Genomic DNA, 43,944 nt, shown 5'->3' with positions numbered 1-43,944 from the left:
CATTTCCATTACAGAACCTTCTCCACTACTATGGCTTCTGCTGACTTCTCACAGTTCGTTGTTACTAGGTTTTCCCTCTGTGAGACCTCACGGGATAAGTCGTCAGTCTTTCCTCGTCTACCTGCCTAATTTACTTACATAAGTTACGTTTGCCTTTTGGACTTCGTGACTTTGGGCCCACTCATCCTTTATGTAAGCCTTTATATTAGGTTTCTGTACGTCAGGCTACGATTTTGCTATTGCTTCTTCTCGCCATCACCTCACGGTGATAACCTTGCAAGTTGCTATGAGGTTCGTCGGCAACTACGCCCTACGTGGACTTTCACCACAGACTGACGGCATGCCCGTCATACCCATAAAAAACGGTCCCCGTAGAGGAGACCGTTTCCAATAATATTATATATATTATACTAAATTTATTTTGTAAAGTCTTTCTTATAAAGCCGCTATTGCTTCGTAAAGAGCCTTACCTAGTCTCTTACAGCCTTCAACTATTCTTTCATCAGGCATACAAGAATAGTTCATTCTAAAGTGGTTAGCATTTCCACCGTTTGGATAGAATGGTTCACCTGGTACATAAGCAACGTTGTTTGGAAGAACAACATCCCTCATTAACTTAGCTGCATCTATGCCTTCTGGAAGAGTTACCCAAGTAAACAGACCACCATCTGTTCTAGTGAAAGTAACTTCCTTAGGGAAATATTCATCCATAGCATCCATCATAACTGTTCTTCTGTGTCCGTATACTTCCTTGATCTTTTCAACGTGAGCATCAAGGTCATACATTTCTATAAACTTAGCTATTTCCATCTGAGATACTGTAGAAGCCTGAAGGTCAGCTGCCTGCTTAGATATATTGAATTTTTCAATAATTTCTGGTGCTGCTGCAACCCAACCAAGTCTGTATCCTGGACAAAGTATCTTAGAGAATGTACCGAAGAATAGTACTAGACCCTTTTCATCAAATGACTTAAGAGATGGGAATATTTCACCTTCGAATCTTAATTCACCGTATGGGTTATCTTCTGCAACAGGTATTTCATACTTGTTGATGATTTTCATGAATTCTTTTCTTCTTTCTACTGGCCAAGTTCTTCCTGATGGATTCTGGAAGTCTGGTATAACATAGATGAACTTAACATCTGGATTTTCTTCTAATGCCTTTTCTAGTTCAGACATTATCATACCGTCTCCGTCTGTTGGTATTTCTATAAACTGAGGACCATATGCCTTAAATGCATTAAGGGCTCCTAGATAAGATGGACTTTCTACTATTATCTTATCTCCTTCATCAAGGAATACTCTACCCATGAAATCTAGACACTGCTGAGAACCGTTAGTAACTAATATATCTTTAGCTTCAACATTAGTGTATAACTTTCTGTTCATTCTTTCAGCTATAGCTTCTCTTAGTGGTAGGTAACCATCTGTTGCAGAGTACTGCATTGCTGCCTGTCCCTGTTCTTCAAGAACTACTTCAGCAACCTTCTTCATTTCTTCAACTGGGAATAGTTCTGGAGCTGGTAATCCTCCTGCAAATGAGATAACCTCTGGATTAGAAGCTAACTTAAGGATTTCACGAATTGCTGAACCTTCCGCATTTTCAAGTCTTTTTGCAAATTTTACTGCCATTTTAAAAGCACCTCCATTAATTAAAAACAAAATAATATATCAATTTACTAGCCCTGCATAAGGCAGGGCCTTAAAATTAATTACAAAAACTTTTTAATTCTTTTTTCTGCAGTCTCCCTATCAAGCATGATAACTCTACCGCAATTGTTGCACTTAAATTTTACATCGGCGCCCGTCCTAGTAATAGTAAACTCCTTACTGCCACAAGGATGTTGCTTTTTTAATTCAACAAGAGATCCCACCTTTAAATCCAAGGCCATAAAATCCCTCCTTTAATCCTCTATCTTTATTGCCTCTCTACTCCCATCTTCATTTTTGACTATATGGAAGATACCTCTTCTTTCAAGAGAGTTGTCTGTCATAATGACATTGATTCTATCAAAGTCATCATAATCAAATTTAATAGATAGACCACAGCTAGCTGCAATCTCTCTAGGTGTTGGAAGAGTCATTATCTTAAGTCCCTCAGACTCAAGTAACTTCTCAGTCCTTATTGCATGATGTGTCGAGTTAAATGACACTACATAAAAATCGTTCATATATTCCCCTATCCTATTGTTACTACCTTTGATGCTGATTTCATATTCTCAACTATTGTGTACATATTAGTTATAGAACCAACCTTCAACTCATCCTTAAGACCATAGTAGTCAAGACAAGTACCACAAGAAAGTATCTCAACTCCCTTTGATTCAAGAGTTTTGATATGTTCAACTGTGGCTTCGTTGATAGTAGTAAGTTCTACACCACTATTTAAGAATAATATAGATTTTGGTAAAGGAGATGCTTCAGTCTGCGCAAATAAAAATCCCTTTATAAGAACAGCACCTAATTCATCATTTCCACTACCTATTTTATTGCTCATAATGGCTATAACTTCTCCTCTACCACTTGGTAGGTCACAAGTTATATCTTCATCATTGATGTCTATATTTACATTCTCACCCTTTTTAATCCTAATAACTGTAACTGGTCCATCCTCGCTTACTACTTCAGCTTCACAGTTCAAAGATTTAGCGAATTTGATAACATTTTCCCTAGGAGCTACATCATCTACTGTAACCTCAACTACTCCAGATTCTATTTCTTCTAGAGCCTTCTTTGTTTTTATAACTGGCATTGGGCAAGCTAGACCCTTTGCGTCTACTTTAATATCCATTAAAGCTCCTCCTCTCAAAAGTTTGATTGCACTTCTACATACATCATAACACAATATTCAGATTATTTACATATGATTAATAAAAATTTTTGTTTAAATAAGCATTTTTTTTTATAGATAGTTGAAAAAATATTACTATTAAATATATGGTTTTCTATACTATACATCCTAATATTGTCTCCAACAACTACAAAAAATATAGCAATTGTGGTATAGTTATCCTTAAGGTTGGTATATTATTATTAAGATAGTATACTTATTTATGTATTGTGTTTATTAGTTAAAAATACAAGGAGGTAATTGTGAAAATAAAAAATACGATTAAATATCTAGTACTGGTTGCTACACTTACAATAACTGCTGGTTTTGCAGTAGGATGTCAGTCACAAAAAGGTCAGGCGAGCTCCCAGAACAAGCAGGAACAAGACAAGGAAGGAAACAAGGATGTTCAAAAGGACAACATTGAAACTAGCGATAGAGAAACATCATCAACAAAGGATGAAGACGGGAAAAAATCAACTAAAAAGAAATCTGATAAGTCAAAAGGGGAAGATAAGGCTATAACAGCAGACCTAAAAGAAATAACTTATTACACTTATGATATCAATACAGAAAAACTTACACCACATACAAAGTTGGTAAACGAAATAAGCGTTGGAAATATAATGAAGGAACTATCAGCAAATGGTGTAATACCAAAAAATGCCCAGGTAAATACTGCCAAGGTAGTAACAGTTGATGGAATCAGGACCCTAAATGTTGACGTAAATGATGCATTTGTAAACTTCGACCAGGGATCAAGTGCTGAGAGCCTTTCACTACAGGCCTTCACAAACAGTATGGTAAAGACATTCAAGGTAAAGCAGGTCAAGCTAACAGTTGAAGGAAAGAATTATTCAGGCGGTCATATAGCCCTAAAAGACAATGAATATTTAAAGTTTAAATAGACTATAGTTTTCATTAAACTTACATACAATAAATTTAATAAGGGGGTAAATAAATGATTTATTTAGACAATGCTGCCACAACATACCCAAAGCCAGAAAAAGTCTACGAAACAATAGACGACTGCATGAGAAATTACTGTGCAAATCCTGGTAGGTCTGGTCATAAGATGGCCTATAAGTCAGCCATGGTAGTTGAGGAGACTAGGGACAAGCTAGCTAAACTATTCAATATCAAAAACCCAATGGACGTAGTATATACTTTCAATGCTACAGACTCATTAAACCTAGCAATTAAGGGTCTACTAAAAACTGGTGACCATGTAGTAACAACCACTATGGAGCATAACTCAGTCCTAAGACCTATTATGCAGCTGGAAAATATAGGTGTCAGTCATACATTTGTAAAGGCAGATTCTGAGGGTAGGGTAAATCCCGTAGATATAGAAGAAGCAATTAACGAAAATACAAAGCTTATAATCACTACCCATGCTTCAAATGTTGTAGGAACCCTTGTAGATATCAAGGCTATAGGCCAAATAGCTAAAAATCATGACATAGTATACTTGGTAGATGCTTCTCAATCTGCTGGTGTATATGATATAAATATAGGTGAAATGAATATAGATATGTTGGCAATGCCTGGACACAAGTGTCTACTTGGACCTCAGGGAACAGGAGTCTTATATGTCAACAACAAGATAAGACTAGAAAGCCAAAGGGAGGGTGGAACAGGTTCTCATTCAGAGGAGATAGTCCAGCCAAACCTATATCCTGACAAGTATGAGTCAGGTACCCACAATACACCTGGTATAGCAGGCCTTGGAGCTGGGGTAGACTTTATCCTAGAGACTGGCATAGACACTATACGTAGACATGAAGAAGAGCTTACACAGTACTTTATAGACAATATATCAAACATAGAAAATGTAATCTTATACGGTCCAAAATCCGCCAAAGAAAGGGCAGCAGTTGTTGCCATCAATATAGGGGATATGGACTCAGGAGAAGTCACATTTAGGCTAAATTCTGAGTTTGACATAGCTACAAGATCAGGAATCCACTGTGCTCCACTTGCCCATCAGACAATAGGGACAATAAGGCAGGGAGCTGTGAGATTTAGCTTTGGCTACTTTAATACTAAGTCTGATGTAGATAAGGCTATTGAGGCTTTAAAAATTATAGCTAAAGATTATAAATAATTATAGGGAATATTTTAAAGGAAGTATTACTTATGCTTGTTTGTAACCTGTCGATTAAATAAATTATTTAACGCCAATGGTTATTTCACAAGCACAGTTTATACTTCCTTTTTATAAACCTTTTTTAGTTTTTGAAATCTTTGCTATAAATATTTAAAGTCAATTACTAAGTGATATAAGAGATCACTAATCCGCTTATTATCTATTAAAGTGGATTTTTTGATGGTTTTCCAGCCTTACGTGGGTATTTTATCGGTGTATTTTTTTCTTTCTTAAATATCAAGACTGTATGTTTTAGTTCTTCATCTGGTAGGTCAACCTCTATAAGCTCTACTAGTTTGACTCCCAATATTTTGATGGCATTTTGTGCCTCTTCCAGTTCCTTGACTGCATTTGGTCCCTTTAGGCAGATAAAGAAGCCTCCTATTTTTACAAATGGTACGCATAGCTCAAGTAACACTGGCAGATTGGCTACAGCCCTTGCAGTCGCTATATCAAACTTTTGGCGGTAGTCCTTGTTCTGACCTATCTCCTCTGCCCTACCGTGGACATAGTCTATATCATCAAATCCAATTCCCCTTCCTACCTCTTTTAAAAAGTTTATCCTCTTGTTTAAGGAATCAAGTAGGGTAAGTTTAATATCTGGATTGGCGATCTTAAATGGTAGGCCTGGAAATCCAGCTCCTGTACCAACGTCTATTACCGACAAGTCTCCAGTCAGGTAGCCATGCTTAAATATGGCAACTGAATCTAGGAAGTGCTTGATATATACCTCTCTTTGGTCTGTGATACCGGTAAGATTCATATGCTGGTTAAAATCAACTAGGATCTCCCTGTAGGTTTCAAACCTATCAAGCATGATATCATCACAATCTATCTTGTAGTTTTTAAGTCCGTCTCTTAGCAGTTTAATATTCTCTTCTGACATTGATTCCTCCTATTTTATTACTTTTCAGACCTATTAGCCCTTCTCTTCTGTTCTAGGTATATCAGTAAGACTGATATGTCTGCTGGTGATACTCCTGATATTCTAGATGCCTGACCTATTGACGATGGCTTGATATCATTTAACTTCTGTCTTGCCTCAAGTCTTAATCCCTCAATCTCATCATAGTTCATGTCTTCTCTAAGTTTCTTGTTTTCAAGCTTTCTGAACTGGTCTATCTGCTTCATCTGCTTGTCTATATAGCCCTCATACTTGATGACTATAACAGCCTGGTCTTTGACTTCATCTGATAGATCAAGGTCACTTGCCTTTCCTAGGTCTTCTAGGACTGAATAGTCTATCTCTGGTCTTTTTAGGAATTCATAAAGTGATATACCATTGTTCAGTAGAGCATACCCTCTTTCTTCTAGGTAGGCATTGGCTTCATTTGGAGTGACTCTGTCCCTTCTAAGCCTGTCTATTTCAGCCTCTATCTTGGCCTTTTTAGCCTGGTACCTGTCATATCTTTCCTGAGTGACTAGTCCAATATCATAGCCCTTTTGAGTAAGTCTTGCATCTGCATTGTCCTGTCTTAGGTAGAGCCTATATTCTGCCCTTGAAGTCATCATCCTATAAGGTTCATTAGTACCCTTGGTTACAAGGTCATCTATAAGCACACCTATATAGGCTTCTGACCTATCCAATATAAATGGTTCTTCTCCTCTGATCTTAAGTACTGCATTGATACCCGCTATTATCCCCTGGGCTGCAGCCTCTTCGTAGCCTGACGTACCATTGAATTGGCCAGCTGAAAACAGGTTCTCTACTCCCTTTATTTCAAGGTTTTGCTTTAGCTTGGTAGGGTCTATACAGTCGTATTCTATGGCATAGGCAGGTCTCATAATCCTTGCATTCTCAAGGCCCTTGATAGTCCTATACATCTTGGTCTGTATCTCCATAGGGAATGATGTAGACACTCCCTGTATATACATCTCCTTGGTATCTAGACCCTCTGGCTCAATAAACAACTGGTGGGTCTGCTTGTCTGAGAACTTTACTATCTTATCCTCTATAGATGGGCAGTACCTAGGTCCTGTTCCCTCTATATTACCTGAATACATGGCTGACCTATGTATATTTTCCTGGATCAATTGCTTTGTCTCAGTAGTGGTCCTAGTAAGGTAGCAGGTAATCTGGTCTTTTTCTATATCTTCATTCATAAATGAGAAAGGAGTTACTTTTTCATCTCCAAGCTGTGGCTCCATAACAGAAAAATCTATAGAATCCCTATGTACCCTAGCTGGAGTACCGGTCTTAAACCTCCTCATATCAAGTCCTAGTTCCACTAGAGAATCTGTTAGCTTCTTGGCATAGTTAAGCCCATTTGGTCCCTCATCAAAAGTATCGTGGCCTACAAATATCTTAGACTTTAAGTATACTCCTGTGCACAGGATAGTCATCTTAGACCTGTATATATTTCCCAGTCTTGTAACAACACCTAGGACCTTCTTTTCCTCATGTAAAATTTCTTCTACCTCATCCATTACTAGGTCTAGGTTATCCTGATTTTCTATCGTTTCCTTCATAACCCTATGGTATAAGTTCTTGTCAGTCTGGGCCCTTAGTGAGTGGACTGCCGGTCCCTTGGCTGTATTTAACATCCTTGACTGGATATATGTTTCATCTATGTTTAGGCCCATCTGCCCACCTAGGGCATCTAATTCCTTTACAAGCTGTCCCTTACCTGTTCCACCGATTGATGGGTTGCATGGTAGGGCTGCTATTGAGTCTAGTGACATAGTAATCATCAGGGTCTTCATACCCATTCTTGCAGATGCAAGGGCTGCCTCACAACCAGCATGACCTGCACCGACTACAACTATGTCATAATTTCCTGATTCGTATCTTTCCTTCATATATTTTCCTCTCTATTACTTACCTATACAGAAGTTCTTGAATATAGTATCAAGTAGGTCTTCTGTAACTGTATCTCCATTTATAAATCCTAGGCTGTCCCAGGCATCCTTTAAATCTACCCCTATAAAGTCATATGACATATGGTCTTCTAGCCCCTTTATAGCGTCATTTATCGAATTCATGGCCTTGTAGATGGCATCCTTATGCCTTGTGTTGGTGATCATTACATCACCCTTATTTGAGACCCTACCCTCGTATACCATGGTTTCTATCTTGTCGTGGATACTTTCAAGTCCCTTGTTTTCCATAGCAGATATATGTATTATATTTTCCTCTGCTATATATTCTTTGACCTTATCCATATCAAGTCTAGACTCTAGGTCTATCTTGTTGATAAGAACTAGGGTCTTTTTAGGGTTGATGGCATCCAAAATCTCTAGGTCATCTTCTTCTAATTCTCTTGAAGAGTCAAGCACCACCAATACTAGGTCTGATGACTTCATATGGTCTCTGGACTTTTCTACACCTATTTTTTCAACTATATCGTCTGTCTCCCTGATACCTGCAGTATCGACTATTTTTAGGGGTATACCTTTGATATTTACAAATTCCTCTATTACGTCTCTTGTAGTACCAGCTATCTCCGTTACTATGGCCCTATTTTCTCCAAGTATCCAGTTCATTAGGGATGATTTTCCTACATTCGGCTTACCAAGGATGGCTGTCTTTAGGCCCTCTCTAAGGATTTTACCCGTATCAGAGGTCTCATACATCTTTACTACCTCTTTTTGTATCTGACTAGTCTTGTCTGTTAGTTCCTTGTAGGTAATAAACTCTATATCCTCTTCTGGATAGTCTATAGCAACCTCAACCTGGGCTAGGACCTCAGTTATCATATTTCTAAGGCTCCTTACCTTTTGGGACAAGGCCCCCTCTAGTTGGGTCTGGGCTATATCATGGGACTGGTCAGTCTTGGCGTTTATAATATCTATTACAGCCTCTGCCTGAGAAAGGTCTATCCTGCCATTCAAAAATGCCCTTTTGGTAAACTCACCTGGGTCAGCCAGTCTAGCCCCCTTTTTTAGCACTAGTTCCAATATCTTCTTTACAGATATGAAACCACCATGGCAGTTGATCTCGACTACATCCTCTGCAGTATATGAATTGGGTCCCTCCATGCGGGCTATCAATACTTCATCTATGACCCTATCAGAGTCGACTATATTACCGTAAACTAGACTCCTGTTTGGATAGTCTAGCAGATTTTCCTTGTAAAATGGCTTGAATATACTACTCGCTATAGCTATAGAATCAGCACCACTGATCCTTATAATACCTATACCACCCTCACCAGGGGCTGTTGCTATTGCGGCAATTGTATCGTCGATAAACATCTAATCCTCCTTATCTTTTCATAATTTATATATTATCTAAGTCCTGATATTCAAAATTACTTAACCTTTTGATTATACCATATATACCACAAAAATATCAGTATGATGCCATATAATTCAATACTTTAGGTCTAAAATAACAATTTTATAGCTACTTGATATGATTTGATTTAAATATTAGCTCAGACTTAAGATGTAAATATTAGATTAGACTTAAAAAGTATAAGGATAAAATATAGGGATAAGGACCAAGTAATTATTTATAAAATAAGCTATAGATATCTATATTATCATTGAAAACTATTTCTTGTTCCTATATAATAAAGTTGTACTAATATTCGTAAAAAATAGAATAAACCGGGGTTTTAATTTGTCTTTTATTTTTGTCCGGTTTTTCTATTTATTGGGAAGGGACGATAGCCATGGTAAACAATATAGTAACAAACCTAGAGGTTGTAGAATCAATGTTATACTACTGGTCTTCAGTAGCAGATAGGGAAAAAGTAAATGAAAGCTTTTTTGTAGATGTAGCCAATATGGAGGCCATGAAATTAATCCAAACTGAAGATTTCAATGGAGAATCTATCAGAAAAGTACTTAGCTCAATCCAGAATAGGGAGCTACTTTCAGCAGCCACTAAGCCTGAAAAAAGATTCTGGTCAAAAAATATGTGGATAGCAGAAGACGTATCTATAGCCACTAAAATGGCTCAACCTATAAAGGTCCTAAATGTGGATGACCTAGTTGAAAAATTAAACGAAAAATACCCTGATTTTAATCAGGAAAAAATCGTAGTACACTTTACTCCTCTTCACAGAGACCCTTATTATATCAAGGACGGCCAGATAATCATCAACTTCTTTATGATCTATTTTGATGAAAATGACCAGGCAGTTATTGACGGACAGAATATCAAGGACTATGTATTCGATAGACTTTGCGAGCTTGCAGAGGCTTAATTAAAGAATTTTTAGGGTGGGAGATTTATCTTCCACCTAAATTTTATGTATTTATAGGAGGCCCTTATGAAATTTTTTGTATTTGATATAGATGACACCCTGTACGACCTCAAAGACCCCTTTGTAATGGCCTTTGAAAAAATGTTTGGCTACCTGCCGCATGATATTGATGACCTCTTCTTGGACTTTAGAAAATACAACAACCAAATCTATGACAAGGCCCTAAATGGTCAAATTACAATGACTCAGATGTGTAACTACAGGGCTCAAAAATCCTTTTATGACTACGGTATTATACTTGATGAGTCTAGTGCCCAAAAATTTCAGAGGACCTATGAATCAGTCAAAAACAATATCACGGTAAACAAGCACATACTAGACCTTATGGATAGGTTAAAGTCAAATAATATACCCATGGGTATAATTACAAACGGACCAACTTACGACCAAAATATGAAAATAGACTATCTAGGCCTTAGGTCTTATTTTGATCCAGACCTGATACTAGTATCAGAAGAGGTAGGATTTCACAAGCCAGATAAGGCAATATTCGATGAAATGAAAAATAGGATATGTAATAAATACAATTGCCCAAGTCCTGAAATATACTATATGGGCGACTCCTACGATAATGACATTGTCGGTGCAAAAAAAGCCGCCTACAATACAATTTGGCTCAACCATAGGAGGGTGGCTCCCCTAGACTTAAGCGTAGTTGACTACCACCTGACAAGCTATTCAAGCATAAGTATCTTTATGGATATATTTTAAGCCCACCTATAAATAGGCTCAATCAAATAGACTGACGACATGGAGTCATATAAAAAAGGACCCTCCAAGAAATTATCTTGGCTGGTCCTTTATTTTTAGCGCTTATTCTTACACTCTATTACTACTCTCCTGTATGGGTCTGTTCCCTCACTATAAGTGATGACATACCTATCATTCTGAAGGGCTGAATGTATGATCCTTCTCTCATATGGATTCATATAATCTAGCTTCTTAGTCCTTCTCGTCTTGGCAACCTCTCTAGCTGCCTTGTAGCAATATCTCTTTAATGATTCTTCCCTCTTTTTTCTGTAGTTTTCAATATCTACAAAAACCCTAGTCTTAGAATCCTTGTTTACCCTGTTTAGGGCAAGTCCAGTAAGGAACTGGATAGCATCCAATGTATCTCCCCTTCTACCTATTAGGCAGCTTGCTTGATCACCAGATATCCTAACCTTCATAAGGTTGTCCTCTACCTTGATGTCAACATCGGCATCCACATCGGCATTTTTCAATAATGTCTCAACAAAATCTCTTGCTACCCTTACTTCATCTTCCTGAGTTATGTTTACTGTTTCTTTATCTTCTAATATTTCCTTGTTTTCTACTTCATTCTTAGCCTTGGCTTCCTCTTTTTGAGTAAGCTTTGGACTAATTTTTTCTTCTTTGACAATAACCTTGTCTTCAACTAATTTGTAAGTAAGTTCATAGATTCCGTCTTTCGAACCAAGTCCCAAAAATCCCTTACTTGGCTTTTGCTTTACCAAAACCTCAATACTTGATCTTTCAGCATTTGTAGATTCCAGTAATTTCTCAACAGCTTCATCTGAACTCTTTGCGTAAATTACCTTTGATTCCACTATAATTACCTCCTACAAGCTATTACTTACTGATCTTTCCATTTGCCTTAAGCTCTTTCTCCCTAATCAGCTTGTCCTTTAAAGGCTTTGTGATTATCTTATGCTGTAGGACAGAGAATAAGTTTGACACTGTCCAATAAAGAGTTAGGGCTGCTGGGAAAGAGAATCCCCAGAATAGTGATAAGGCTGGCATCATGTAGTTCATAACCTTCATTGATCCCTGCATCTGGTCCTTTGGTACTGTAACCATCTGCATAACATAGGCACTCACACCAGATAAAATAGCTAGTATGTAGTCTGGTTTTGTAAGAGATTTCACCCATACAAAGCCTACATTAGCTGCATCAAATGCTTGTTTTGTTTCGAATACTCCATACTTCATTGGGTCCCTAAACACCCAGAATAGAGCAAACAATATTGGTAACTGTACAAGCATTGGCAGACAACCTGAAAGTGGGTTGATATCTGACTCCTTGTATAGTTTAGATATTTCTTCGTTTTGCTTCTCAGGTTTGTTCTTGTACTTAGCCTGAATCTCCTTGATTTTTGGATTGATTTCAGACATGGCAAAAGTCGATTTTGTCTGCTTTACCATAAGCGGCATCAAGATAATCTTGACCAATATAGTAAAGAGGATAATCGCAAGACCGTAGCTACCTACAGCTGTGTGGATAGCCTTTAGTACTAAACCTAAAGCATTTGCTATATGTCCCATTAAAACCTCCTAATTTTTACCTCAACTTTTGAGATAGACCTTCTATTTCAAAGGGTCGTAACCACCAGGGTGAAAAGGGTGACACTTAGATACTCTTTTAATTGTCAACCACAGTCCCTTTAGAAAGCCATACTTTTTAAATGCTTGTATAGAATATGAGGAACAAGTAGGATAAAACCTACAAGTCGGCCCCTTTAGAGGAGATATATAGAGTTGGTAGAACCTCACTAGGCCTACTGCTCCCCTTACCAATAGGTTTGAACAAGCCCTTATAAATCGCCTTATCAAACTCATATCACTACCTCCAACTAGTCCTATACCATTTTGGCCTTTTTCGCTAGGTACTTGATAGATTTTTCTATATCGTGGTAGCTAGCATCTGAGCTATTTACCCTCGCTATAAATATGTAGTCGTATCCACCCTTGACATATGGGTCTATATTCAACCTATAAGCCTCCTTGATGTACCTCCTAAGTTTATTTCTAACGTGGGCCTTACCTACCTTCTTGGATATAGAAATACCAATCCTAGATTTTTCTTTTTTATTTTTCATCTTATAGACTACTAAATTTCTGTCGGCCATTGATTTACCACTTCGGTAAATCCTCCTGAATTCAGGATCCTTTTTGATTCCATCTGTGTTATTAAAATGCATAACAAGCTCCATCTTTTTTGCCCTGCTAAATATTACAAAAAAAACCACTTAACAAGTGGCTTTTTAATATCTGATACTTAGCAAAAGCTTAGCTAACTTCTTATTAGTGAGTTAGTCTATTTCTTCCCTTAGCTCTTCTTCTCTTTAAAACATTTCTTCCATTTGTTGTTTTCATTCTTTTTCTGAATCCATGTTCTCTTTTTCTCTGTCTTTTCTTTGGCTGATAAGTTCTCTTCATGACCAAACACACTCCTTTCTTTTAATCCTTAATTGTAAACATAACACTATAATTATAAGTATTTCAAGTCGAATTGTCAATTACATTTTAATATTTTTATAAGATTTTTACCTATATTTTAAGCTTGTCAAAAATATAGGTCTAGTTTTTCCACATCGGTAAATAAATTTTATGCGAAAAAATATTTTTTTATATTTTTTCCACAACGATATACTGAATTTGTTAATAGATTAATTCACATTATACACAACATATAGATTACAATCTTATCAACTTATACTTATCCACAAAAATGTGGACAACTTTGTGGACAACTCTATATTTATATTGTGTATAATAGATATTAACAATAAATCAAGCCATGTTATCTTATTGATAAGTATCCAGATATTATTCACATACACTGTTTATAATATCTCATTTTGGACTTATAAATTATATCATGAAAGTTATCAACAGAATTAATATACATTTATTGCACAGATTTATACCATTTTATATAAGGAGGTTGATTAATACAAGATGGATGCTAACAAATTATGGATCTCTACTAAACAAAAATTAAAGGGAGAATTTCCAAAGAACCACTTTGACCTATATTTTGAAGACAAGAATGTAGTTCCAGTTGACATTATAGACAATGTTTTCTATTTAATGGGAGAAAAAAGGGTTAAACACTTTTTCGAGGTTCAGCAAAAGGACAAGCTGCTGGAGACTTTTTCACTCTTGGCAGTAAACATAAACGACATAGTAGTGCTTACAAACGAAGAGGATGCCAACAGAATTAGACTAAATTCTATTAATAATAAGGAAAAATCAGAGGACCTGGATACAGATAAGGACAAGGGTATACTAGAGCTTGCAAATACTCTAGCCAACTCAAACCTAAATCCTAAATATACATTCGATACCTTTGTATCAGGACCAAATAACAACATAGCACTAGCTGCCAGTCTAAGTATGGCTGGTTTGAACAACAACTTAAAAGGGAAAAACCCCCTATACCTATACGGAGGTGTAGGACTTGGCAAAACCCACCTAATGCAGGCAATAGGTCATGAAATCATAAGAAAAGATCCATCAAAAAAGGTCTTGTATGTGACTTCAGAGACATTCACAAACGACCTTATCATGTCCCTAAAAAACAATACACCAGAGACATTTAGGCAAAAATACAGGTCTGTAGACGTACTGATGGTCGATGATGTCCAGTTCTTTTCCGGCAAAAACTCTACTCAGGAAGAGCTATTCCATACCTTCAACGTACTTCAGGGCCAGAACAAGAAAATCATATTTACAAGTGATAAGTATCCAAAAGACATATCAGGTCTTGAAGATAGGCTGACATCTAGATTTGGCTCAGGTGCAGTATTTGACATACAGCCACCAGAATTTGAGACAAGGGTAGCCATCCTTCAGAAAAAGGCCCAGGACGAAAATATGTCAGTAGATATGGATATAATCTACTATATAGCAGAAAATGTAAAGTCAAATATAAGAGAGCTTGAAGGTGCCTTGAACACTGTATCTTTCTATGCGAGTATAGCAGGAAGAAAAATAGACCTAGATACAGCTAGGGAGGCCCTAAAAAATCAGATTATCTCCTACAATACAAAGGAAACTAATATACTTAGGATAAAGGAAACTGTAGCAGATGCCTACAATGTAACAGTTGAAGAGCTTGACTCAAAGAAGAGAAGTAAGAATATAGCATTCCCTAGACAGGTTGCCATGTACCTTGCAAGAAACCTTCTAGACAAGTCCCTTCCTAAGATAGGTGAAGAGTTCGGTGGAAGAGACCATACTACTGTTATGCATGCCATAAAGAGAATTGAAGACGAGATAGAAAAAGACGATATGACTAGGATGAGGATTGAAAAAATAACATCTGATCTTAATGGATAATATTCAAGTTGGTAGATTTTAAGTACAAAGGATATCTACATTATCCACGTTAATAAAATGTTAATAATTTTAGGATATTTACTTATCAACATTTGCACATTTTATAAATGGAGAATTCAGTAGTTTATCTACATGTTTTTTTACAGGCCTACTTGCCTATATTTCAAGCTTTTAGGTAGTTTTATACACAATCTACAGGCCCTACTACTTATACTACTAAAATATATATTTTATTTATATGTATTAAAGGATTTTTTATTATCAAAAAGGAGGAAATTAAATTGAAACTTATATGTGGACAAAAGAAACTTGCCAATGCTATTAATAATGCTCAAAAGGCAATAAACAATAGAACAACTATAGAACTTTTAAGGGGAATACTATTCTCAACTAAAGAAGATATGTTGACTGTAACAGGATACGACAATGAACTATGTATAGAAACAAAGATAGATGCCAGTGTAAGCAAGGCTGGAAAGATTGTAGTAAACTCTAAATTAGTCGGAGATATAATAAGAAAGTTGCCAGACTCAATGGTGTCTATAGAGGTAGATGAAGACTATAATATGTTTATTTCATGCCTAAACTCTAGGTACAAGATAAAGGGAATAAATGCAGAAGAATTCCCAGTGGTTGCAGATCTTGAAACTGAAAAGATGATCAAGTTCAACCAGGCTGAAATGAGACATATGATAAGACAGACCGTATTTGCTACAGCAAATGAGCCTGTTAACCCAATACTTGCTGGTGAATTGATAGAAGTCAGCGAGGGTCATATAAATATGGCTGCCGTAGATGGCTATAGGTTGGCTGTTAGAAAATCTATCCTAGAAGATTCAAGCAGCGATGATATAAGTGTAATTGTACCTGGTACCACACTTAACCACCTTAATAGTTTGCTTTCAGATGATGGTGACTTCTATATGGGAGTTGACCCAAAGAACATAGTATTCGTACTTGGCAATACAAAGATAACAGCAAGGCTTATGGACGGTAACTTTACAAAATACGACAGTCTCCTTCCTAAGGAATATATGTCTAAGGTATTGGTAAATACTAGAAATCTTAGAGAGTCTGTTGAAAGAGCAGCCCTACTATTTTCTTCAGAAAAGAACAATATAATAAAGGTTTCTGTTTCAAGTGGTATGATGGTTATAACTGCCAACAATGAAAATGGAAATGCCTATGAAGAAATAAATATAGAACTTGAAGGAGAGGACCTTGAAATAGCATTCAACTCTAGATATTTCTTAGATGGAATAAAGAATATAGATTCTGAATTTATAGAAATAGAACTAGGTGGACCTGTTAATCCATGTATTATAAAGCCAGTAGATGGAGTTGAATATATTTACCTTATACTTCCAGTTAGGGTTAGCAACTAATAAAATTACCAAGTCTGAAAATAAGCGATACAATACTAGTGTCGCTTATTTTTAATTTAATTAAGTAATGTAGAATTCACAAAAATACATGGAAATATGGTATAATATTATATTGTATATAAAGCAAAATTGCCTGTATACACGTTTAATATAATTAAAATTTATTCAATAAGTTTTAATAGTCATGTATTTTTAGTATATTGCATATGGGATTTTGAATTAGGAGAAAATATGAAAAATATAAAGATTGAGTCGGAATTTATAAAGCTTGACCAGTTTTTAAAATTAGCAGATATAGCTAGTACTGGTGGAGAAGCCAAGGTTATGATTATGTCTGAAGATATAAAGGTCAACTCACAAGTTGCAACTCAGAGAGGTAAAAAGCTAGTAAGGGGAGACATAGTAACTTATATGAACGATGACTATATGGTAAAGTAGGTGTAGTTTTGCATATAAATAGTCTTAAATTGGTAAACTATAGAAATTATAATGATTTATCAGTTGATTTTAACGAGCATATAAACTTAATACTGGGAAAAAATGGACAGGGAAAGACCAACATAGTCGAGTCTTTGACCCTGATAGCCATAGGTAAGTCATTTAGGACTAGTAAGGACAAGGAACTGATAAAGTTCGACAAGGATAGCCTGTATATAGGGTGTTCATTTACTAGAAATAATATAGACAAGAAGATAGAGATCGCCATAGCCAAGGATAAAAAAGGCATCAAGGTCAATGGCGTATCTGTAAAGTCTATTCAGGACCTACTTGGCAACCTTAATGTTGTTATTTTTTCTCCTGAAGACCTTAAGCTAATAAAGGATGGCCCCAAGGAAAGACGTAGCTTTATAGACAAAGAAATAAGCCAGATTATGCCTAGATACTATTCTATATTGACTAGTTACAACAAGGTGCTTGACGAGAGAAATAAGCTCCTTAAGAGCCATTATATAGACAGGAACCTACTTGCTGTCTACAGTGAGACTTTGGCTAATTATGCGGCTGAAATATACCTTATCAGGAGAGACTTTGTAGGCAAGTTATCTATAATATCCAGTGACCTACACCAAAAGCTAACCTCTGATAAAGAGGTCTTAAAGATCAGGTACAAGAGCCAGATTGAGGTCACTGACCAAGATGATATAAGGTCTATGAGGGAAAAAATAATAAGCGCCCATGAGGAAAATATCGATCACGATATGCTAAATAGGAATACTAGGATCGGTCCTCATAGGGATGATATAGTTATTTATTTAAATGATATTGATGTTAGGTTATATGGTTCACAGGGCCAGCAGAGAACGGCCTCAATATCCCTTAAGCTTTCAGAAATAGAGCTTATAAAGCAGGAGATAGGAGACTATCCAGTCCTGATACTGGATGATGTCTTTAGTGAACTAGATCAAAACAGGCAGAAAATGCTAGTTGAAAAACTAGAAGACATACAGATGTTTGTTACAACAGCAGACCCCCTACACAAGTTGATACTGGGCAAGGATGATTACTCAGTATTCAACATAGAGGCGGGCAAGGTAGTGGAAATAGAAAATGGAGGTAAATAAATGTCAAAACAGGAATATGGTGCTGATCAAATACAGGTCTTAGAAGGTCTGGAAGCCGTAAGAAAGAGACCTGGTATGTACATAGGTTCAACAGGACCTAGGGGACTTCATCACCTAGTATACGAAGTGGTGGACAATTCTATAGATGAGGCACTAGCAGGAAATTGTTCTGAAATATATATATCCCTAAACGATGATGGCAGTGTAACTGTAAGGGACAACGGTAGAGGTATACCAGTAGAGGTCCACCCCAAGACTGGTCTTTCAACTCTTGAGACAGTTCTTACAGTCCTTCATGCAGGTGGTAAGTTTGGTGGTGGAGGCTACAAGGTATCTGGTGGACTTCACGGAGTTGGTGTTTCAGTAGTAAACGCCCTTAGCGACTGGGTTGTAGCTGAGGTATCAAGAGATGGCAAGCTATACAGACAGAGATACGAAAAGGGTGTTACAAAGACTAAGCTAGAGGTTGTAGATGAAAACCAAAAAGAAAGTGGTACATCTATAACATTTATGCCGGATGCTAGTATTTTTGATGAAGTAGTGTTCAGCTATGAAACTTTGGAATATAGGTTTAGGGAGTTATCATTCCTAAATAGAGTCATCAAGATAGTATTTGATGACAAGAGAAAGGGCCAGGAAAAATCTAAGACTTTCCATTATACTGGTGGTCTAATAGAGTATGTAAAGTACCTTAACAGGACTAAAAATACACTTCATGACCAGATTATATACGTTGACAAGATGCAGGATGACTGCACTATAGAGCTAGCACTTCAGTATACTGATGCCTATAGTGAAAATATATACTCATTTGCCAACAACATAAATACACACGAGGGTGGTGTCCACCTATCTGGATTTAAGACAGCCCTTACAAAGGCTATGAATGACTATGCCAGAAGGAACAACATCCTAAAGGACAAGGATTCAAATCTTACAGGTGAAGATATAAGAGAAGGTATAACAGCAATAGTGTCTGTCAAGCTTCCTGAGCCACAGTTTGAAGGTCAGACTAAGACAAAGCTAGGAAATACCTTTATGAGGGGGATAGTGGATTCTATAGCCAATGAAGAGATAGGTGCCTTTATGGAGGAAAACCCATCTGTAGCAAGAGTGATCATAGACAAGTGTCTAAGGTCTCAGAGGGCTAGGGAGGCTGCCAAAAAGGCCAGGGAATTGACTAGGAGAAAGTCTGTCCTTGAGACTACTTCACTTCCAGGCAAGCTAGCTGACTGTTCAGAAAAATCTCCAGAGAAGAGTGAGATATTCCTAGTCGAGGGTGATTCTGCCGGCGGTTCAGCTAAGGGAGGAAGAGATAGGAATATACAGGCGATACTTCCACTTAGAGGTAAGATACTAAACGTTGAAAAATCAAGGTTAGACAAGATTTTGTCATCAGAGGAAATAAAGAATATGATAACAGCATTCGGCTGTGGTATAGGTGAGGACTTCGACGAGGCCAAGCTGAGATACCACAAGATAATAATCATGACCGATGCCGATGTCGATGGTGCCCACATCAGGACCCTTCTTTTGACATTCTTCTTTAGGTATATGAGACCACTTATAGAGCAGGGCTATGTCTATGCAGCTATGCCACCTCTATTTAAGATTAAAAAGGCAAAGAAGGAGTACTATGCCTATACAGATAGGGAGCTAGGTTCCCTTTTAGATGAAGTTGGTAGACAGGGAACTGAGATATCTAGATACAAGGGTCTTGGTGAGATGAATGCCAACCAGCTTTGGGAGACTACAATGGACCCTGAGCAGAGAATACTTCAGCAGGTTACAATTGAAGACGCCATATTTGCAGACGAGACATTCTCGATGCTGATGGGTGACAAGGTAGCCCCTAGAAGAGAATTTATTGAAGAAAACGCAAAATATGTTAGAAACTTGGATATATAGGGAGGTGGACAAGTAAATGGATACAAATAATAGAATTATTCCCATAGAGATATCAGAAGAAATGAGAAAATCATACATAGACTATTCTATGAGTGTTATCGTAGGTAGAGCCCTACCAGACGTAAGAGATGGTCTAAAGCCTGTCCACAGAAGAATATTATATTCTATGATGGAGCAGGGAATCACTCCAGACAAGCCATACAGAAAGTCAGCCCGTATAGTCGGTGACGTACTAGGTAAGTACCACCCACATGGTGACTCATCTGTATATATGGCTATGGTAAAGATGGCCCAGGACTTCTCAACTAGGGGACTACTAGTTGACGGCCAGGGTAACTTTGGTTCAGTGGATGGTGACAGCCCGGCTGCCATGAGATATACAGAGGCCAGAATGTCAAAGCTTGCCCTAGAGCTTCTTAGGGACATAGAAAAAGAGACAGTAGATTTTGGACCTAACTTTGACGAGTCCTTAGAAGAGCCTATAGTATTGCCAGCTAGGTATCCAAACCTATTGGTAAATGGATCAAACGGTATAGCCGTTGGTATGGCGACATCTATACCACCTCACAACCTAGGAGAGGTAATAGATGCAACAGTCCACTACATAGACAACCAGGATTGTGATGTAGATGAACTGCTTGACTACGTAAAGGGACCAGACTTCCCAACAGCTGCAACTATTGTAGGCTATGACGGTATCAAGCAGGCCTATAAGACAGGTCGTGGCAAGGTGAAGGTAAGGGCCAAGGCAGAGATAGAAGAACTACCTAAGGGTAAGCAACAGATAGTAGTAACAGAGATACCATACCAGGTAAACAAGGCAAGATTGGTTGAAAAGATAGCAGACCTAGTCAAGGAAAAGAAGGTAGAGGGAATATCAGACCTTAGAGATGAGACCAACAGAGAGGGTATGAGAATAGTAATAGAGCTAAAGAGGGATACAAATGCCAATATAGTTCTAAACAACCTATACAAGCACTCTCAGCTAGAGGATACATTCTCAATTATAATGCTTGCTATAGTCGATGGAACACCTAAGATACTCAACCTAAAGCAGGTCCTAGGCTATTACCTAGACCACCAAAAGGATGTAATAACTAGAAGAACTCAGTTCGAGCTTAGAAAGGCACATGCTAGGGCTCATATACTTGAAGGTTTGAAGATAGCCCTAGACAATATAGACAGGGTAATATCAATTATCAGGTCATCTAAGACAGGCCAGATAGCCAAGGATAGATTGATAGAAGAATTTGCCCTATCAGAAATCCAGGCCCAGGCCATATTGGACATGAGACTCCAGAGACTTACAGGTCTTGAAAGAGAGAAAATTGACAAGGAATACAAGGACTTAATGGCTAGGATAGAATACCTTGAGTCAATACTTGCAGATGAATTAAAACTACTTGGAGTAATCAAGGAAGAGATGCTTGCTATAAAGGCCAAGCACGAAGATCCAAGAAGGACACAGATCATACCAGCAGAGGGTGAGTTCGATGTAAAAGACCTATTTGAAGAAGAAGATGTAGCAATCACACTTACTCATTTAGGATATATAAAGAGACTTCCAGCTGATACATATAAGAGTCAGAAAAGAGGGGGAAGGGGTATATCAGCCCTTACAACTAGGGAAGAAGACTTTGTAAGAGAGCTTATATCCACAACAACATATTCAACAATCCTATTCTTTACAAATAGGGGTAGGGTATATAGGTTAAATGCATATGAAGTTCCAGAAGGAAAGAGAACATCAAAGGGAACAGCAATAGTCAACCTACTCCAGTTAAATCCTGGAGAAAAGGTAGCTAGGACAATAACATTTAACTCAGATAACAATACTGGAAATGAGTCAGATTATCTACTTCTGGCAACAAAAAATGGTATAGTTAAAAAGACTCAGATAAGTGAGTTTAAGAATATAAATAAATCTGGTCTAATAGCCATAAACCTAAAGGACGGAGACGAACTGATAGGGGTAAATATGACTGATGGAAACCAGGAAGTAGTACTAGTAACAGAAAATGCAATGTCTATTAGGTTTAATGAAGCAGATGTCAGACCAATGGGTAGGACGGCTACAGGAGTCAAGGGTATAACCCTATCAAAGGACGACAGGGTAGTATCTATGAACCTAATAGGAGAAGGAGACAATCTCCTAGTAGTCAGCCAGAATGGTTTTGGTAAGAGAAGTGATGTAGAAGAGTACAGGCCACAGATAAGAGGTGGCAAGGGGATCAAGACATACAATATCACATCAAAGACAGGTAAAATAGTAGGTTCATCCCTAGTAAATGAAGATGACGAAATGATGATGATAAATTCAAATGGTGTCTTGATAAGGATAAGAGTTAATGAAATTTCTATATTCGGCCGTATAACAAGCGGTGTGAAACTTATGAGGACTGATGAAGAGGTCGAAGTAGTTTCAATAGCCAAGATAAAGGCAGAAGATATAGAAGAAAATTAGGAGGTTGTTAGTATGTCATTTGGGATTAATTCAGCATATGAAAATGATCAGCAAGTTTGGAATGTAGGTCTATCAGGAGAGCTAGATCTATCTTGTTCAGAAGAGTTAAGGATGGAGTTAAACAACAACATTGAATCCAATTTATCTGATATAAATATAGATATGTCTAAACTTAAGTATATAGACTCAACAGGTGTAGGCGTTATAGTAGGTATAATGAAGAACCTAAGGAGCAAGGGCAAGGATATAAAAATATTAAATGCTAGAGATAATGTGAAGAAGATATTTAATATAACAGGACTCGATCAGATAATAAAAATGGAGGGATAGTAGAGTGGAAACTAGTGTAATAAACATGAAAATGTCAAATGATCCAGATTTAGTTTCAGTGATAAGACTGACAACATCTGGTATAGCTAGTAAGATGGGATTTACAATGGAAGATATAGAAGACTTAAAAGTAGCTATATCAGAAGCTTGTACAAATGCTATTAAACACAGCAAGGAAAAAGAATTTGAGGTCAAATTCCTAGTCAATGAATCAAGATTAGATGTTGAAGTAATCGACCAAGGTATTGGCTATGACACGGTAGCTGTAGCAGAACCAGACCTAAAAAATCCTAAGACTAGTGGTTTAGGTTTATTTATAATAAAATCTTTAATGGATGAAGTGGAAGTTAAATCTTGCGAAGAATGCGGTACTGTAATTAGATTTTCTAAATTAGTTGGAGTTGAAGAGTAATGAATCATGGAGCCACAGGAAAATACGAGGAAATGGATGTAAAGGATCTTTTTAAGATTTTTTCTGAGGACAAAGATAATATTGCAATTAGAAACATACTGATAGAAAAGCACCTATATTTGGCGAAGATACTTTCAAGAAAATATATGAATAAGGGTGTGGACTACGAAGATATTTTTCAGGTGGCATCATTAGCTTTGATCTTTGCTATTGACAGGTATGACGTATCGAAGGGATTTGAATTTTCGAGTTTCGCAACACCGACGATAGTAGGAGAAATCAAAAAGTACTTTAGAGACAAGGTTTGGACACTGAGAGTACCTAGAAGGATCCAGGAGTTGAGTAAAAAGATAAGCAATACCAAGACTCTACTGGAGCAGGAACTAAAGAGGAGTCCAAAACCAATAGAAATAGCAGAATATCTAGAAGTTGACCTAGAAGATGTACTAGAGGCAATGGAAGCATCTTATGGATACCAGCCTATGTCACTGGATACACCTAGCAACGAAGATAACGAAGACAAGGATATAACCCTTGGAGATAAGATAGGTTTTGAAGAAAAGAACTTTTCTCAGATTGAAGATATGGACTTTTTGGACAAGTTTATGGAGACATTAAACGAGTTAGAAGTGTCTATAGTCAAGGGTAGATTCTTTGAAAATAAGACCCAGTCAGTTATAGCAGGAGAACTTGGAATTTCACAGATGACTGTTTCAAGACTGGAAAAGAAGATAGTTGAAAAACTAAAAAAAGAATATTTAAAGGTGGTTTAAAAATACAAACTAATGAATAATATGGAAAATACAATCGAAAAGCAGACAACTATACTTGGTATGTATAGTGAAAAACTGACAGCCATGTTGCCAGAGATAATATTTTCATTGATATTGTTTATTGTCAGCCTTTTTGTAGCCAAGTTGGTCAAGATGATACTTACTAGGTTGCTGGACAAGTACAAGACTAGCATAGGCCTAGTGAGCCTTATAATCAATTTTGTGCAGGTTACCATTATACTTGTTGGTATAATGCAGTCCTTGGCTGTCTTGGGTGTCAATACGGCATCCTTTGCAGCCATACTAGGAGCGGCAGGTTTTTCTATAGGTTTGGCCTTCAAGGAAGTCCTAGCCAACCTAGGTTCTTGCCTTATCATACTATTTTTCAAGCCCTTCCAGCTTGGAGACTATATAAAGTGTGAGGCAACAGAGGGCACTGTAACAGAAATAAATATGTTCTCTACTGTCCTAACAACAGTTGACAACAAGCTGATCACACTTCCAAATTCACAGATAACATCTAGTCCTGTAATCAACTATACAGCCCAGAACAAGAGAAGGATGGATTTTATTTTCAATGTGGAGTATGATACGGATATACAGGTCTTGTATGAGATTGTCAATAGGTTGTTCAGCGAGGAAAAGAGGATACTGGATAATCCAGCCCCACTTATAGGTGTAGACTCAATGAACAACAAGATAATAAGGTTTATAGCAAAGCCATGGGTCAATACAGGAGATTATTGGCAGGTATACTACAAGCTGATGGAAGAATTTAAAAATGAGTTTGACCAGAAGAATATTAAGCTTGCCAGTGGTTTTGTGATAAATAATTTAAATTAAGGCTTGAAATAAACAAATTGATGGTATATAATGTAGCCATAGCAAGATAAAGAGCAATGACGGAACTTAGTAGGATTATTAGGTGTAAGCAGAGAGTGGATAGTTGGTGAGAATCCACTGCACTATAGTCTGAATCTACTCCCGAGCTTCTAGTTTGAAATAGTACTAGACGTAGGACCTGCGATAAGGGTTTGAGAGTCCGGATTTATCCGGGAACTTGGGTGGTAACGCGGAATTTTGACTTTCGTCCCTATTTAGGGGCGGAGGTCTTTTTTTATACAATCTACAACAATACTAGTTAGTTTAGGTTTGCAATTATTATAAGTATTTAGAGTGAGACTACCCGTAAAATCTAAAAATATATTGGGACAAAGAGAGGTAAAGGATATGTTAGACGTAAAAAGAATAAGAGAAAATCTTGAAGACATCAAAGTACTAATGGGAAGAAGAGGGGAAGGTGAATTCGATCCTAAGGACCTTGATGAAGTAATCGCACTTGACGATAAGAGAAAAGAAATCTTAAAAGAAGTTGAAGTTATGAAGAACCAGTCAAATGTAGATTCTAAGAAGATACCAGAAATGATCAAAAATGGCCAAGATATAGGACCAATCAAGGCTGAACTAAAGGAATTATCAGACAAGATTAAAGAACTAGATGCTCAGTTAAAGGAAGTTGAAGAAGGCCTAGTTTACAGACTTCTTAGAATACCAAACGTACCAAACCCAGATGTACCACAGGGTGAAACTGATGAAGACAATGTTCAGATAAGAACTTGGGGAGAACCAAGAAAGTTTGACTTTGAAGAAAAGGCTCATTGGGATATAGGAACAGACCTAGATATCTTAGACTTTGAAAGAGGTGGAAAGATAACAGGATCAAGATTTACAGTTCTTAAGGGACTAGGAGCTAGACTAGAAAGAGCCCTACTATCTTTCTATATGGACCAGCATTCAGAAAATGGATACACAGAGATAATACCACCATTTATGGCAAATAGAAACAGCTTTATAGGTACTGGTCAGCTTCCAAAGTTTGAAGAGGATATGTTCAAGATTGAAGGATTAGACTACTTCCTTGTACCAACAGCAGAGGTACCAGTAACTAATCTTTACAACAATGAAATAGTAGACTTTGATAGTCTTCCAATCAAGCACTGTGCCTACACTCCATGCTTTAGATCAGAAGCAGGTTCAGCAGGTAGGGATACAAGAGGTTTAGTAAGACAGCACCAGTTTAACAAGGTTGAACTAGTTAAGTTTGTTAAGCCAGAAGATTCATATGAAGAATTAGAAAGCCTTACAAATGATGCAGAAAAGATGCTACAGCTACTAGGACTACCATACAGGGTTGTAAAGATATGTACAGGTGACCTAGGATTTACAGCGGCTAAGAAGTACGACCTAGAAGTTTGGATGCCAAGCTACAACAGATATGTTGAAATATCTTCTTGCTCAAACTTTGAAGACTTCCAGGCTAGAAGAGCCAATATCAGATTCAAGAGGGATAGAAATGCCAAGACTGAATTTGTACATACACTAAATGGATCAGGTCTAGCTATAGGTAGAACAGTAGCAGCTATACTTGAAAACTACCAGCAGGAAGACGGAACAGTAGTTGTTCCAGAAGCCCTAAGAAGCTATATGAGATGCGATGTAATCAAGTAATTTTTGATATAAATTAATAGTCCCCTAGGATGACATAAGTTATTACTTACGTTTGTCCTAGGGGATTTCTTATTTTAGTATTCCTATACCTATACCGAGTAAATCTCTGTTATTTCTGGCTTTTATTTGTAGACTTGTTGGATTTTTTATATCTTTTAAGCTGTATGTATACTTACCAAATATTCTATCAAGTGCCATTGATGGATCTTGGTATTCATAAATTATGTTGAATAGGTCCATAAATTCTCCAATGCTTGACTTGCTTGAAAGTATCGACTTCATCGGTCTGTAGAGTAGCCAAGACCTACAATAAAAACACTTATAGTTATATATGCTTTCTGAAAAAAATTCCTTGGCCATTTTTATAGACTCTATGCAAGATAATTTTTTTATATTTTCACCCTGCATGATATGGATAGATATGAGGTCTACATCATGGCATACTTCTCCTATATTTTTGCATTTTCTAGACTTAAGATCTAATATAGGAGGATTTAAGTCCATTTTGGATAGATTATTTATAAGGGTTTGGTCGCAAAAACTGGCCCAATTATTGTGGACTTTTTCATACTGTAGAGATCCTATTTTGAATATATTTAGGTAAAATATCCTTATCAACCAGCTTCCTTCAAAACTTTCTAGTCCAAACCTAGTCTTATCACTGTGTGATAAGTAGTAGATATTTAGTCTAAGAAAAATGTCTGATATTGTATGATAAAATATGTAATTAGAGATATTATTTTCTTTATATAGGACATTTAATACTGGGAGCATAGTTAAGAGTACTAGTCCTATATTATAGTCATCTAGGCTAGATATATAGTCTTTATTATTGCTTTGATTTATGTCACTATACCCAGATTTTATTGACTCAATGGCCATGTCTATAGTGTCTTGATTTAATGTATCTATATAAGATTCTATATCAAAAATTGGCTGGTGCTTACTCGAACTAGATTTATATATTTTTACTATATCCTTTATGTCCTTGACTATCATATTGATACTGTTTTTATTATAGTATTCGATATACTTATTTTTGACTTTTAATATATTATTTATAGAATATTTCATAAAGTCTCCTTAAAAAGTTGATTTTATTTAATTCTAGCACATATAGTTGTAAATTTGAATATCATTTTATAAGTAAAAACGATTGCTTTTTTATAGGAAGTAGGCTATATTAGACTTATAAAGATATTAACTATATTTATTATAGCTATTATCTTTTATACTTATATGATTTTGAGGAGGTACTTATGAAGAAGTTTTCTAAGTTAATGATGATGCTTTTGGTTGGAACTATGGCTCTAACTGGTTGTGCATCAAAAAAGTCAGATGACTCTGCTAGCAAGAAGGAAGAGGGAGCTAATGAAGTATCATTTATGATACCTGATTGGGGAGTTCCAACAGAAGAAATGTTAAAGGATTTTGAAAAGGAATCTGGTATTAAAGTAAATGTTATGACAACTAGCTGGGATGATATTAGAAATAAAATATCAACTGCAGCAGCTGGTAAAAAGGCAGCAGCAGACGTTTATGAAGTTGACTGGTCTTGGGTTGGAGAATTTAAGAAGGCTGGTTGGTTAGAAGAAATTGAAATGTCTAAGGAAGATATGGATGATATGAAGACTACAGCAACATTCTCTGTGGATGGCAAGGTATATGCTGTACCATATTCAAATGACTATAGAATAGCCTACTATAACAAGGCTATGTATGATAAGGCTGGAATAAAGGAAGCTCCAAAGACTTGGGACCAGGTAATAGAAAATGCTAAGATTTTAAAGGAAAAGAACGTTGTTAAGTATCCAGTTTCAAATCCTATGGCTGCAACTGAGAAGTCTACTACAACATTCTTATGGTTGGCCTACTCAAGAAATGGCAAGGTATTCAATGAAGATAATACCCTAAATAAGGAATCTGCCCTAGATGCCTTAAAGATACTAGACAAGCTTAATAGAGAGGGTCTATCAGATCCAGCAAACAGAACTTCAGAAGAAGCATTTCCAAAGCTAAGCAATGGTGAAGCTGCATTTATGGTAGGACCATCATCTTTTGTTGTAAAGGTAAACAATCCTAAAGAATCTAAGGTTGTTGACCAGGTAGTTCCAGTTGTACTTCCAGGTAAGGATAAGGAAGCTACAGCTACAGTTCCATTTGCAGAGGCTGTCGGTATATCTCCATACTCAAAGAACAAGGAAGCTGCTAAGAAGTTTGTAGCTTGGTATACATCAAAGGATGTCCAGTACAAGTTGTATGAGAATGTATCAGTACTTCCAACAAGAACATCTGTTATAGAAAAGCTGCTTAATGATGGAAAGATAAAGAATGCTGGTGCAATGCTTGAACTTTCTAAGATGATAGAGACTCCATTCCCTAATGGTGTACCAGACTACTACACAAAGATGAGTACTGAAATATTCAATACTATCAACCAGATGGCAAATGAAAAGTTAACACCAGAACAGGCTGCTGATCAGATGGTGGAAAAAGTAAACAAAGTTGTAGCGGAAAATAAATAGTATGAAAAAATATAGATTAAGACCTTGGATCCTATTATTTCCATGTTTGCTAATAATGGTGACAACAGTTTTATATCCTATTTTTAGAACATTTTTGTTTAGTTTACAGAATTATAAAATGACAGAGCCCTACAATAGGAAGTTTGTAGGTATAAATAACTACTTGAAAGTCTTGGGGTCCCAAGACTTTCATAGTGCCCTAAAAAACTCATTAATAATATTGGTCCTAACATTAGTTATAGCTTTTAGCTTTAGTATAGTAGTAGGGCTGATTCTAAATAAAAAGTCTAAAATAAGTCCTATTTTAACTGCAGTTGCTATTATACCATGGGCATTGCCACCCCTTGTAAATGGCATAATATGGAAATTTGTATTCTATCCAGGATATGGATTTATGAATAAGCTATTGATAAATATGGGCTTGGTAGAAAATCCAATAGAATGGACTAGCGGCATTACTACTACCTTATTTGTAGTAGCTATAGTAGTTGCATGGAAGGTAATACCATTTTGTTCTATACTAATATTGGCAAGTCTACAAAATATACCCAAGGAACTATATGAGGCTGCAAGGGTAGATGGTTGTGGTAAAATTGATGAGTTTAAGAAGATTACTCTTCCGTTTTTATTGCCATCATTTTCTATTGTACTCATACAGATAACTATAGCTGCAATAAATGTATTCGATGAATTGGTATCTATTACAGGATATAGGTTGGACACAGCTACACTACTAATCTACAACTATATGAATACATTTACATATTTAGATTTTGGATACGGTTCTGCTATAACCTATATTGTAATGATCTTATCTGGTTTGGTAGGATACTTATATATAAAGAATATTGCTAAGGAGGACTAAAATGAAAAACAAAACCATCTACAAGATAGGCTATATACTAGTTATTTTATTCTTTTTGGCATTTACCCTAGGTCCAATAATATGGTGCTTTATAATGAGTATTACGCCTGAAAGTGAAATATTTAGGTCAAGTGGTGATTTTCTTCCAAGTAAGATTAATTGGGGGAATTACCTGAGTATATTTGATAGGTCAAGTCAAGAGAGTGAGGTAATATTTAGGGGGCTTAAAAATTCCCTGATGATGTCTGTAACAACTATGGTAATTGGAATACCTACATCTTTATTTGCAGCCTACTCTTTTTACAGGTATAAGTTTAGAGCTAGAGAGTTTGTTATGAAGTTTTTGATGCTTACTATTGTAATACCTGTATTTACAACTATTATACCTATTTACTCTATGTTTGCTGAGCACGGAATGCTAGATAGTGTATTTTGGGTGGCTATAATATATGTATCATCATTCATACCTATTACCACTTGGACTATGATGAATTATTTTAAGTCTATACCTAGGGAGTTGGTTGAGTCTGCATCTATAGAGGGATGCGATGAGTTACAGATATTTTTAAAGATAATTATGCCACTTTCAACACCTATAATATTTACTTGTATACTGATGGTATTTATAATGAGTTGGAACCAGTTCCAAATACCTCTTATACTTATATCGTCCCATGAAAATAAGTTGGTTACTATGGTCTTATCTGAATTTATATCTAGAAATGATGTAAGATATGGCATGATATCGGCTAGTGGTATTATTTCACTAATTATTCCAGCAATGGTTGCAGTATTGTTTAGGAAACACCTAATATCTGGCCTGATGCAGGGAACAGGCAAGTAATAAAAATAACAGATCCCTCAGAAGAGCATTCTTTTGAGGGATTTATTAAATGATATTATAAGACCAATCTATATATTTTATTTTTCAACCTCATTATTGTTATCTGCTGCCCATTCATAGAATGAAGCATCATAGTTTTGTAACTTAGTTGCTCCGTTATAAATATATTTTCTCTTGAATTTTAATAAAATATATAGTACAATATGGTTAGAGTGTTGATGATTATCGCACGAAGGGGTACACCACCGCGGGTGTAGGCTTCCTTCGTGCGTTTTTTTTCGCTAAAAACTAGAAAAAACTACACAAAATAATATATGTGAAGAAAAAGGAGGATAGAAATGGCTACTATAAATGGACAGCAAGTAGATATTAAAAATACTAGCCTACTTGACTACCTAGTATCTAATGGCTTTGATGCTGATAGGTTGGCAGTGGAAGTCAATGGTGATATAGTCAAGAGGGGAACATATGGTGACTACATTATAAATGAGTACGATAAGATAGAAATTGTATGCTTTGTAGGAGGTGGTTAAGTTGTCACGATACCATAAGGAAATTTTCAAGAGGAATGTATCAGACCCTACAAACAAGTTGGGCGAGTCAAGTGTATGCATACTAGGTCTTGGTGGGCTAGGTTCTAATATAGCTGTATCCCTTGCAAGGGCTGGAATTGGAAGGCTTATTTTGGTTGATTTTGACAGGGTTGAAGAGTCCAATCTCAACAGGCAGTACTATAATCTCACCCACATAGGAATGAAAAAGACAGAGGCTATAGTAGATGTTATCAGGTCTATTAATAGGGATATAGTCCTTGAGGTGATAGATAAAAAAATAGATAGGGACAATATACTAGAAATAGTCGATAAAGAGTCAATCATATGCGAGGCCCTTGACAATGCTATGACTAAGTCCATGGTTGTTGGTGAGATACTTTCAAATTACAGTGACAAGTTTGTAGTTGCAAGTTCTGGAATGGCAGGTATTGGAGATGCCAATTCTATAAAGACGGTCAAGAGATTTAAAAACCTGTATATCTGCGGAGATGATGTATCAGATTTTGAAGAGGTTGATGGTATGATGGCTCCGAGGGTAAATATATGTGCAGGTCACCAGGCCAATATCATACTTAGGATAATAATGGGGATTGAATAATATACTATATTATTATACTATACAAAATGTACTGATAGAAAATGCAGGAAGCAAGGAATATAATTAATGAATGTAACAAATATAAATAATAAAAAGTAATTTTAATCATAAAAGATATTTATAATAAACAGGAGGTAGCAAGATGGATGATAAGTTAATAATTGGTGGTAGGGAATTTAATTCAAGATTTATACTAGGTTCTGGCAAATATTCAGTAGACTTAATAAATAGTGCTGTAAAGTATGCAGGTGCTGAGATTATCACACTAGCCCTTAGGCGTGCTGTAGGTGGTCAGGTAGAGAATATACTAGATTATATACCTGAAGGAGTTACACTTCTTCCTAATACTTCAGGGGCTAGAAATGCTGAAGAGGCTGTAAGAATAGCTAGGTTATCTCGTGAATGTGGATGTGGAGACTTTGTAAAGGTAGAAGTAATAAGGGATTCCAAGTACTTACTTCCAGACAATGCAGAGACTATAAAGGCTACAGAAATTCTGGCCAAAGAGGGATTTATTGTAATGCCTTATATGTATCCAGACCTTAATGTTGCAAGAGACCTAAAAAATGCAGGGGCTGCCTGTATAATGCCTCTTGGTTCTCCAATTGGTTCAAATAGGGGACTTGCTACTAAGGAGTTTATAAAGATATTGATAGATGAAATAGACCTACCTGTAATAGTTGATGCTGGTATTGGTAGACCATCTCAGGCTTGTGAAGCTATGGAGATGGGAGCCGCTGCTATAATGGCCAATACTGCTATAGCTACTGCAGGAGATATACCTATGATGGCAGAGGCATTTAAGTATGCTATTGAGGCAGGTAGACGTGCTTATCTTGCAAAGCTTGGCAGGGTTATAGAAAAGGGTGGAGTTGCATCATCACCACTAACAGGATTTTTGGAAGACTAGGAGGTAAGTTATGACTATAGCTAAGGAAAATAGAATAGACCATATGAAGTATATGCCAGACATGGAGATAATAAAGTCTGATGTGATGGACAGGGTAATATCTTCAATGAATGCCTGTGATTTTAGTAAATTTACAGATGCTGATGTAGAGGCAGTTCTTGAAAAAGATATACTAGATGTTAGGGACTTTGAATGCCTACTTTCACCCGCTGCCCAAAACCATTTGGAAGCAATAGCTAGGAAGGCCCAGGATTTTACTAGGAGACATTTTGGTAACTCGATATATATGTTCACACCCCTGTATATAGCAAACTACTGTGAGAACTACTGTATCTACTGTGGCTTCAATTCACACAACAAGATAAAAAGATCTAGGCTGGATTTAGACCAGATAGAGAAAGAACTAAAGGCAATAGCAGAATCTGGACTAGAGGATATATTGATTCTAACAGGCGAGTCTAGAAAGCATTCAGATATAAAATATATAGGAGAGGCTTGTAAGTTGGCTAGCAAGTATTTTAACCTAGTTGGTATAGAGGTATATCCAATGAATAGTGATGAATACGCCTACCTAAATTCTTGTGGTGCAGACTATGTTACAGTATTCCAGGAAACATACAACTCAGACAAGTATGAGACACTTCATCTTGCGGGTCATAAGAGGATATTCCCATATAGGTTAAATGCCCAAGAAAGAGCCCTTATGGGTGGCATGAGGGGAGTTGGTTTTGCAGCCCTTCTTGGACTTGATGACTTTAGAAAGGATGCCTTTGCTACAGGTTACCATGCCCATTTACTTCAGAAAAAGTACCCTCATGCAGAGATATCAATATCTTGCCCTAGACTTAGACCTATCATCAACAATGACAAGATAAATCCAAAGGACGTACACGAAACTCAGCTACTCCAAATTATATGTGCATACAGGCTATTTTTACCTTTTGCCAACATAACAGTATCTACTAGGGAGGGTGCTAGGTTTAGGGACAATATAATCAAGATAGCAGCCACTAAGATATCTGCAGGTGTAAGCACAGGTATAGGTAGTCACTCTGAAGAAGTAGATGATGCCAAGGGTGATGAACAGTTTGAAATATCTGATGGAAGAAATGTTGAAGAAGTATTTGAAGCCATTAAAAAAGCAGGGCTTCAGCCTGTAATGAGTGAGTATATCAACCTGGCCTATGATGAATCTAAGTCTACCAAGCCTTCAAGGAAGTAGTAGTATGGAAAATAGCCCAAATGACATTACATATGATAGGAATAGCCCGATTAGACTGAAGGTAATCACCAACAGGAAATTGTGTGAGGGACAAGACCTTGTTTATAGGCTTGGAAGGGTAATAGATGATTATATGGATTGCAAGTATTTAGAAGGATATATACTAGACTCTATAATATTAAGAGAAAAGGATATGGACCAATCAGACTATATAAAACTATATCAAAATATCTATGATTTGGTGGATAGATTTAACAGGGATAAGAGGCTTGTAGTCAACAATCTACCAAGAATAGGCCTATACAGTCATTATTTTATGGAAAAGTCTGTGGAAAATGGGATAAAAAATATTCACCTACCCCTTCATATTTTGAAAAACAATAAAAAACTTGTGGATAAGTTTGACAGTATTGGGGTATCCTGTCACTCCCTTGAGGAAGCTAGGGAGGCTAGAGAACTGGGAGCTAGTTATATAACTTTTTCTCATATATTTATAACAGACTGCAAAAAGGGGCTTGAACCAAGGGGCTTGGATGAGTTAAATTATGTAGTCAAAAACATAGATATACCAGTATATGCCCTAGGAGGTATAAACCATACTAATGCCCGAGAGTGTATAGATTCAGGGGCTAGTGGGGTGGTTATGATGTCTAATATTATGAAAAATAAAATATAGTAAAAATCAGGTGCTAGTTATAAATTTACAATGTTTATTAACTTAGCACCTATTTTATAGTAAGGTATATAAAATTAAATATATTATTTGCTTGTGGTATATAGTTTATTATATATATGTGATATATTTTGTTTTGTGGCTACCATTTGTATGATATATATGTTAGATTATATAATATAGATTCTATAGATTATATTCTATATTATATATTTTATGGATTTGTAGGCTAGATTTGATAAATAATGATAGTTAGGAGACTTTTGTATATATGGAAAAAGAATATTTTATGGAACAAGCTCTAGTAGAGGCTCGTAAGGCCTATGCCCTCAAGGAGACTCCAATAGGTGCTGTAATTGTATACCAAGGAAGGATAGTAGGAAGAGGATTTAACCAAGTAGAGTTACAAAACAACCCCCTAGCCCATGCAGAGATTATGGCTATAAATGACGCTGTCAAAAACCTAGCTAGGTGGAGGCTCTATGACTGCCAGATGTATGTTACGATGGAGCCTTGTTTTATGTGTGCGGGAGCCATAGCAAATTCTAGGATTAGAAGCTTGTATATAGGGGCAGGTCACCACAAAAACCATATAGTTACAAAGCATAATGACTTTAAAAAAGAGTTTTATACAGATTCAAAGATAAGTTTTGAGATAGGGATTTTGGAAGAGGATTGCTCTAGGATTTTGGTTGATTTTTTCAAGGAGAGAAGGATGGGCAAGAAACTTGATTAGGAAGGGAAAAGAACTATATTTAGGCAAATAAAGTAATTGATAAAAATACTTGTTTATGATATAGTATAATAGTCGTGGAGAGGTGTCCGAGTTGGCTTAAGGGGCTCGCCTGGAAAGCGGGTGTGCGGGAAACTGCACCGAGGGTTCGAATCCCTCTCTCTCCGCCAGTTAAACTTTATAGTCTTATTATGAATGGAAGTATTGAGTTTTGCTTAATAGTTCCTTTTTACTAGAATAAAATATTATTTTTACGAGTAATCTTATTTAAAAAGTAAGTTTGAACAATAAAAACTATTATTTGGAGGTATAAATGAAAAACAAAAAAGTCAGTGCTATTGCCTTGCTTCCATTCTTGGTATTTATAGGCGTTTATCTTATAACGGGTATTGTTTTAAATGCTAGAGGAGTTGAGATGGCGTTTTACCAGTTGCCGTCACCAGTAGCAGCCGTAGTAGGTATTATAGCAGCATTTATTATTTTTAAGGGTACTATTGATGAGAAGTTCAATAGTCTAATCAAGGGTTGTGGTAATGAAAATATAATCATTATGTGTATTATATTCTTGCTTGCTGGAGCTTTTTCAACTGTGTCTAAGAGTATGGGTGGAGTAGATTCAGTTGTAAATCTAGGTATGTCTGTCATACCTGCCCAGTATATCAGTGTAGGTATATTCGTAATTTCATCCTTTATAGCCATATCAACAGGTACATCTGTAGGTACTGTTGTTGCGGTTGCTCCAATAGCTATAGGTTTTGCTCAAGCAGCAGGACTTAATGAAGCCTTGGTTATAGGTGCGACTATAGGTGGGGGTATGTTTGGTGACAACCTATCAATCATATCAGATACGACTATAGCAGCAACAAGAACTCAGGGAGTTGAAATGAAAGACAAGTTTAAGGCCAACTTCTTGATAGCTCTTCCGGCAGCCATTGTGACTATAGGTCTTTTATTGGTGTTTGGTAGACCTGATGTGATACCTCCAGTGAAGGCATATGACTATGAGTTAATAAAGGTTGTACCATATATGTTTGTACTTATAGCAGCCCTATGTGGTATGAATGTTTTTGTTGTTTTGACAGGTGGTATAGTACTTTCAGGTATTATAGGAATAGCTGGTGGTTCATTTACTACACTTGTGTTTAGCCAGCAGATATTTGAAGGCTTTAAGGGGATGCTTGATATATTCTTACTATCAATGTTGATGGGTGGACTTGCCTACATGGTAGAAAAAGAAGGTGGCATCAACTGGATCCTAAACAAGATTAAAAAAGTAATCAAGGGTAAGAAGACTGCTGAACTTGGTATAAGCGCCATGGTATCTATAACTGATATGGCAACTGCCAACAATACTGTTGCCATACTTATCAATGGACCTATAGCCAAGGAGATAAGTGAGGAGTACGGAATAGAACCTAAGAGGGCAGCTTCCTTGTTGGATATATTCTCTTGTGTATTCCAGGGGCTGATCCCTTATGGAGCCCAGGTCTTATTCGCTTGTGCCAGCATAAAGGGTCTTAATAGCCCATTTGATGTTGTGTATTTCTGTTGGTATCAGGGACTACTAGCTGTATTTGCCCTGTTGTCTATATATGTTCCTTATACAGATATGATACACTCCAAGCTTGCAAATAGAAAATCTAAGAAGAGTATATAGTTTATTGAAAATATGATACTTTAAGGAGAATACTTATATGGTAAAAGAGGTTTTTGATAATATATATATGTTTGAGGCTAAGCTACCTAAGAGCCCACTAAAGGCTATAAATGTATACGTAATAAAGGACAAGGACAAGAATCTTGTGCTCGATACTGGTTACAATATGGAAGAGACCTTGCTTTCTATGAAGGAGGGCCTAAAAGAGCTAGATCTAGATATAAAAGATACTGAATTGTTTTTGACCCATATGCACGCAGACCATACTGGCCTTTCTTATGAATTTTCAAAAGAAGGATGTCCAGTATATATAGGAAAAGTCGATGGTGATCTAGTTGTAGATTCTATTGAAGGTAGCTATTGGAAATTTGTAGAAAAATTATTTGAATACTATGCAGTCAAAAAAGGGGAAGTAGTTCTAGATGACCATCCTGGCTACCTATACCAGCCCAATGAGAAGGCAGATTTTATTTTTTTAGAAGAAGGAGCTACTATAAAGACTGGAGACTATGAGTTTGAGGTCATATCTATCAAGGGTCATACACCAGGACATATGGGTCTATATGAGAAAAATCACAAGATCCTATTTTGTGGAGATACCATACTTGAGACTATAACTCCTAATATAACATTTTGGGGATTTGATAAGGGGGATATGCTAGGAGTCTATATCAATACCCTATTAGACCTTAAAAAGATGGATATAGAATATGTATTTTCTACTCATAGGGACCTGATTAAAGACTACAGGTCTAGGATTGACACTATTATTTACCACCACATGCTTAGGATGCAGGAGATTCTAGATGCTATGGAAAGTGGTATTGAGTATACTATCAGAGACCTTGCCCCAAGGATATCATGGAGGATAAAGGCGGATGGGTGGGATGATTTTCCACCAGCCCAGAAGTTTTTTGCATCTGGTGAGACTATGGCCCATGTATACCACTTGGTTGAAAATGGAGATATCATTATGGAAGAAAGACAGGGTGTCTTGTATTTTAAGAAAAACTTTCTTACTCTGAAGAATTCGTCACTATAAAAAGACAGATACTAGATATTTTCCTTGGAAACGATCAATAATTATCAATGAAATACTATAGTATCAATTGCTAATAATAAGGAGGGTATTTTAGTGAAAGTGATTTTCCTTGAATATTTACCCTGCTTGTGTTATAATTCTTTTGTACTAGATGGGGAGTTAGCGGTGCCCTGTACCCGCAATCCGCTTTAGCGGGGTTGAATTCCATCCCGAGGCAATCTATCTGTAATGCTGACCTTGTTAAGTAGTGTTGATAGATGGGTCCCAAGCAATGAAAGCTCATGAACCTCGTCAGATTCGGAAGAAAGCAGCGATAAGTGATCACTTTTGTGTGACTTGGGTTCGCCTATAAGGAGCCAACTGCCAAGGTAACGGTTGGAGATACTTGTCGACGGATGGTGTACATTTAAGTAATAATCGGGGTTGACCCGAGGCAACTCCTAGGAGTTGCTATTTTTTTATGGAGGTAATGGTATGCACAAGGCTTTGTATAGAGAGTACAGACCCATGGTATTTGATGATGTAATAGGTCAAGACCATATAATAAAAACTTTAATAAACCAGATAAATACGAATAATCTAAGCCACGCCTACCTATTCTGTGGAACTAGGGGAACTGGTAAGACATCTACAGCAAAGATACTTGCTAGGGCTGTAAACTGTACTCATGACGGGGACAAGCCATGTAATGTATGCCAGTCTTGTGTGTCTATAATGGATGCGTCTAACTTAGACGTAATAGAAATAGATGCTGCATCCAACAATAGCGTTGACGATATAAGAGAGATAAGAGATACAGTAAAATACACTCCAAACAAGTCCAAGTACAAGGTATATATAATAGATGAGGTCCATATGTTGTCTTCAGGAGCCTTCAATGCCCTATTAAAGACACTTGAGGAGCCACCATCATATGTTATATTTATCCTAGCCACAACTGAACCCAACAAAATACCAGCGACTATTTTGTCTAGGTGTCAGAGGTTTGACTTTAAGAGGATAGGACTGGACACCCTAGTAGACAAGATGAAATTTATCTGCCAAAAAGAGAATGTAGATATAAGTGATGATGCCCTAAGATTGGTGGCTAAAAATGGCCAGGGCTCTGTTAGGGACTCCCTGAGTATTCTAGACAAGTGCCTGTCATTTTCAAATGGGCCAATAAGCATGGAAGAGGTCCTAGACCTACTTGGTGCAGCGGACCCAGGTCAACTTATAAGTCTTGCTGAATCTATTATAGAATCCGATGTTGCAAGGTCTATGAAGCTAGTTGATGACTACTTTATGTGGGGCAAGGATATCAGGCTCTTGGTTGAAGACTTGACCAGTGTTTTTAGGTCGATGATGATGATGAAGATATTCAATGAAGCTGATTCTGTTGTAGAATTCAATGAAGAATACAGGAACAAGTTGCTAGAAAAGTCTAAGTCCATAGATACAGAAGAGATAATAAGGGTATTAAACCTATTGTCAGAGGCTATAGACAAGTTAAAGCAGTCTACAAATCAGAGGATGACTCTAGAAATATATATAATGAAACTAGCAAGTCCCGCAACCGATGACTCCTATAGGGCCATAAAAAAGAGGTTAGAAGTCATAGAGAGAATGGTAGAGGATGGCAGGATAACAGTAGTAGGTCAAGCGGGTACAAGTATAGAGGACCCAGAACCTATCTTGTCTGATAAGTCTAGGGGGCATATGGACCAGAGAGTTGGAAGACATGATAGAATAAACAAGGATAGTTACGGACAAGAAACTGATTTATCATCTCCTAGAAAAGACCGTCCTGATCAAAATCTAGAGGACATAGACGAAGAAGGTCTTGCTTACATAGAAGAAAATTGGAATAAGCTTCTTGAAAGACTCGTAAAGGACAGGAAAATGCCACTGAAGGCGTTTTTGGAGGACAAGCACGCACTTAGGTACAAGAACCATATCCTGTATGTTGTCTTGAGTGATGGATTTTCCTTTGCTATAGATAGATTGAAACAGGAAGAAACTAGCAAATATATAAAAAATGTAATCAGTGAAATATACAAGATGGACATAGATGTAAGGTTTATAGTCAAGGATGATATGGACAAGATGGAGTTTTCTGATCCAGAACCTAAGCAGGAACTTGGACAAGATCCAGCGATTGGTATATTGAGCAGTCTTGGAGATAAATTAAAGATAGAAAAATAATTGATATTTGACCTGAATATAGGTAAAATTATAAATGTTATTTGTCATCTCATATAGGTTGACAAATATTAAAATAAAATTGAAAAACAAGAAAATAAACTTAAATAGGAGGAAGTAATATGGCTAAAAGAGGTGGATTTGGCGGAGGAATGCCAGGTGGAATGAACATGAACAACCTGTTAAAGCAGGCTCAGAAGATGCAGGAAGATATGCAAAGACAGCAAGAAGAACTAGAGGCTAAAGAAGTAGAGGCATCAGTAGGTGGTGGAGCAGTTGTGGTAAAGATGACTGGTAAAAGAGAACTTACATCTATAACAATCAAGCCAGAAGTAGTTGACCCTGATGATATAGAGATGCTTGAAGACCTAGTTATTAGTGCTGTAAACCAGGTCCTTAGGGATATAGAAGAAATGCAGAAGTCTCAGATGAGCAAGCTAACTGGGGGTATGAATTTACCATTCTAGTGGTAGTAGATTATGGAAAATTACAGCGAACCGATAGATAGACTTATAAATGAATTTTCTAAACTGCCCGGAGTAGGAAGAAAAACAGCCCAGAGACTTGCATTTCACGTTATAAATATGAATGAGAATGATGTCAAGGGGCTTGCAAAGGCCTTGGTAGATGTCAAGCAGGAGATAAAATACTGTAGTGTATGCTGCAATATATCAGATTCTGATGTATGTCCAATATGCTCTAATAGTCACAGGGATGCAAGCACTATATGTGTTGTTGAAGACCCTAGGGATGTAGCAGCTATGGAGAGGACAAAGGACTATAATGGCAAGTACCATGTTTTAAATGGCGTTATATCACCGCTTGATGGGGTTGGACCCGAGATGTTAAATATCAAGGAACTTATCTCTAGATTGGGTGATGGCCAGGTCAAGGAACTTATAATGGCTACCAATCCTACAATAGAAGGAGAAGCAACAGCCATGTATATATCTAGACTAGTCAAGCCAATGGGTGTCAAGGTGACAAGGATAGCCCATGGTCTACCTGTAGGTGGAGACCTAGAATACGCAGATGATGTAACTATTTCCAAGGCACTTGAAGGTAGAAGGGAAATATAGATAGGAGTGAATGACATGGATTTTGATGAAAATAAGGCCATGGACCTACTATTGAAGAAAAGACATAACAAGAAAAAGACAGGCCCATCAAAGAAGACCTCAAGGTACAAGAGGGTAAATGATTCTGGTAGTTTTAGAAATAATGCCAGACATTTCCAGTTTGACTATGAGGAAGACTATTATGAGCCAGGAAAATAAGCATAAAATAAGCCCAGATGATCCAGTGTCAAATGGGCTTTTTTGCTTTTAAAGGTCAAATAACTCTAAGAGTCTATTCCTATTCAAAAAGTTATCGTAGTCTACGCTGGTATTTTCAAATATATCAAGAGATAGAAGGGCTATATTGTAAGAAGAGCAGTTCTTTCTTATACACCTGATATTATCCTTCATCCTTTCTAGTCTTTCAGGGTTGTCTATTAGGACCTTTACGACTGATTTAATCGAAAATTTCTTGGTAGTCCTGATAGCTACACCGCAGTTTGTTAAAAAGTCTAGGTTTTCTCCTTCTTGACCAGGTATAAAGTAAGGGATTACCATAGGAACTTCCTTTAGGAGGGCCTCCGTTGTAGTAAGTCCGCCTGGTTTTGTGATAAGTATATCTACTATGGTAAGTATATCATTCATTATGTTGGTAAATCCTATCACCTTGATGTTTATATCCGTATTGTACGATTTGATCCTTTCATCTAGAGACCTTTTAAGAGACTTGTTTCTACCTGCTATTACAAGTATCTGAAAGTCACGTTCAATACCGACCAGTTCATCAAGGGTATCCTTTATATTTCCGGCTCCAAAGCTACCACCCATCAAAAGGACTGTCTTTTTGTCTGGGTCAAGCCCTAGTTCGTTCATTATTATATCCCTGTCACGAGATTCCATAAAGGCCTTTTCTACAGGTATACCAAAAGGTTTGATTTTTTCTTCTTCTATACCATCTTCAATAAGAAGTTCTTTTACAAACTCGTCTCCGCATATATAATAGTCTATCTCGTCCTGTAAGTAGGCTGAGTGGGCTGTATAGTCCGTTAAGACTGATATCAAAGGTGGAAACTCATCGTAGCCCTTTTTTAGCTTACTCAGGGCCACAAGAGGGAATGCGTGAGTACCTATTATAAGGTCTGGCTGTTCTTCTATAAGGAGTTTTTTGAATCTCTTTGCCATTATAAAAGACAGGGGATTGTTTTTGAACTCATTATAGGAAAAGAACTTTTTATCGGATATGTTATAGATCTTACCATAAGCTGTAGGTGTATACTTGGCTGATATTTCATATCCGTCAGATATTATCTTGTCCATTGTTTGATTTACAAGCTTAAAGCTATCTATTATTTTACACTCGATTTTTTGATCTTTATATCTAAGCGCTTCTATATCTTCTATTATTGCCTTGGCAGCCCTATTATGGCCACCGCCAGTAGAGGCTGTCATTATTAATACTTTTTTCATTTGATCCTCCTTACATATTTTTGACTATCTTACTTAGCATATTGTACTATATGTATTGATTTACAAAGCCTATTTTTGATCTGACTCTTAAGTCATTCAAATCAAATTATAAAACAAAGAATGACTGAATAAAAGGCTTTTTTGAGAATTTAAGATAAAGTTAAATTTATTTTAAAAAAGAGTTAGAAAAATAGCTCAGATTGTGATATAATACTCTATGTAATCGATGCTTGGTTGTTTTTAGATTCTTGTGAAGCTAGTAAATACTATACAATTTAGGTCAGATATAGTCTATGTGGTGTACGGATATATATTTGCTACAAGTATTATAAAACTACAATTCACTATGTTGAGAAAAATAATTAAAAAATATCGAAAAATCTATTGACTTTCATATTGGCATTTGGTATTATAATACTTGTCCAATGGCTGGTCAGTAAACTAAGAACATGGCTCATTGGTCAAGTGGTTAAGACTCCGCCCTCTCACGGCGGCTACAGGGGTTCGAATCCCCTATGAGTCATAATTAAATATGCGGGTGTAGCTCAATGGTAGAGTTCTGGCCTTCCAAGCCAGCTGTGAGGGTTCGATCCCCTTCACCCGCTCCATAGAATTGTGGGAGTATAGCTCAGCTGGGAGAGCATCTGCCTTACAAGCAGGGGGTCACAGGTTCGAGCCCTGTTACTCCCACCAAATTCTTAAATAATGCGGCCTGGTAGTTCAGTTGGTTAGAATGCCAGCCTGTCACGCTGGAGGTCGAGGGTTCGAGCCCCTTCCAGGTCGCCATTCAAAAAATAATATGCTGGTGTGGCTCAACGGTAGAGCAGCTGACTTGTAATCAGCAGGTTGTAGGTTCGATTCCTATCACCAGCTCCACGGAGGATTTCCCGAGCGGCCAAAGGGGGCAGACTGTAAATCTGTTGTCACCGACTTCGGTGGTTCGAATCCACCATCCTCCACCAGTAAATAAACTATAATGCGCGGATGTGGCGGAATTGG

The 43,944-nt window shown here is 36.9% G+C and carries 44 protein-coding genes, 7 tRNA genes, 1 other RNA gene and 1 other annotated feature; of the genes, 38 read left to right on the top strand and 14 right to left on the bottom strand.

Translation table 11 applies throughout. The features are described 5' to 3' along the window. Positions 1-435: 435 nt before the first annotated feature. From F823_RS0105750 to yedF, 4 genes are all read right to left on the bottom strand, one after another. Entirely contained in the window at positions 436-1,632 is a 1,197-nt protein-coding gene (locus F823_RS0105750; protein ID WP_002842975.1) for an aminotransferase-like domain-containing protein, read from the bottom strand. Positions 1,633-1,712: 80 nt separating this feature from the next. Then, positions 1,713-1,892 carry a DUF951 domain-containing protein gene (locus F823_RS0105745; protein ID WP_002842904.1) on the bottom strand — a complete coding sequence of 60 codons (180 nt, stop codon included), beginning with the start codon at positions 1,890-1,892 and terminating at the stop codon, positions 1,713-1,715. A gap of 12 nt (positions 1,893-1,904) precedes the next feature. Next, complete coding sequence (locus F823_RS0105740) at positions 1,905-2,171, bottom strand: putative Se/S carrier protein (RefSeq protein WP_002842948.1); 267 nt, start codon at positions 2,169-2,171, stop codon at positions 1,905-1,907. A gap of 8 nt (positions 2,172-2,179) precedes the next feature. After that, the gene (gene yedF / locus F823_RS0105735) at positions 2,180-2,791 is read right to left on the bottom strand and encodes a sulfurtransferase-like selenium metabolism protein YedF (protein WP_002845369.1); all 612 of its coding nucleotides are present in this window, start codon (positions 2,789-2,791) and stop codon (positions 2,180-2,182) included. A gap of 302 nt (positions 2,792-3,093) precedes the next feature. Here yedF and F823_RS0105730 point away from each other — a divergent pair, with 302 nt between their 5' ends. Continuing rightward, positions 3,094-3,738 (top strand): GerMN domain-containing protein, encoded by a 645-nt coding sequence (locus F823_RS0105730; protein WP_002845367.1) that lies wholly within the window; start codon positions 3,094-3,096, stop codon positions 3,736-3,738. 53 nt (positions 3,739-3,791) lie between these two features. Then, a complete protein-coding gene (locus F823_RS0105725) occupies positions 3,792-4,937 on the top strand; it encodes an aminotransferase class V-fold PLP-dependent enzyme (protein WP_002845366.1) in 1,146 nt (381 codons plus the stop codon). 205 nt (positions 4,938-5,142) lie between these two features. Here F823_RS0105725 and rsmG read toward each other — a convergent pair whose 3' ends face one another. The 3 genes from rsmG to mnmE are packed head-to-tail and all read right to left on the bottom strand — an operon-like array spanning position 5,143 to position 9,173. Beyond that, positions 5,143-5,865 carry a 16S rRNA (guanine(527)-N(7))-methyltransferase RsmG gene (gene rsmG / locus F823_RS0105720; RefSeq protein ID WP_002845365.1) on the bottom strand — a complete coding sequence of 241 codons (723 nt, stop codon included), beginning with the start codon at positions 5,863-5,865 and terminating at the stop codon, positions 5,143-5,145. A 17-nt stretch (positions 5,866-5,882) separates the two neighbouring features. Then, on the bottom strand, positions 5,883-7,778 hold the full coding sequence (mnmG, locus tag F823_RS0105715; protein WP_002845364.1) for a tRNA uridine-5-carboxymethylaminomethyl(34) synthesis enzyme MnmG: 1,896 nt from the start codon (positions 7,776-7,778) through the stop codon (positions 5,883-5,885). 15 nt (positions 7,779-7,793) lie between these two features. After that, positions 7,794-9,173: a tRNA uridine-5-carboxymethylaminomethyl(34) synthesis GTPase MnmE gene (mnmE, locus tag F823_RS0105710; RefSeq protein WP_002845363.1), complete on the bottom strand. Its 1,380-nt coding sequence runs from the start codon at positions 9,171-9,173 to the stop codon at positions 7,794-7,796. A 422-nt stretch (positions 9,174-9,595) separates the two neighbouring features. On the opposite strand from mnmE, the gene F823_RS0105705 reads away from it, so the two are divergent. Next, positions 9,596-10,132 carry a TDE2712 family protein gene (locus F823_RS0105705; protein ID WP_002845362.1) on the top strand — a complete coding sequence of 179 codons (537 nt, stop codon included), beginning with the start codon at positions 9,596-9,598 and terminating at the stop codon, positions 10,130-10,132. Between the two features lie 66 nt (positions 10,133-10,198). Continuing rightward, positions 10,199-10,903 carry an HAD family hydrolase gene (locus F823_RS0105700; protein WP_002845361.1) on the top strand — a complete coding sequence of 235 codons (705 nt, stop codon included), beginning with the start codon at positions 10,199-10,201 and terminating at the stop codon, positions 10,901-10,903. A gap of 95 nt (positions 10,904-10,998) precedes the next feature. Here F823_RS0105700 and jag read toward each other — a convergent pair whose 3' ends face one another. The 5 genes from jag to rpmH form a co-directional block, all read right to left on the bottom strand. Continuing rightward, the gene (gene jag / locus F823_RS0105695; protein WP_002843040.1) at positions 10,999-11,760 is read right to left on the bottom strand and encodes an RNA-binding cell elongation regulator Jag/EloR; all 762 of its coding nucleotides are present in this window, start codon (positions 11,758-11,760) and stop codon (positions 10,999-11,001) included. A gap of 22 nt (positions 11,761-11,782) precedes the next feature. Next, complete coding sequence (locus F823_RS0105690; protein ID WP_002843082.1) at positions 11,783-12,475, bottom strand: YidC/Oxa1 family membrane protein insertase; 693 nt, start codon at positions 12,473-12,475, stop codon at positions 11,783-11,785. 42 nt (positions 12,476-12,517) lie between these two features. After that, positions 12,518-12,769 carry a membrane protein insertion efficiency factor YidD gene (gene yidD / locus F823_RS0105685; RefSeq protein ID WP_002842861.1) on the bottom strand — a complete coding sequence of 84 codons (252 nt, stop codon included), beginning with the start codon at positions 12,767-12,769 and terminating at the stop codon, positions 12,518-12,520. Between the two features lie 20 nt (positions 12,770-12,789). Further along, on the bottom strand, positions 12,790-13,131 hold the full coding sequence (gene rnpA, locus F823_RS0105680) for a ribonuclease P protein component (protein WP_026333347.1): 342 nt from the start codon (positions 13,129-13,131) through the stop codon (positions 12,790-12,792). A gap of 103 nt (positions 13,132-13,234) precedes the next feature. After that, positions 13,235-13,369, bottom strand: coding sequence for a 50S ribosomal protein L34 (gene rpmH, locus F823_RS0105675; RefSeq protein WP_002843086.1), 135 nt, complete (start codon positions 13,367-13,369; stop codon positions 13,235-13,237). 522 nt (positions 13,370-13,891) lie between these two features. On the opposite strand from rpmH, the gene dnaA reads away from it, so the two are divergent. From dnaA to serS, 11 genes are all read left to right on the top strand, one after another. After that, on the top strand, positions 13,892-15,274 hold the full coding sequence (gene dnaA / locus F823_RS0105670; RefSeq protein ID WP_002842971.1) for a chromosomal replication initiator protein DnaA: 1,383 nt from the start codon (positions 13,892-13,894) through the stop codon (positions 15,272-15,274). A gap of 281 nt (positions 15,275-15,555) precedes the next feature. Then, on the top strand, positions 15,556-16,659 hold the full coding sequence (gene dnaN / locus F823_RS0105660) for a DNA polymerase III subunit beta (protein WP_002842964.1): 1,104 nt from the start codon (positions 15,556-15,558) through the stop codon (positions 16,657-16,659). A gap of 231 nt (positions 16,660-16,890) precedes the next feature. Beyond that, complete coding sequence (locus F823_RS0105655) at positions 16,891-17,097, top strand: RNA-binding S4 domain-containing protein (protein ID WP_002843078.1); 207 nt, start codon at positions 16,891-16,893, stop codon at positions 17,095-17,097. Between the two features lie 8 nt (positions 17,098-17,105). Continuing rightward, positions 17,106-18,221, top strand: a complete 1,116-nt coding sequence (gene recF / locus F823_RS0105650) for a DNA replication/repair protein RecF (protein WP_019595473.1) — start codon at positions 17,106-17,108, stop codon at positions 18,219-18,221. After that, positions 18,222-20,129: a DNA topoisomerase (ATP-hydrolyzing) subunit B gene (gene gyrB / locus F823_RS0105645; RefSeq protein WP_002842935.1), complete on the top strand. Its 1,908-nt coding sequence runs from the start codon at positions 18,222-18,224 to the stop codon at positions 20,127-20,129. Positions 20,130-20,145: 16 nt separating this feature from the next. Further along, positions 20,146-22,593 (top strand): DNA gyrase subunit A, encoded by a 2,448-nt coding sequence (gyrA, locus tag F823_RS0105640; RefSeq protein WP_002845351.1) that lies wholly within the window; start codon positions 20,146-20,148, stop codon positions 22,591-22,593. Positions 22,594-22,605: 12 nt separating this feature from the next. Beyond that, entirely contained in the window at positions 22,606-22,923 is a 318-nt protein-coding gene (locus tag F823_RS0105635; RefSeq protein WP_002845350.1) for an STAS domain-containing protein, read from the top strand. A 4-nt stretch (positions 22,924-22,927) separates the two neighbouring features. Continuing rightward, the gene (locus F823_RS0105630; protein WP_002842959.1) at positions 22,928-23,335 is read left to right on the top strand and encodes an ATP-binding protein; all 408 of its coding nucleotides are present in this window, start codon (positions 22,928-22,930) and stop codon (positions 23,333-23,335) included. Continuing rightward, positions 23,335-24,108, top strand: coding sequence for a SigB/SigF/SigG family RNA polymerase sigma factor (locus F823_RS0105625; protein ID WP_002843023.1), 774 nt, complete (start codon positions 23,335-23,337; stop codon positions 24,106-24,108). The genes F823_RS0105630 and F823_RS0105625 overlap by 1 nt, the downstream gene beginning before the upstream one ends. Before the next feature lie 21 nt (positions 24,109-24,129). Continuing rightward, positions 24,130-24,951, top strand: a complete 822-nt coding sequence (locus F823_RS0105620) for a mechanosensitive ion channel family protein (protein WP_242831488.1) — start codon at positions 24,130-24,132, stop codon at positions 24,949-24,951. Between the two features lie 47 nt (positions 24,952-24,998). Then, positions 24,999-25,206 (top strand) — a binding site (T-box leader). Positions 25,207-25,338: 132 nt separating this feature from the next. Next, complete coding sequence (gene serS / locus F823_RS0105615; RefSeq protein ID WP_019595472.1) at positions 25,339-26,616, top strand: serine--tRNA ligase; 1,278 nt, start codon at positions 25,339-25,341, stop codon at positions 26,614-26,616. A gap of 69 nt (positions 26,617-26,685) precedes the next feature. On the opposite strand, the gene F823_RS0105610 is transcribed toward serS, so the two are convergent. Beyond that, positions 26,686-27,690 (bottom strand): hypothetical protein, encoded by a 1,005-nt coding sequence (locus tag F823_RS0105610; RefSeq protein ID WP_002845348.1) that lies wholly within the window; start codon positions 27,688-27,690, stop codon positions 26,686-26,688. Positions 27,691-27,875: 185 nt separating this feature from the next. On the opposite strand from F823_RS0105610, the gene F823_RS0105605 reads away from it, so the two are divergent. The 17 genes from F823_RS0105605 (at position 27,876) to F823_RS0105530 (ending at position 41,697) form a co-directional block, all read left to right on the top strand. Further along, positions 27,876-29,141, top strand: a complete 1,266-nt coding sequence (locus tag F823_RS0105605) for a sugar ABC transporter substrate-binding protein (RefSeq protein ID WP_019595471.1) — start codon at positions 27,876-27,878, stop codon at positions 29,139-29,141. Positions 29,142-29,259: 118 nt separating this feature from the next. After that, a complete protein-coding gene (locus F823_RS0105600; protein WP_019595470.1) occupies positions 29,260-30,006 on the top strand; it encodes a carbohydrate ABC transporter permease in 747 nt (248 codons plus the stop codon). A 1-nt stretch (position 30,007) separates the two neighbouring features. Beyond that, entirely contained in the window at positions 30,008-30,850 is an 843-nt protein-coding gene (locus F823_RS0105595) for a carbohydrate ABC transporter permease (RefSeq protein ID WP_002845344.1), read from the top strand. A gap of 338 nt (positions 30,851-31,188) precedes the next feature. Beyond that, positions 31,189-31,383 (top strand): sulfur carrier protein ThiS, encoded by a 195-nt coding sequence (thiS, locus tag F823_RS0105590; RefSeq protein WP_002845343.1) that lies wholly within the window; start codon positions 31,189-31,191, stop codon positions 31,381-31,383. Continuing rightward, on the top strand, positions 31,376-32,002 hold the full coding sequence (gene thiF / locus F823_RS0105585) for a sulfur carrier protein ThiS adenylyltransferase ThiF (RefSeq protein ID WP_002845342.1): 627 nt from the start codon (positions 31,376-31,378) through the stop codon (positions 32,000-32,002). The genes thiS and thiF overlap by 8 nt, the downstream gene beginning before the upstream one ends. A gap of 142 nt (positions 32,003-32,144) precedes the next feature. Then, entirely contained in the window at positions 32,145-32,912 is a 768-nt protein-coding gene (locus F823_RS0105580) for a thiazole synthase (protein ID WP_002845341.1), read from the top strand. A 10-nt stretch (positions 32,913-32,922) separates the two neighbouring features. Then, the gene (gene thiH, locus F823_RS0105575; protein WP_002845340.1) at positions 32,923-34,134 is read left to right on the top strand and encodes a 2-iminoacetate synthase ThiH; all 1,212 of its coding nucleotides are present in this window, start codon (positions 32,923-32,925) and stop codon (positions 34,132-34,134) included. A 4-nt stretch (positions 34,135-34,138) separates the two neighbouring features. After that, positions 34,139-34,810, top strand: coding sequence for a thiamine phosphate synthase (locus tag F823_RS0105570; protein WP_002842970.1), 672 nt, complete (start codon positions 34,139-34,141; stop codon positions 34,808-34,810). Between the two features lie 268 nt (positions 34,811-35,078). Beyond that, positions 35,079-35,543: a nucleoside deaminase gene (locus F823_RS0105565; protein WP_002845338.1), complete on the top strand. Its 465-nt coding sequence runs from the start codon at positions 35,079-35,081 to the stop codon at positions 35,541-35,543. A 76-nt stretch (positions 35,544-35,619) separates the two neighbouring features. Beyond that, a tRNA-Ser gene (locus F823_RS0105560) sits at positions 35,620-35,710 on the top strand. Between the two features lie 143 nt (positions 35,711-35,853). Continuing rightward, positions 35,854-37,197: a Na+/H+ antiporter NhaC family protein gene (locus F823_RS0105555; protein WP_019595468.1), complete on the top strand. Its 1,344-nt coding sequence runs from the start codon at positions 35,854-35,856 to the stop codon at positions 37,195-37,197. A 37-nt stretch (positions 37,198-37,234) separates the two neighbouring features. Next, entirely contained in the window at positions 37,235-38,239 is a 1,005-nt protein-coding gene (locus F823_RS0105550; protein ID WP_002845336.1) for an MBL fold metallo-hydrolase, read from the top strand. Between the two features lie 142 nt (positions 38,240-38,381). After that, positions 38,382-38,645: signal recognition particle sRNA large type (ffs, locus tag F823_RS10865), an RNA gene on the top strand. A gap of 68 nt (positions 38,646-38,713) precedes the next feature. Then, on the top strand, positions 38,714-40,423 hold the full coding sequence (gene dnaX / locus F823_RS0105545; protein WP_002845335.1) for a DNA polymerase III subunit gamma/tau: 1,710 nt from the start codon (positions 38,714-38,716) through the stop codon (positions 40,421-40,423). Between the two features lie 119 nt (positions 40,424-40,542). Then, a complete protein-coding gene (locus tag F823_RS0105540; RefSeq protein ID WP_002843551.1) occupies positions 40,543-40,887 on the top strand; it encodes a YbaB/EbfC family nucleoid-associated protein in 345 nt (114 codons plus the stop codon). 12 nt (positions 40,888-40,899) lie between these two features. Beyond that, positions 40,900-41,499, top strand: coding sequence for a recombination mediator RecR (gene recR, locus F823_RS0105535; RefSeq protein ID WP_002843545.1), 600 nt, complete (start codon positions 40,900-40,902; stop codon positions 41,497-41,499). Between the two features lie 15 nt (positions 41,500-41,514). Further along, a complete protein-coding gene (locus F823_RS0105530; RefSeq protein WP_002845334.1) occupies positions 41,515-41,697 on the top strand; it encodes a hypothetical protein in 183 nt (60 codons plus the stop codon). Positions 41,698-41,745: 48 nt separating this feature from the next. On the opposite strand, the gene F823_RS0105525 is transcribed toward F823_RS0105530, so the two are convergent. Next, complete coding sequence (locus F823_RS0105525; RefSeq protein WP_002845333.1) at positions 41,746-42,945, bottom strand: MGDG synthase family glycosyltransferase; 1,200 nt, start codon at positions 42,943-42,945, stop codon at positions 41,746-41,748. 451 nt (positions 42,946-43,396) lie between these two features. Between F823_RS0105525 and F823_RS0105520 the strand changes: the two genes are divergently transcribed. The 6 genes from F823_RS0105520 to F823_RS0105495 all read left to right on the top strand — a co-directional run bounded on the left by F823_RS0105520 (position 43,397) and on the right by F823_RS0105495 (position 43,907). Continuing rightward, positions 43,397-43,468, top strand: a tRNA-Glu gene (locus F823_RS0105520). A gap of 11 nt (positions 43,469-43,479) precedes the next feature. Next, positions 43,480-43,553: transfer RNA gene (locus F823_RS0105515), tRNA-Gly, on the top strand. Positions 43,554-43,562: 9 nt separating this feature from the next. Continuing rightward, a tRNA-Val gene (locus F823_RS0105510) sits at positions 43,563-43,638 on the top strand. A 16-nt stretch (positions 43,639-43,654) separates the two neighbouring features. After that, a tRNA-Asp gene (locus tag F823_RS0105505) sits at positions 43,655-43,731 on the top strand. Between the two features lie 15 nt (positions 43,732-43,746). Next, positions 43,747-43,821 (top strand) — tRNA-Thr (locus F823_RS0105500). 1 nt (position 43,822) lies between these two features. Beyond that, positions 43,823-43,907 (top strand) — tRNA-Tyr (locus F823_RS0105495). Positions 43,908-43,944 lie beyond the last annotated feature (37 nt).

It is taken from the genome of Peptostreptococcus anaerobius VPI 4330 = DSM 2949, from assembly GCF_000381525.1.
GTDB classification, from domain to species: Bacteria; Bacillota; Clostridia; order Peptostreptococcales; family Peptostreptococcaceae; genus Peptostreptococcus; species Peptostreptococcus anaerobius.
Note: the sequence above shows the minus strand (reverse complement) of the source record. Positions and strands in the feature narration are given on the sequence as shown.

Coding starts and splice junctions, on each gene's coding strand:
- F823_RS0105750 (WP_002842975.1), bottom strand. CDS start 1,632: ATGGCAGTAAAATTTGCAAAAAGACTTGAAAATGCGGAAGGTTCAGCA.
- F823_RS0105745 (WP_002842904.1), bottom strand. CDS start 1,892: ATGGCCTTGGATTTAAAGGTGGGATCTCTTGTTGAATTAAAAAAGCAA.
- F823_RS0105740 (WP_002842948.1), bottom strand. CDS start 2,171: ATGAACGATTTTTATGTAGTGTCATTTAACTCGACACATCATGCAATA.
- yedF (WP_002845369.1), bottom strand. CDS start 2,791: ATGGATATTAAAGTAGACGCAAAGGGTCTAGCTTGCCCAATGCCAGTT.
- F823_RS0105725 (WP_002845366.1), top strand. CDS start 3,792: ATGATTTATTTAGACAATGCTGCCACAACATACCCAAAGCCAGAAAAA.
- rsmG (WP_002845365.1), bottom strand. CDS start 5,865: ATGTCAGAAGAGAATATTAAACTGCTAAGAGACGGACTTAAAAACTAC.
- mnmG (WP_002845364.1), bottom strand. CDS start 7,778: ATGAAGGAAAGATACGAATCAGGAAATTATGACATAGTTGTAGTCGGT.
- mnmE (WP_002845363.1), bottom strand. CDS start 9,173: ATGTTTATCGACGATACAATTGCCGCAATAGCAACAGCCCCTGGTGAG.
- F823_RS0105705 (WP_002845362.1), top strand. CDS start 9,596: ATGGTAAACAATATAGTAACAAACCTAGAGGTTGTAGAATCAATGTTA.
- F823_RS0105700 (WP_002845361.1), top strand. CDS start 10,199: ATGAAATTTTTTGTATTTGATATAGATGACACCCTGTACGACCTCAAA.
- F823_RS0105690 (WP_002843082.1), bottom strand. CDS start 12,475: ATGGGACATATAGCAAATGCTTTAGGTTTAGTACTAAAGGCTATCCAC.
- yidD (WP_002842861.1), bottom strand. CDS start 12,769: ATGAGTTTGATAAGGCGATTTATAAGGGCTTGTTCAAACCTATTGGTA.
- rnpA (WP_026333347.1), bottom strand. CDS start 13,131: ATGCATTTTAATAACACAGATGGAATCAAAAAGGATCCTGAATTCAGG.
- rpmH (WP_002843086.1), bottom strand. CDS start 13,369: ATGAAGAGAACTTATCAGCCAAAGAAAAGACAGAGAAAAAGAGAACAT.
- dnaA (WP_002842971.1), top strand. CDS start 13,892: ATGGATGCTAACAAATTATGGATCTCTACTAAACAAAAATTAAAGGGA.
- F823_RS0105655 (WP_002843078.1), top strand. CDS start 16,891: ATGAAAAATATAAAGATTGAGTCGGAATTTATAAAGCTTGACCAGTTT.
- gyrB (WP_002842935.1), top strand. CDS start 18,222: ATGTCAAAACAGGAATATGGTGCTGATCAAATACAGGTCTTAGAAGGT.
- gyrA (WP_002845351.1), top strand. CDS start 20,146: ATGGATACAAATAATAGAATTATTCCCATAGAGATATCAGAAGAAATG.
- F823_RS0105635 (WP_002845350.1), top strand. CDS start 22,606: ATGTCATTTGGGATTAATTCAGCATATGAAAATGATCAGCAAGTTTGG.
- F823_RS0105625 (WP_002843023.1), top strand. CDS start 23,335: ATGAATCATGGAGCCACAGGAAAATACGAGGAAATGGATGTAAAGGAT.
- F823_RS0105620 (WP_242831488.1), top strand. CDS start 24,130: ATGGAAAATACAATCGAAAAGCAGACAACTATACTTGGTATGTATAGT.
- serS (WP_019595472.1), top strand. CDS start 25,339: ATGTTAGACGTAAAAAGAATAAGAGAAAATCTTGAAGACATCAAAGTA.
- F823_RS0105610 (WP_002845348.1), bottom strand. CDS start 27,690: ATGAAATATTCTATAAATAATATATTAAAAGTCAAAAATAAGTATATC.
- F823_RS0105605 (WP_019595471.1), top strand. CDS start 27,876: ATGAAGAAGTTTTCTAAGTTAATGATGATGCTTTTGGTTGGAACTATG.
- F823_RS0105600 (WP_019595470.1), top strand. CDS start 29,260: ATGACAGAGCCCTACAATAGGAAGTTTGTAGGTATAAATAACTACTTG.
- F823_RS0105595 (WP_002845344.1), top strand. CDS start 30,008: ATGAAAAACAAAACCATCTACAAGATAGGCTATATACTAGTTATTTTA.
- thiS (WP_002845343.1), top strand. CDS start 31,189: ATGGCTACTATAAATGGACAGCAAGTAGATATTAAAAATACTAGCCTA.
- F823_RS0105580 (WP_002845341.1), top strand. CDS start 32,145: ATGGATGATAAGTTAATAATTGGTGGTAGGGAATTTAATTCAAGATTT.
- thiH (WP_002845340.1), top strand. CDS start 32,923: ATGACTATAGCTAAGGAAAATAGAATAGACCATATGAAGTATATGCCA.
- F823_RS0105570 (WP_002842970.1), top strand. CDS start 34,139: ATGGAAAATAGCCCAAATGACATTACATATGATAGGAATAGCCCGATT.
- F823_RS0105565 (WP_002845338.1), top strand. CDS start 35,079: ATGGAAAAAGAATATTTTATGGAACAAGCTCTAGTAGAGGCTCGTAAG.
- F823_RS0105555 (WP_019595468.1), top strand. CDS start 35,854: ATGAAAAACAAAAAAGTCAGTGCTATTGCCTTGCTTCCATTCTTGGTA.
- F823_RS0105550 (WP_002845336.1), top strand. CDS start 37,235: ATGGTAAAAGAGGTTTTTGATAATATATATATGTTTGAGGCTAAGCTA.
- dnaX (WP_002845335.1), top strand. CDS start 38,714: ATGCACAAGGCTTTGTATAGAGAGTACAGACCCATGGTATTTGATGAT.
- F823_RS0105540 (WP_002843551.1), top strand. CDS start 40,543: ATGGCTAAAAGAGGTGGATTTGGCGGAGGAATGCCAGGTGGAATGAAC.
- recR (WP_002843545.1), top strand. CDS start 40,900: ATGGAAAATTACAGCGAACCGATAGATAGACTTATAAATGAATTTTCT.
- F823_RS0105530 (WP_002845334.1), top strand. CDS start 41,515: ATGGATTTTGATGAAAATAAGGCCATGGACCTACTATTGAAGAAAAGA.
- F823_RS0105525 (WP_002845333.1), bottom strand. CDS start 42,945: ATGAAAAAAGTATTAATAATGACAGCCTCTACTGGCGGTGGCCATAAT.